Consider the following 56,331-nt stretch of genomic DNA (forward strand, 5'->3'; position numbering starts at 1 on the left):
CGATGTGTACGAGCGGGCCCGTGTCCGGCTGCGGTACGCCGAGGCCCTGCTGGCCGAGGGCCGGCGCGCGGAGGCGGAGGAGCAGGCGGGCGCGGCGCGGGAGACCGCGGTGGCGCTGGGGGCGGTGCCCCTGCTGGAGCGGCTGGACTCACTGGTGCGCCGGCCCGCGCGGGCCGACCGGGTCTCACCGCTCACCGCCCGCGAGCAGGAGGTGCTGCGGCTGCTGGCGCTCGGCCGCAGCAACCGGCAGATCGGCGAGGCGCTGTTCATCACCGGCAAGACGGCGAGTGTGCATGTCTCCAACATCCTCGCCAAGCTGGGCGCGGCGAGCCGTACGGAGGCGGTGGCGATCGCCTATCGCGAGGCCCTGATCACCCCGGAGCCGACGGCCCAGGGGTGATCAGGACGGTTCTTCAGCTGTTGTCGCAGTTCAGGCCGGCCAGGTCGACGGAGTCGGCCATGGCCGCCATCCCCTTGTCGTTGGGGTGGATGTGGTCGCCGCCGTCGAGGAACGGCAGCATCCGGGCCTGGTCGTAGGGGCTGCGCAGGATCCGGTCGAAGTCGGCCATCCCGTCGAACTCTCCGCTGGTGCGGATGTACCGGTTCACTTCCTGCCGGACGGCCTCGCCCGCCGGGTCCCATTCCGACCAGCCCTCGAACGGGCCGACGGTCGAGGCGACCACGCACTTGCCGGCCGCGTGCGCCCGCCGGACTATCTCGCGGTACCCGGCGATCAGGTCGGCCGCGGTGACCCCGGTGTGGGCCTTGATGTCGTTGACCCCCTCGAAGAGGAAGACGGTACGGACGCCCGGCTGGCTCAGGACGTCGCGGTCCAGCCGGTTGAGGGCGGCCTGCCCGGCGCCGTTCGCGAGGACCTTGTTGCCGGAGATGCCCTCGTCGGCGACGCCCTTGACCTCGGTGTCCGCCTTCTGGAGCCGGCGGGCGAGGTAGTCGGGCCAGCGGCGGTTCTGGTCGGTGGTGGACGCCCAGCCGTCGGTGATGGAGTCGCCGAGTGCCACCACGGCCCCGGTGGCCGGGTCGGACGGCCGTACGGAGACGGCGTCCAGGTACCACCAGGAGCCGGTGGTGTCCGTCCAGTTGGCGGCGCTCGCCTCGGCGGTGTGGTCGCCCTGGTCGGTGTAGGAGGTCTGCATGGCCATCCAGTGGCCGGTGCCCGGGCCTGCCGCGTCCGGGCTGTGCAGGCTGACGACCAGGTTGCTGCCGGCGGGCAGGTTGCCGGGCAGCGGGTCGCTCCACGCGGTGGCGCCCGCCGGCACGGTGACCGTGCGGGCGCCGTCGAAGGTGAGCCGCTTGTTGCTGCCCGGCTTGAGGGCGGCGCCCTGGCTCTGGAGGCCGGCGTAGACGCTGTCCAGGGTCAGCGGGCGGTCACCGAACGCGTTGGAGAGCCGCACCCGCACGCCACTGCCGGCGGCACTGGTGTGCACTACCAGCCGGTAGCCGCGGTCGGCGGTGCCCTCTCCCATCTGGTCGGCGCTGGCCCCCCAGGTGACGACGTCGTGCCGGGCGGGCGCGGCGGCCTGGGAGGCGGGCTCCCACATGAGGGCCGCCCGGGCGGCCCCGGTCTGGCAGGCGATCGTCGCCAGTAGGACGGCGGCGAGGCTCAGTACCCGCGAGAACCGGCCGGTCACCGCGCGAAGTCCTTCAGCGTGACGGACTGGCCGGGCTTCAGCGTGACCGTCCGTGCCTTACCGCCGTACACGACCGTGGTCGTACGGCCGCCGACGCTGCGGATCCGGGCCTCGGTCGGCTTGCCGTCGTGCCAGCGCAGGTCGACGACGAAGCCGCCGCGCGCGCCGGCCCCGGTGACCGAGCCGGAGGCGGCCCAGGCATCCGGGAGGGCGGGCAGGAGTTCCAGATGGCCGGGGCGGGAGTACAGCAGCATCTCCAGGATCGCGGTCGGGGTGCCGAAGTTGGCCTCGATCTGGAAGATGCCGCGGCCCTGCTCGACCTCGTAGATGTCGAAGAGGTTCGGCGAGGTGCCGTTGCTGCCGTTGCTGGACGGGCGCAGGTTGCGGACGACGAGCTGGTAGGCCTTGTCGGCGTCCTTCAGCCGGGACCAGCACAGGGAGCGCCAGGCGTTGGCCCAGCCGAAGCTGTCCATGCCGCGGGCGGTGAGCAGGGCGGTGGCGCCCTTGACGATGTCGGCCGGGGTCGAGCCGTCGGGGCGGATCCGGTCGCCGGGGAAGAGGTTGAACAGCGGCGAGAGGTGGCGGTGGGTGGTCTCGCCGAGGTTGTCCGGGGACATCCACTCCTCCAGCCAGCCGGTCTTGGGGCTCACCACCGGCAGGTAGAGGCGTTCGCGCAGGCCGCCGATGGTGGCGGCATATCCAGCATCTCTCTTCAGCTCGGCCGCTGCAGTACGGAAGTTCCCGAACAGGATCCAGACCTGTTCCTGGGCGTAGGTGATGCCCTTGGCGTCCAGCGGCCCCTGCTCCGGCGACCAGTCGCTGTCCGCGATCAGCACCTCCTTGCCGTTGTCCAGGGTGGTGGTGAGCAGCCGCGCCTCCCAGAACTCGCAGGCGCCCTTGAGGAGCGGGTAGATCTTCTCCAGGTGGGCGCGGGACCGGGTGAACTCGTAGTGCTCCCACAGGCTCTGGCACAGCCAGGCGTTGCCGGCCGGGTGCCACCACCAGCCGCCTCCGCCGAAGGGGTTGGTGGAGATGCCGACGGTCCAGCCGGCCACCTTGCCTCGGGAGTTGCGGTAGCGGTTGCGGGGGTCCTGGAAGAGCCGCTGGGTGGTGTCGGTCCAGGACGGGAGCTGGTCGACGCAGTAGTCGGTGAAGGCGTCGAAGCACTGGGAGAGACCCAGCCGGTCGGCCATCCAGTAGTTCATCTGGATGTTGATGTCGGTGTGGTAGTCGCCCATCCAGTCCGGGTCGTTGCCGTCCAGCCAGATGCCCTGGAGGCCCATCGGCAGGCTGTCGCGGGAGCCGGCGATCATCAGGTAGCGGCCGAACTGGGCGTAGGCGGCCTCGAGTTCGGGGTCGGGGTCGCCGGTGTCGGCGCGGGCCTGGATGCGGGCCCAGGTGTCGAGCCCGCGCTGGTCCGCGGTCGAGGTGCCGAGGGAGAGGTCGAACTGCCCGAACAGCGCCCGGTGGTCGGCCGCGTGGGTGCGCAGCAGGGTGTCCGCCGAGTTCCGGGCGGCCGCCTTGACCTTGGTGCGGGCCAGGGCCAGCGGGTCGAGGGAGGGGTTGCGGTAATGGGCGGCGGCGTCCGGTGCGTAGTCGGTGCCGCCGCTCAGTACGACGGTCAGCTCCCGGCAGTCGGTGAAGGTGATGCGGGAGCCGCTCACGCGCACGCTGCCGCCGCTGCCGTAGGCCTTGACGGCGGCGCCGTACTTCAGCCCGTTGGCGAACGACCCGGCGAACGACTCGGCGGTGCCGCCGGTCTCCCCGTGGGTGCCCTCGAAGGTGATCGAGCCGGTGTAGCGCCCGCCGCCGTCCTGGCCGAAGTGCAGCACGATCACGTCGTCGGGGCGGCTGGCGAAGATCTGCCGCCGGTAGGTCACTCCGGAGCGCACGTACGACGCCGTCACCACGCCGTTGTCGAGGTCGAGGGTGCGCCGGTAGCCGGAGACGGCGCCCAGGTCGTGGTCGGGGATCTCGACGGTGAGCCGGGCGAGCAGGGTGAGGGAGCCGAAGTCGGCGCGGCCGTAGGGGAACTGGCCGTCGGAGTCGAGGGTGTCGTTGAGACCGCCGGTCCACAGGGTGGCGTCGGTGATCAGAAGGAGTTCACGGCCCGAGTCGTTGCTCGCGAGGGCGCCGAGCCGGCCGTTGCCGACGGGCAGCCCCTGTTCGATCATCGACCCGTCGCCGGCGGGCGCCTGCCACCAGAGCTGGTGCCGGGGCGTGCTGAGCGGCTCGGAGGATCGCAGCGGGGCGGCGGAGGCGGTGAAGGAGGGAAGCCCGGCGAGGGCTCCGGTGGCCGCGGCGAGGGCGAGAAAACTGCGTCTGCTGGGCTGGTTGTTCTGCATGACCGGTTCCTTTGGAGTCAGGCGGGGAACAACGCGCCCCGTCAGGGGCGCTGGGGGCACCCCCGGCCGAAGGCTGGGGGAGGAACTGCGCAACCGGCCCCCACCGGCCCGCAGTTCCCGAACAACGCACTTACCGAGGTGACTTCGGAACGTCGATCCGGTCGACGTCCGGCGCGTACCCCGACCCGCTGTCGAACGTGATCGTGTTCGCACCGGCCTTCAGGGTCACCGGCACGCTCACCGTCGAGACGGTCCCCCAGTCCCCGGTCGACGGGAACTTGTGGCTGGTCCCGGCCCCGGAGTTCGCGGAGATGGTGGCGGACCGGGAGTCACCGCTGATGTAGGCGACCTTCACCAGGTACGTACCGGCCTTGTCGACCGTCACGTTGTTGATGGTCAGCTTGCCGCCCTGGTACAGGTTTCCGACCTTCTTCTGCCCGGAGCACGCGTCGCACCCGGCGACGGACGCGTTGCCGCTGAGCGTGTTGCCGCTCGCCTCGGCCTCGTACCCGGTGGACGCCAGCGCGGCGCCCTTCGGCGTCACCGTGAACAGCCGCGAGCCGTGCGCCGGCAGCGCCTCGGTGATCTTGTTCTGGAAGCTGCCGAGGCTCTCGTGGTTCCACAGGTCCCGGACCGACGCCTTGCCGCTGAAGCCGAGGGCCGTCCAGTCGGCGGTGACCGCCGAAGGCGAGTCCGCGAGGTTGAACAGCGCGACCGTGTAGGTGCCGTCGGCGTTCTTCGCGGCCCAGACCTGCTGCGGGTCGGACGGGGTGATCGGGCGGGCCGGCGGGTTGGCGCTCTGGTCGATGCCGATGACCTCGCGGTTGGTCAGCAGGGAGACGCCGTAGTCGTCGAGCTTGGTGATGTCGTCGCCGGTGAACAGGGGCGACTTGGCGACGGCCCAGAGCGTGGCGTAGCTCTGCCGCTCGGCCTTGGTGAGGCCGTCCATCGCGCCGTTGCCGACGTCGAGGGAGTCGAGGTCGTTCCAGCCGCCGGGGCCCGCCTTGCCGGTCCACGCCGGGGTGTCGTCCCAGCGGTCGTTGACCGAGTTCTCCCAAGTGACAAGGGTGTTGCAGTAGCACTCGACGTCGGTGTCGATACGCCAGCCGTTGGTGTACTTCTGCCAGTCGGCGGCGTGCCCGTAGTCCAGCGACCAGGAGGCTTCCAGGTGGATCGGGCGGCCGGTGGCGGCGATCGCCTTGTGCCAGGCGGCGACGTCGGCGACGTTGTCGTACTGGTCACCGCTCTTGCCCGAGCCGGGGCCGACGCCGTCGAGCTTGAGGAAGTCGTAGCCCCAGTCGGCGAGCATCCGGGCCTGGGAGTCTATGTACTTCTGCGCGCACGGCTTGTCGAAGTCGATCTTGTAGGCGCTGTCCCAGCCGTTGGTGGTGCGCAGGTCGCCGTAGACGATGTCGGCGGTGGTGCAGCCGTCCGCGTTCCAGATCGGGGTCTTCCCGTCGCCGTACGCGCCCTTCTCCAGACCGGCCGGGAGGTAGATGCCGGCCTTGAGGCCCTTGGCGTGGATGCGGTCGGCGACGGCCTTCATACCGCTGGGGAAGCGGGCCGGGTCGGCCTTCTGGCGGCCGTACTGGTCGTAGCCCTCCTTCCAGTTCCAGTCCATCCACCAGCCGGCGTCGATGTTGACGTAGTCGTAGCCGTACTTCTTCAGCTTGCTCGCCATGGCGTCGGTCTGCTTGAGGACGTTCGCCTCGGTGAGGTAGCTGTAGTCGCCCTTGTCGTTCAGGCCCGGGTACTTCGACGACTGCATGCTCCAGCTCGACCAGCCCATGTAGGGCTTGGCGGCGATGGGAGCCGGCGTGTCGGCCTGGGCGGCGGGCACGGCGGCCGCGAAGGCGGCGGTGAGTGCCATGACGAGGACGGTTCTCAGCCCGCGCGCGGGCAGGACGGAGTGTGAAGGTGACCGCATGGGCCCTCCTGGGTTCAGGGTCTCGGGCGGCTCAGCCCTTGCCCGTTGGGGTGGGAGAAGAGGTGATGAAGGACTGGATCGCGGCGGCCGCGGCCCCGCGCGCCCACTCCTCGAAGGGGAGTGGGCGGGTCTGTACGTCGCACCGCGCGGCGGAGCCGAAGGCGGCCGCGGTGAACGAGTCGAGGATCTGCTCGGCGAACAGGTCGTAGGCGGCGAGTCCCTCGCCGGAGATGATCACGCGTTCGGGGCCGAAGAGGTTGGCGACGGTGGCGATGCCCCGGCCGATGGCCTCGCCCGCGCGGGCGTACACCTCGCGCGCTCCGGGCACGCCCTCGTGGGCGAGGGCCACGGCCTCGGTGGAGTCGACGACTTGACGGCCCGTCACCTCCCGCATGCGGGTGACGATCGCGGCGTCCCCGGCGATCGCCTCCACACAGCCGCGGTTGCCGCAGTGGCAGAGCGGCCCGGCCGGGTCGATGGCCACGTGCCCGATCTCCCCCGCGACCCCGTGCGCGCCCGACACCACCCGACCGTGGATCACCAGTCCGCAGCCGATGCCGGCGCCGACGGTGACCACCGCGAAGTCGGAGAGCCCGACCCCGGCGCCGAACCACTGCTCGGCGACGGTCAGGGCGCGTACGTCGTTGTCGACGACGACCGGCAACCCCGTGGTCATGGCGGCGAGTTCGGCGAGGGCGACGTCCCGCCAGTCGAGGAAGGGCGAGTAGCGGACGGCACCCTCCGCACGGTCCACGTCACCGGAGATCGCGATACCGAGGCCGAGGACGGGGGCACCGAAATCCTCGGCCTCGGAGCGCAGTTCGCGGGTCAGCTCGGCGATCGAGGTCAGGACGGCCCTGGCGGCACGGTCCGTGACCGGCAGCCGGCGGGCCAGACGGATCCGGCAGCACAGGTCGGTGAGTACCGCTATCACCTCGTCGCCGGTCACCTTGACCCCGATGAACAGTGCGCGTCCGCCGTCGACCCGTACCAGGTTGGCGGGGCGCCCGAGGGCGGGCCGGGCCTCACCGTCGGCGTCCTCTGCCAGGTACCCGGCCGCCAGCAGCGGCCGGACGGCCTTGGTCACAGCCGCCGGTGACAGGCCGGCCCGGCGGGCCGCCTCCAGCCGGGTGAGGGGGCCGTGGGACAGGACCGTGGTGAAGATCTGCGAGACGGCCGGCGTGTGGGCCGGAAACGTTTCAGCACGGGTGGTGGAGCGCATGGCCGGGAACTTAGGTGGCTTATTTTCCGCTGTCAATAAAAGAAACAGGAATCACCTGAAGGTTGACTGTGAGGCTCCAGTGGCCTTCAAATGTCGGGTGTGCAGGGGAGGTTGCCACGAGATACGTCGTTGTCGGTGCCGGGTCGCACAATCGCCGTATGACGACGGTCGACTGGCACCGGCTGACCCACGCCTATGGCCGGGCGGACGACATCCCCGGCCTCTTCGCCCGGCTCGGCGGCACCGAGGACGACTCGGTGTGGAGCGAGTTGTGGTCGGCGCTGTGCCATCAGGGCTCGGTGTACGACGCGAGTTGGGCCGCGCTGCCGACGCTGGCGGAGATCGCGTGCGGACGGGCGCCCGGCGGGCCGGCCGATGCGCTGGTGCTGGCGGGGGCGATCACCGCGTACGCCGAGGACCCGCGCCGCAAGGTGTACGAGCGGGAGATCGGCGAACTCCTCGCCGTCGGGCGCGGGTTGCTGACGGATCCCGGGATCCCCGCACCCTCGTTCGTGATCTTCCTCCAGTCCGTGCTGGCCTTCGAGGGGGCCGGGGTCTGGTCCGAGGCGCTGGAGGGGGTGAACAGTGAGGAGTACGAGGTGGAGTGCCCGCAGTGCACGGAGGGGCTGTTCGTCGCGTTCGGCCGGTACGGGACGTTCGTGTCCGCCGGGGACTATGTGACCGGGCCCGGGGCGGACGCGGCCACGGCGGGCCGGGGCGAGCTGACACCCGCCCGGCCGGACCGGCTGACAGGGGTCGGTGCGCGGCTGTATGGCGAGGCGGTGCGGGCGGGGCAGCCGGCGGTCGCCGAAGCGCTGACCCACGTCTTCGGGCAGGGGCGCTGCCCGTCCTGCGACACGGCGTTCTCGGTGGCCGAGCTGGTGGCGGAGCAGTGGGTCTGATCCGGGTGCCCGGCCCCCCGACGGGGCACCCGGATCAGCGGTGCGGCGGGCCCGTCAGCGGCGGGCGGCCGGCGTGTTGGCGGCGGTGACGTTGACCGCGGCCCAGGCCTGGTCGACCGTCCGGTACTCGGCGCTGCTCGCGCCGTAGAGGTCCGTTGCCGCCTTCAGCGTCGCGATGCGCGCGTCGTGGAAGTCGGTCGAGGAGACCATGTACCGGGTCAGGGCGCGGTAGAAGATCGCCGTGGCCTTGGCGCGGCCGATGCCTGTGACCGTGGACCCGTCGTAGGTCGGCGAGTCGTAGGTGGTGGCGCCGATGGTCTTACGGCCGCTGCCCTCGGCGAGCAGATAGAAGGCGTGCGAGGAGACGCCCGAGCCGGCGTGCACCTCCGCGTCCTCCACCGCGGGCGACCAGTAGTCGACCGTGCCTTCGAGGACGTCGAGCGAGGGGTGGTCGAGGCGGCGCAGGAACTTCTGCGCGAGGCCCAGCTTCTCGCCGAGGAGGTAGTTCGGCGGGTTCTTCGGGTTGTTGGCGAAGAACTCGACGTTGGAGCCGAAGACGTCGGCCAGCGACTCGTTGAGCGCGCCCGGCTCGCCGAACTGGTTGCCGTCGTTGTCGACCCGGGTCGGTTCGAGCTTGGCGGTCGCGTCCACCACGCCATGGGTCAGTTCATGGCCGGTGACGTCGAGGACGACCAGCGGCTTCTTGATCTCGTCGCCGTCGCCGTCGCCGTACAGCATGCAGCCGCAGGTCGAGTCCCAGAAGGCGTTGCCGACCTTGTTGCCCCAGTGGACCATGGCGCGGGCGGGCTTGGAGTTGTTCGCGATGCCCTTGCGGCCGAAGGTCTTCTTGTAGAAGTCCAGGGTCTCGGTGATGCCGTACTGGGCGTCGGCGGCGGCGCTGCCCCTGTTGGTGGTGGCGCCGTTGCCCCAGCTGTCGGTGGTGCTGGTGAACTTGGTGCCCTGGGCGAAGCTCTCGGTCTCCTTGCCCTTGGCGTCCCGGGTCTCGGTGCCGTAGCGGGTGGGGTCCTTGAGCAGGAAGCTCGTGCGGGCGGTCTGCGTGGTGGTGAGCGCGACCTTGCCGACGAAGAGCGACTTGCCGGAGCCGTGCGCGGTCACCGGGTAGTGCGGGGCGGCGGAGACGGACGAGCCGGCGAAGGCTTCGGCCTGTGCACCGATGCCGGTGGCCGGGTCGACGGTCTCGCCGCGCCGGCGGAGGGTCTTCAGCACCTTGGGCGACAGGAACTGGTCGCTGTCCGGCGTGTTGCTGCGCACCTTGCCGGTGAGCGCGTCCACGACGACCGTGCTGGAGCCGGTGTCGCCGTCGACCGGCACCTGGTAGGCGAGGGCGGCGGCGCCGTCGCGGGCGTCCACCACGAGCTGTGCGGTGCCGGCGTCGCCACCGGCGGCCGAGGCGGCCTTCTCCTCCGCCTGCCGGGCCGTCAGCTTCGCCTCGGTGACGGCGGGCTTCACGGTGTGGTCGGCCGCGCGGGTGACACCGGTGTAGGCCAACCGACGGGAAAGATGGACGACGAGGTCGCCGCCGAGCACCGGCATGCCCCGGTGGGTGCGGACGAAGCGGACATGGCGCGCCCCTTCGGGGTCGATCATCACGTCCTGTGGCTGGAGCTCGTCGCCCGCGCCGACACCGGTGGCCGTGGCGTGGGCGAAGGCCGCGGCCCGCGCCGCCTGTACCACCTGCGCGGCCGTGGTGGCGGCGGCCGTCTGCTGTGCCCCCGTGGTGGGACCGGCCAGGGCCGTATCGGCCAGGCCCGTGGCGACCGCCACCACTGCGACGGCGACCGCCACGCTGCGTATGTGCGCGCTACGCACTGATCAGGGTTCCTTTGTTCGGACGGCGGTCGAGGTCACCGACCGCCGTGCGGCATGGCGCTGTCGGGCGCCAAGGGGGCTGGTCGGGCCCCGGGCCGCAACCCTTCCGGACGAGTCATGTTCATGTAAAGCGCGGTTCGTCGCTTTTCTTGCTTTTCGTGGCAATACTTTGCGAAACCGCACCGCATGGTGATCGCGGGATGACCAACTGTGCGTCGACTGTGGAGATGTGACGGGATGCGAGAAGGTTCCCTGAACGGAATGTGACCCATCTCGCATCAGAAACAGCGCAGAGAGGAGCAGGGTCCGGATGGTGGTCTCGGCAATGGCGGGCAGAAGCGCGGTACTCGGGGCGGTGGCGCTGTCGCTGCTCACGGTCCCGGCCCAGGCGGCGCCCGGGAGGGCGGGAGCGGAGCCGCAGCCGGCGGCCGCCCTGCCGGCTCCCGACACCGCGGGGCTGGCCGCGGTGCTGGACTCGGTGGTGGCGCAGGGCGCGCCCGGCGCGCTGGCCCGGATCGACGACGGCACGAAGGTCTACGGGAGCACGCGCGGCCTCGCCGACCGGAGCACCGGACGCGCCCTCACGACCGCCGACCGGTTCCGCGTCGGCAGTGTCACCAAGACCTTCTCGGCCGTCGTCCTGCTGCAGCTGGTGGACGAGCACAAGCTCGCCCTGGACACCTCGGTCGACCACTATCTCCCGGGGCTGCTGCCGGACGATCGCATCACCGTGCGGCAGGTGCTGAGCCACCGCAGCGGTCTGTACGACTACACCAACGACATGTTCGCGAGCAGCGTGTCGGGCTTCGAGGCGGTCCGGAACAAGGTCTTCACCTACCGCGAGCTGGTGAACCTCTCCCTGGCGAAGCCGCGCACCAACGCGCCGGGCGCCGCCTACTCGTACTCCAACACCAACTTCGTGGTCGCCGGCATGCTCATCGAGAAGCTCACCGGGCACAGCGTGAAGACCGAGTACGAGAACCGCATCTTCCGGCCGCTGCGGCTGAGCGACACCTTCTACGTGCACCCCGACACGAAGATCCCCGGACAGCACGCCAACGGCTACCTCACCTCCGACAAGGCGGGCGCCGAGCCGGTCGACGCGACGGACCAGACGGTGTCCTGGGCGCAGAGCGCGGGCGCGATCATCTCCTCCGCCCGCGACCTCGACACCTTCTACTCGGCGCTGGTCCGCGGAAAGCTGACCTCGGCCGCGCGTCTGGCCGACATGGAGCGCTTCAGCCGCGTCAACTCCACCACCTCCTACGGCCTGGGCCTGCGCCGCCGCGACCTGTCCTGCGGGATCTCGGTGTACGGCCACACGGGCGCCGTCCAGGGCTACTACACGTACGCCTTCACCAGCAAGGACGGCAAGCGCAGCCTCACCGCGCTCGCCAACGCCTCCAACAACTCGGCGGTGCTCAACACCCTGGCGGGCACGCTGGAGTCGGCGTTCTGCGGCAAGCGGGCCGTGACACGGAGCTCGGCCACGCCGGTCGAGCGGGAGGACGTGGCGCCGGCCGCGCCGCGGGAGCAGTAGCGCTGGGGGGAGCGCCGCGCGGTGACGCCACGGAGCGACACCTCGAAGTGACGCCTCGCCTCGCCGGGGGAACCTCGCGCCCGGGCCGGACGTTCTACCGGCGACTCCCCCACCGGGCGCGATGTTCGGCCCCTGACCTCGCAGAGGCGGCGCGATGAGCGAGCTGGTCGCCGGGGGCAATCTGCCCCTTCCGGGCGGCGCGCTGACGCTGCGGGTGCCCGGTCCCTTCGACCTGTCGGCACTGATCACCGACGGGAGCGGCAAGGTCGGCGGCGACGCCGACTTCGTGTTCTACAACCAGCCGGACGCGCCCGGCGTCCGGCTGCGCGGCGACACCCTGACCGTCGAACCGGCCCTGCTGCGGACCGGCGCCGAGCGTGTCACCCTCGCGGTCACCGCCGCCGAGCCCGGCACCCCGCTCGGCCGGCTCCCGGCCGCCGCACTGCACGTCGCCGACCGTCTCGGCCGTACGGTGGCCCGCTTCGCGCCGTCGCGCCCGCAGACCGAGACGCTCCTGCTGCTCGCCGAGATATACCACCGGGCCACCGGCTGGAAGCTGCGCGCGATCGGGCAGGGGTACGCGGACGGACTGGCCGGGCTGGCCCGGGACTTCGGTGTCGATGTCGTCGAGGACCAGCAGCCTTCGTCCGGTTTCCGCGCGGCCATCCCCGCGCAGCGCACGGCGGCCGGGCCGCCCCGGCCCTCGGCGACCACACCGCCCCGTCCCCCGGCCACCGCCCTCCCCGATCCGGACGGCCTGCTGCGTCTGGTCAACTCCGCCCGCGCCGGGGCCGGTCGCCCACCGGTGGCCCCCGACGCCCGGCTCACCTCCGCCGCCCTCGCCCACGCCGGCGCGATGGCCGACGCCGGGCGGCTGGCCACCGAGAGCCGCGACGGCGTCTCCGTCCACCAGCGGATCGGCGCCACCGGTTTCGCGTATGTCGCGGTCGGCGAACACCTCGTCTCCGGCCCCCGGACCCCGGCCGAGTTCGTCGACTACTGCCTGCGCACCGAGGACGCCCGGCGCACCCTGCTCGACCCGGCCTTCACCCACGCCGGCCTGGCCCATGTCCGCGGGCCGGGGGACGGGGACACCTACTGGACCGCACTGTGGGCCAGACCCCTCACCCCGGCCGCACTGGCCCGCACACGTTCCGAGGTCGTCGACCTCACCAATGGGGAGCGCACCCGGGCCGGGCTGCGGCCGCTCGCGGTGGATCCGCAGCTGGCGACGGCCGCGCAGGCGTACAGCACGGACATGGCGACCCGAGACTTCTACTCGCACACCTCCCCCGAGGGCACCCAGCCCTGGGACCGGGCCGCCGCCGCGGGCTCCCGGCGGCGCACCATCGGCGAGAACATCGCCTGCGGCCAGCGCTCGGCCGCCGAGGTGGTGGACGGCTGGATGAACAGCCCCGGCCACCGGGCCAACATCCTCAAACCGGAGTTCACCCACATAGGCATCGGCTTCGCGGGCGGCGGCCGGGCGGGTACCTACTGGACCCAGCTGTTCGGTGCCTGAACCGGTACCGTCCGCGATCTTGGCGGAACGGGTCGGTCCGGGACACCATGCCCGGCATGAAGGGTGATCTCTTTTCCAGCGAGCACATAGTGCTGCCGTCCGTCGAGCCGGGCATGACGGTCGAGAACGCGAAGTGCCTCAAGTACGCGGTGAACGGCGAGATGTACGCCCGTCAGGGCGCGATGATCGCGCACCGCGGCAGTCTGAAGTTCGAGCGCAAGGGCCAGGGCGTGGGCGGGATGCTCAAGCGCGCGGTCACCGGCGAGGGGCTGCCCCTGATGTCCGTACAGGGCCAGGGCGAGGCCTGGTTCGCGCACGAGGCACAGAACTGTTTCATCGTCGAGGTCGAGCCCGGCGACCAGTTCACGGTCAACGGCCGCAACGTCCTGTGTTTCGACGCCTCACTGTCGTACGAGATCAAGACCGTGAAGGGCTCCGGCATCGCCGGCGGCGGTCTGTTCAACAGCGTGTTCACCGGGTACGGCAAGCTCGGGCTGATCTGTGACGGCAACCCGCTGGTGATACCGGTCTCGCCGCAGACTCCGCTGTACGTGGACACGGACGCGGTGGTGGGGTGGACCGCGCAGCTGCAGACCTCGCTGCACCGCTCGCAGTCCATCGGCTCGATGCTGCGCGGCGGTTCGGGCGAAGCGGTCCAACTGATGCTCCAGGGCGAGGGGTTCGTGGTGGTGCGGCCGAGCGAGCTGACCCCGCAGAAGGCACAGCAGCACTGACGTCCCGTCCGGTGATCCACACCACGCAGGCAACCCCGGTGGCTGTACCCACGTCTTGATTCACAACAGCGAAGCCCTGGCCCCCGCGGCCAGGGCATATTTCGGGCGCACTATACGCACCGTGTATACATGCCATGTATAGACGAGGTGTATACGCGCCGCGCGTAGAGAGGCACGTATGTACGGCAAGGCATTCGCCCCGGAGTACCAGGGCGCGTTGACCTCCCTGTCCGTGAACTCGTCGCTCGTCGACGTGCTGGCCGAGGGTACCGAGCGGCTCCGGGAGGCCGAGCGGTCCGGCAGCCGGGACGAACAGGCGCGCTGCGGACTGGCCGTCGCCGAGGCGCACCGGCGGCTGGGTCAGGTGGAGGAGGCCGACCGGGCCTGGAAGGCGAGCTACCGCGCCGCCCGGGCCGCCGGGAACACCGGGGCGATGGCGTGGGCGCTGTGGAGCGGCGGCACCCTGGCCCGGCAGCGCGGGACGTTCCCGCTCGCCAGGCGGCTGCTGGCGCTGGCGGCCGAACTCGGCGACCGGGGCGGTGACATCGTCGTCCGCGGCTACTCACTGGCCGGGCTCGCCGAGACCGGCCGGATCCAGGGCGACTACGAGGCCGTGGGGCGGCTGCACGAGCAGTTGCTCGCCGAGGCGCGGCGGCGCGGCGAGGCCCGGCACACGGTGTGGGCGCTGGAGGGCATCGCGCAGATGCACCGCAACACCGGGTCGTACGACACGGCGTACGCGCTGTTCGAGGAGGCGGCGCAGATAGCGGCACGGGCAGAGGACCGGCGCGGGCACGCCTGGGCGCTGCGCGGGCTCGCCGACATCGTGTCGGTGCGCGACGGCGCCACCGGGCGGGCGCTCGAACTGCTCTCCGAGGCGGAGGCGTCCTGCCGGGAGATGAACCTGTCCAGCGCGCTCGCCTACAACCACAAGATGCGCGGCAACGTCCTCTACCGGGCCGGGCGGTACGCCGAGGCGCGCGCGATGTATGACACAGCACTCTCGGAGTTCCGGGCCATGAGCGAGCCGCGCGGCGCGGCCCTGTCCCGGCTCGGGCTGGCCAAGTCGCTGGCCCGCCTGGGCCGGGACCGCACCGAGACGGCGGCCGAACTGGCCGACCTCGCGGGCGTGCTGGAGCGTTCCGGACTGCGCCACGCCCGGGAGATGGTGACCCGGGCCCAGGCGGAGTTCGGCGTCGGGGCGGAGGCCGTCCGATGACCGCGCTCGCGCCCGCCTCCGCTCCCCCGCACGTCCTCGCCCGCTGCCGGAAGCTGGTGCGGCCCGCCCTGGAGACGGCGGTGGGGCGGCTGCATCCCTGGGTCGGTGAGATGGCCGCGTACTCCTTCGGCTGGTGCGAGGTCGGCGGCTCCCCCGCCGACGTCCCGGGCGGCAAGGGGGTACGGCAGGCGCTGGCGGTGCTCGGCGCCGAGGCGGCCGGCGCGCCCGCGGAGCGCGGGGTACCGGCGGCGGTCGCGGTGGAGCTGGTGCACGCCTTCTCGCTGCTGCACGACGACATCATGGACGGCGACGCCACCCGGCGCCGCCGCCCGGCGGTGTGGCGGGCGTACGGCACCGGACCGGCGGTCCTGGCCGGCGACGCCCTGTTCGCGCTCGCCGTCCAGACCCTGGCCGACGCCCCGGGCGGACCGGGTGCCGTACGGCTGCTGTCGGCCACGCTGGCGGATCTGGTGCGCGGGCAGGCGGACGACCTGCTGTTCGCGGAGCGGCCCTGGACCGGTGTGTCGGCTCGGGAGTACCGGGTGATGGCCGAGCACAAGACGGGGGCGCTGCTGGGGTGTGCCGTCGCGCTGGGGGCCGCGCTCGGCGGGGCGTCCGAGACCACGGTGGACGCGCTGGACCGGGCCGGACGGCAGCTCGGCGTGGCGTTCCAGCTGGTCGACGACGTGCTGGGGATCTGGGGCGACCCTGCCGTCACCGGCAAGCCCGTGCACGGCGATCTGCGGGAGCGGAAGAAGACGTATCCCGTCCTGGCCGCGCTCGGCTCCCCCGCGGGCCCGCAGCTCGCCGAGCTCCTCGACACGCCCGGGCGCACGGCGGAGGCGGCCGCGTTGATCGAGGAGGCGGGCGGGCGCAGGGCCGCGCTCGAAGAGGCGCGCCGGCACACCGCGCGGGCCGAGGCGCTGCTCGCCGGACTTCCACCGGCGTCGGCGTCGGCGGAGCTGCGTGACCTGCTCGGTTTCCTGGTGCGCCGGGATCTCTGAAACCGGGTTGACCTGGGCCGTCGTATCGGGTGAGGGTGCGAACGGCGCGGCTTCCCGCCCCCCGCGCCGGAAGGGTGAACCGCCTTGATCGGCATCTCGGACATCGAAGCCGCGGCCCGGCTCATCGCCGGACATGTCGTACGCACGCCCACCGTGCCCAGCCCCGGTCTGTCGGAGCTGCTCGGCGCCCCGGTCACGGCGAAGCTCGAACTCCTCCAGCGCACCGGCTCGTTCAAGGCCCGTGGTGCCACGGCGAAACTGCTGTCGCTGAGCGAGGCCGAGCGGGCGGCGGGCGTGGTGGCCGTCAGCGGCGGCAATCACGGCATCGCCCTCGCCGTGATGGCCGCGGACCTCCATGTGAAGGCGACGGTGGTCATGCCCCGTACGGCGCCCGCCCGGTCGATCGGGCTGGTCGAGGCGGCCGGGGCGTCGGTGCGGCTGACCGACGGGATGGGTTCGGCGTTCGAGCTGGTGACGCGGCTGCGGGACGAAGGGCTCACCCTGGTGCACCCGTTCGACGACCCGGTCGTGATCGCCGGGCAGGGCACGGTGGGCCTGGAGTTCGCCGAGGACGCGGAGGGCCTCACCGATGTGATCGTCAGCATCGGCGGCGGGGGCCTGATCGCGGGCGTCGCGGCGGCCTTGCGCGCCCGGCGCCCGGACGTGCGGGTGTGGGGTGTGGAGACGGAGGGCGCGCAGGCCATGTCCGAGGCGCTCGGGGCGGGCGGGCCGCTGCCGGTCGCGGTGTCGTCCATCGTGACGACGCTCAGCGCGCCGTCCGTGTCGCAGCTGACGTACGACCATGTGTCGGCGCTGGTGGAGGAGGTCCTCGTCGTCCCCGACCGGGAGGCCGTGCGGGGCAGTCTGGAGTTCGCCGAGCACGCCAAGGTGTGGACCGAGCCGGCCGCCGGGTGTCTGCTCCCCGCCGCCCGTCGGGTGCTGGAGCGGGTCGGTGACGGAGCGCGGATCGGGCTCGTGGTGTGCGGGGGCAATGTGACACACCAGGAAATCGCCGAGTGGACCGAGCTCTTCGGGCTGGGCTGACCAGCGGACCGCAGCCGGGCTTTTACCGTCGGTTACCCACAGGTCGGAGCCCGGCCATACGCCGTTTTCCTCAAGTCCACGGCCACTGAGGCCGGTTGAATAAAAGGCAAGAAGGGGCCCGGAGTTGCAGATTCTTTGAACAAACCCGGGCTCGCCCCGCGTACCTCTGGTCAAGACGAGGCAGGGGTTTCAGCGAGGGATGACGATGGTCAAGGCGCATGTCTCCGCACAAGAGTTGGTCGCCGGAAGGTACCGGCTCCTCGAAGTCGCCGACCGCGAGCCGAACCGCATCAGCTGGTACGCGGAGGACATACAGGCCGAGCGACCGCGGCTGGTGACCCAGATCGTGCTGCCCGGCGCCCTCACCGACGACATCGTGCGCCGGACCACCGCGCGCATCCTCCGCTCCTCCGAGGTCATGAGCGCGCTGCGCCCCGGCCGGGTCGCGATGGTGATCGACGCCTTCGAGGAGGCGGGCGCGCTGTGGACGGTCACGGAGCTGATCGACGGCACCCCGCTCAGTGAACTCCTCGCCCACCAGAGCACGTTCAACTACATCCGGGCCGCCCGGATCGGCCTCGAGGTGCTCGACGTGCTGGAGGCCGCGCACGGCGACGGCTACACGCACGGCGAGCTCAGCCCCGGCCAGATCTTCGTCCGGGACAAGGGCCCGGTCGTGATCACCGGGTTCGGTCTCGCGGGCGCCACCCTGGCCCCCCGGGTCACCGCTCCGTCGTTCGCGTCCCCGGAGCAGGCCCGGGACGAGCGCATCGGGCCGTCGGCCGATCTGTGGGCGCTCGGCGCGATTCTCTACACGATGGTCGAGGGGCGGCCGCCGTTCCGGGACCGGGGCAAGGCCGACGCCACGCTGAAAGGCGTGGACCGGCTGCCGTTGCGCACCCCGCTGCGCGCCGGGCCGCTGACCCAGGTGGTACAGGGGCTGCTGCGGAAGAACTCCCGGGAACGGCTGACCCGGCCGGCGGTACGGGATGCGCTGACACGTGTCCTGGACGAGGACCCGGACGCGACGGTGCAGCCGGCCCCCGTGTCCCGGCTGCGCGGTGCCTATGTGGCGGCCCGGTCGTCGGGGTGGAGCCGGACGACCATGATCGGCGGGACGGCGCTGGCCGTGGTGACCGTGTCGGTCGCGGTGCTGGCCGCGACCCAGGGGCTTCCGGGCGCCAACACGGCGGGGTCGGCGCCGACCGCCTCGGCGACGGCCACGGACCCGGGCAACAGCACGGACGGCAAGGGCGGTACGTCGAGCGCGTCCCCGTCCCCGTCCGGGACGTCGGCATCGCCCCGTCCCAGCCCGTCGCCCTCGGCGTCGGCAACGGCCACGGCCGGATACCTCCCGGCCGGTTTCCACCGGTACACCGCCCCGGAGGGGTTCTCCGTGGCGCTCCCGACGGGCTGGAAGCGCCTGGACACCTCGCGGGCGGGCGACGCCTACCGGATCACGTTCGGTCCGGGCGGCGACGACCTGCGGACCCTGGCGATCACCTACAGCACCCAGGCGGGGCCCGACCCGGTCGCCGTCTGGCGGGACGACGTGGAGCCGCAGCTGGAGAAGCTGCCCGGCTACCAGCGGGTCGGCGAGATCGAGGCCACCACCTACCAGGGCTACAAGGGGGCCGACATGGAGTGGCTGTCGGGAACCGGCGCCGACCGGGTGCACACCTTCGGCCGCGGCTTCCTGCTCGGCGGCGGCCGCAGTTTCTCGCTGCGCATCACGACACCCGCCGCCGCCTGGGACGACGCCGCCGACAAGCTGGCGACGAAGACGTTCCTGGCCACGTTCCGGGTGTAGGGGGCGGGCCGTTCGGGGGCCCGGCCGTTCTCCGCGCGCCTGCCGGGGAGCCTCGGAGCGCGTGGCAGACGCTGTCGCCGGCGCTGCGCGACGCACTCGGCCGGTCTTCGACGGTGTGGCAAACCCCGGCCAATGGGTCGATATAGGCTGCCGGTCTGTACGTACGCAGTCCGGCAGCCTTCAGGAGTGTCCTCCGTGACCCTAGCGATCGACCCGTCCGAGACGTCCACCGAGTCCCCGGCTCCCCTGTCCGACCTGGTGGCGCGGGACGCCCGTGAGTTCGGCGCCTACGTGCGGACCGGGGGCTGGACGTTCGGTCTGATGGTGGCCCGCAGTGTGCGGCCGGGCGGACAGGGCGCGGAGGAGACCCCGAAGGTGTCGGCGAAGGAGTTCGCCGAGCTGGCCGGCTGCTCCCCGGAGCGGGTCATGCGCTACTACAAGGCCTGGGACCGGGCGGCCGACGACGGTCTGGTCCCGCACTTCGAGGCACTGACCCCGGGCCAGGAGGTCGAACTCCCTGACTCCGACGTGTGGTTGAGCTACTACGTCTCCCGCAACAGCGCCACCTCCGAGCGCGGCACCGCCATCGCCGAGGCCGCCGAAGCCGAAGGCATCCGGCCCACGAAGGCCCTGGAGGTCGCGGAGAACCCGACCGCGCTGCGCGCCGCGATCCTCGCCGACCCGTCCACCGCGCGCGCCGCCCGCTCCGCGCTCCTGGACCGGATCAAGGAGGACCCGGACCTGCAGACCGTGCTGGCCCGGGACGTGGTGCGCACCGCCGACCTCAAGAAGGCAGTGGCCACCGAGAGCCGCTCGGCCGACCGCATCGGCTACGTCCGGCAGATCGCCGAGTCCGGCCAGATCAAGACCCCGGCCGGGCAGACCGTCGACGCCCCCGTCGAGCTGCGCCAGGAGGCGGAGCGCCATCTGTCGCTCCTCGACGAGCTGGACGAGGACGAGGACACCGGCGAGTGGGCGGCCGACGCCTACGACACCATGAAGAACCTGGTCGTCGAGGCGGTCGAGGCGGACCCGGAACTGCGTGTCCAGGAGAAGCGCACCAAGTTCTACAGCAGCCTGCAGAAGGCGACCAAGGCGTTCGAGGAACTGACCTTCGACGACGCCCAGGACTTCTACGAGGACGACATGGTCCAGCGCCTGGAGGACCTCCAGCAGGCCATCGGCTCCTGCCTGGCCGCGCTGCGCGGTACGAAGGGCACGGAGGGCGCGTAGGCCGGCCGGGCCCCGCGGATCGCGCCGGTCTCCCAGGACCCGTGGGGCAATTCCACTCCGGATTGAGCATTTTCCACGTGGGAGGGGTACTAGAGGGCACCAAGCCGATCGTTCTCGGAGGCCTCTCGCGTGAACCCCATCGTGCACAGGACCCTCGTGGTACAGCTCCGCGCGGACGGGACGGGCCGGTGCCCCGTCCTGGCCCATCTGGCGTACGACGCCGACGACCCGTTCGCCGTTACCGCGGTGTTCGCCCTGGACGGCAGGGTGCTCGCCCGGTGGCGACTGGACCGGGAGATGCTGAACGACTCTCTGAGAGGGCCGGTCGGGGTCGGGGACGTACGGCTGCGTCCCGTACGGCAGGGGCGCTGGAGGGAAGTGCGGATGGATTTCCTCGGCGATCGGCTGCCCGGCGGCGAGCGGCACCATGCGGTGGTGTTCGTGTGGGCTCCGGCGCTCGCCGCCTTCCTGAGCGACACGTACATGGCGGTGCCGCCCGGCCGGGAAGAGGTCCGCGTGGACGACGTACTCGCGGAGATCCTCGCCACCGGCTGAGTAGCCGTACTCATGTTCCGCCCGAGCGCTGCGGCCACGATGGGGCTCCCACGAGAAGGAGTCCGCCATGACCGCAGTGCACCCCGACCCGCGCCCCTTTCCGCACCGGGTCGCGCGCCGTGTCCCGCCCGCCGCGCTCGCCGCAGTGGTCGTGGCCGGCATGGCCGTGTCCGCGTGGGGCGCCCGGGACCGTACGACCTGGTTCCTGGAGACGGTGTGGGTGCTGGCCGGGCTGCCGCTGGTGGTGCTGACCTGGCGGCGCTTCCCGCTCACCGGACTGCTGACCGGGCTGCTCGCGGCGCATGCGCTGGTGCTCGCCGTCGGCGGTCACTACACCTATGCCGAGGTGCCGGTGGGCGACTGGGTGCGTGACACCTTCGGCCTGGCCCGCAATCCCTACGACCGCTTCGGCCACCTCATGCAGGGTTTCGTGCCGGCGATCCTGGTCCGGGAGCTGCTCACCCGTACCTCTCCGCTGCGCGGCAGCCGCTGGCTGGCCCCGCTGACCGTGTGCGCGTGCCTCGCGTTCAGCGCGTTCTTCGAGCTGCTGGAGTGGCTGGCGGCAGAGATCGGCGGGCACGGCGCGGACGCCTTCCTGGCCACTCAGGGCGATGTGTGGGACACCCAGTGGGACATGTTCTGCGCGCTGATCGGCGCGACGGTGTCACTGCTGCTGCTCAGCAGGGTGCACGACCGTCAGCTGCGGGCGCTGGAGGCGGCTCAGCGGGTGGTGTGACGGCGCCGGGACCACAGCGGCAGGCCGTACCAGCACACCAGGTACCAGACCACGACGACCGCGACCACCCAGGTGACAAGGCTGCCGTCGGTGGCCACCCGGAGGATCAGCACCAGGGAGGCGGTCATGGTGGCCAGCAGCAGGAACAGGCCGACCGAGGTCAGCCGGGCGGCGAGCCGGACCGCCTGCGGCTTCACCCTCCGGCCCGCGACCAGCCGGTGCAGGGACACCGGGCCGATGAGGGCGCCGGTGGCGGAGGCGCCGAGGACGACGGTGACGATGTAGATCGTCTTGTCGGTGTGGGACAGCTCCGCGTACTTCTGCTGGAAGACCACGGTGAGCAGGAACCCGAAGAGGATCTGCACACCGGTCTGCGCGACCCGCACCTCCTGGATGAGCTCGGTCCACATCCGGTCGGCGCGCTCCTCCTCCGACTCGTCGCGTCCGGTCCGCCGCGCTGGCTCGCTCATGCGATGCGGGTAACCGCGCGGAAGATCGTTCAAACGGGGGGCAGGGGCTGGGCGGCCGGGAGCGGTGGTGTGCGTACCGCTCCCGGCGGATGGTCTACCAGCGGTTCTCGACCTGGTCCTTGATCCGGCGGTCGTAGAGCTCGCGGATCGCGGTGACCGTCTCCGCGGACAGCTCCGGGAGCTTGGCGGCGGCCGCGTTGGCGCGGGCCTGCTCCGGGTTGCGGGCGCCCGGGATCACCGTCGTGACACCCGGCTGGTCGATGATCCAGCGCAGGGCGAGCTGGGCCGGGGTGTACCCCTCGGGGGCGAGGGCGGCGAACTCGGCGGCGGCCTCGACGCCCGTCGTGTAGTCCACACCGGAGAAGGTCTCGCCCTGGTCGAAGGCCTCGCCGTGCCGGTTGTAGGTGCGGTGGTCGTCGGCCGCGAAGACGGTGTCCTTGGTGTACTTGCCGGACAGCAGACCGGAGGCGAGCGGCACGCGCGCGATGATGCCGACGCCGGCCTCCCGGGCCGCCGGGAGCACCTCGCGCAGCGGCTTCATCCGGAACGGGTTGAGGATGATCTGCACGCTCGCCACACCGGGGCGGGCGATCGCGGTCAGCGCCTCCTCGCAGGTCTCGACGCTGACGCCGTAGGCCGCGATCCGCTCCTCCTCGACCATCGTGTCGAGGGCGTCGTACACCTCGTCCAAGGAGTAGACGGGGGTCGGCGGGCAGTGCAGCTGGACCAGGTCCAGGCGGTCCACGCCGAGGTTGCGGCGCGAGCGGTCGTTCCACGCTCGGAAGTTGTCCAGGACGTAGTTCTCCGGGATCTGGTCGACCCGGCGGCCCATCTTGGTGGCCACCAGCACATGCAGGTCCGGCCTGCCGCTCAGGAAGCCGGCGATGGTCTGCTCGCTGCGTCCGTCGCCGTACACGTCGGCGGTGTCGAAGAAGGTCACCCCCGACTCGGCCGCCGTCTCCAGGACGGCGTGGGCGTCCTTCTCGTCCACGTCGCCCCAGTCGGCGCCGAGCTGCCATGTGCCGAGGCCGACGACCGATGCCCGCTGTCCCGACCTGCCGATTACGCGTTCGTCCATGGCGTCAGTGTGTCATCCGCCGCCGACAACGCTGTCACGGGTCGGTTCGACCCCGCCCACCTATGAATCCTTCACTCACACGGGTGATTGTGTTCGACAGAAATCGGCTGTGCGTCAACCGGGCACCTAGCGTGTCGGCGTGACTGATGGTTCAGCGAACAACAAGTCCTGGGACGACGGCTGGAGCCGTCGGGGTTTCCTCCGGTCGGCCGCGGCGCTGGCCGCCGTCCCGGTGCTGCTCGCGGCGGATCCGGCCGTGGCCGCCGCCGAACTGCCCGGCTTCCCGGCGGATGTCGCCCTGTACCGGTCCGCGTACCGCAACTGGGTCGGCGAGATCACGGCGGACGGGCTGTGGGCCTGTGCCCCGGCCGACGCCGGTGAGGTGCTCGCGGTCGTCGACTGGGCCTGGCGCAACGCCCGGCGGGTACGCGCGCGTGGCTCCTCGCACGGGTGGTCGCCGCTGACCGTCACGGAGAAGACCACGGCCGACGACAAGGTGCTGCTCGTCGACACCGCGACACATCTCACGGGGCTCTCCCTGGAGTCCGGTTCGGGGGGCTCAGCGGTACGGGCGGGGACCGGGGTCACCCTGGAAGCGCTGCTCACCTTCCTGGAGGACCACGGTCTCGGGCTCACCGCCGCACCCGCGCCCGGCGACCTGACGCTCGGCGGCGCACTGGCGATCGACGCGCACGGCACCGCCGTACCGGCCGACGGGGAGGAGCCTCTGTCCGGACACACCTACGGCTCGCTGAGCAATCTGGTGCTGTCGCTGACGGCGGTCGTGTGGGACGAGGGCACGGGGACGTATGTCCTGCGGACGTTCCGCCGCGACGAGGCGGACTGCGCAGCCCTGCTCACACACCTCGGCCGGACCCTGGTGACCGAGGTCGTGCTGCGGGTCGGGGCCGACAGCGATCTGCGGTGCGTCAGCCGGACCGACATCCCGGCCGCCGAACTCTTCGCGGCGCCCGGTTCCGGCGGGCGGACCCTCGACACCTTCCTCAGGCGGTCCGGGCGCATCGAGGCGATCTGGTTCGCCTTCACCGAGTACCCGTGGCTGAAGGAGTGGAGCGTCGCGCCGACCAGGCCGCTGACCTCGCGGCACGTCACCTCGCCGTACAACTACCCGTTCTCCGACAACGTCCCGACGGTGGTCGCCGACCTGGTGGGGCGGATGGTGTCCGACGCGGCCTGGTATCTGGCGCCGGTACTGGGCAACGCGCAACTGGACGTGGCCACGGCCGGGTTGGTCACGACACTGTCCGCGGACATCTGGGGGCCGTCGAAGAACACACTGCTGTATGTGAGGCCGACGACGCTGCGGATCAACGCGAACGGGTACGCGGTGCTGACCGAGCGCGCCGAAGTACAGCGGGTGGTGGCTGAGTTCGCCTCCTTCTATCGCGAACGACTCACTGCTTACGCGGCGTTGGGGCGGTTCCCCGTGAACGGGTCGGTGGAGATACGGGTGACGGGACTGGACGATCCGGGGGATGCCGGGGTGGCCGGCGCCCAGGTGCCGTTGCTGTCCGCGCTGCGGCCGGGGGGTGGGGCCGCCGATACGGCTGTGTGGCTGGATGTGCTGACGTTGCCGGGGACGCCTTGTGCGGAGGCGTTCCTGCGGGAGTTGGAGACGTTTCTGTTCGAGAGGTTCGAGGGGACTCGGGTGGAGTGGTCCAAGGGGTGGGCCTATACCGAGTCCGGTGTGTGGAGTGACGAGGAGGTGATCGGCACGAGGATTCCGGGTTCGTTCGGGGGCGCGGTGTGGAATGCGGCGGTCGATGCGCTCGATCGCCTTGACCCGCACGGTGTTTTCGGGAACGGGTTCCTGGATGGGGTGCTTGTGCGTCGCTGAGATCTGCGGGGCGGTGGGGGCTGGTCACGGCCTCGCGATTGCCGGACGGCGATGAGCAGAACCGGCAGCAGTTCGTGAACCAGTCGACGTGGGATCCGGTGCCGCCGCAGTGGCGGCTGTTCCTGCCTGAGGACTGGGCGTCGGACACCGCTCGCCGGGGCCCAGCCCGCATCCCGGCGGACATCACACACCGCGAGGAGTGGCGCCTTGCCCTGGGCATGCTCGACACGCCGGCAGGCTGGGGCCTGGGGCCTCCGACCGTGGTGGCCGACGCCATCTACGGCACCGACGCCCCTCTGCGGACCACGCTGTCCGAGCGCGGGCTTGCCTACGTCCTGGCCGTCGGCCTCAGGCCGGAGACAGTCACCCCGCTCACCTGGCGGCATGGCCCGAAAGCCGCGGCCTCGGCTGAACAGGGCCGGTGGGACGCGGGCCTGCCGACTGCTCGTCGGCAGGTACAGGTCCAGGCCCGCCGCCGGCGCAGCGCGACTGTTTCGGGGGTCTGCTCGGCAGGCTCAGGGGTAGAGGCCAGCCCGGAAGGTGAACGAGACGAGTTGAGCTCGATCACGTGCGCCGACCTTTGTCATGGCCCGCACCGCATGCGTCTTCACGGTGAGCGGCGACACGGACATCTGGGCCGCGATCTCGTCGTTGCCGAGACCGCTCGCGACGAGAATGACCACGTCTCGCTCCCTGGGTGTCAGAGCGTCGAAGCGTCGCAGGAGTTCCTGGTCGATCACCGGGGGCGGACTGTCGGTCATGTGACCGATGAGCGCGGCCGTCGCGGCGGCCGACAGCGCACCGCCACCGCCAACGACCTCGGTGATTCCGGCGACGAGTTCAGCGGGGCTCACGGTCTTGCTCAGGAAACCGTTGGCGCCCGCGCGAAGGGCGGCGAGAACGATGTCGTCCTGGTCAAAAGTGGTCAGCACGATCACCCGCAGCTTTTCGGGTGGATGCTCTTTGCGGATCCGGCGGGTGGCTTCGACACCGTCGATGCCGGGCATCCGGATGTCCATCAGGACCAGGTCGACCGGGTGGTCCCGGAGAAACGGGACGGCCTGGAGTCCGTCGGAGAGATCACCCGCAACAACGAGACTGGGGTCGAGCCGGAGCATCGCTTTGATGCCGGCCCTCATCTCGTCCTGGTCGTCGACGATCAGAATCCGCGTGTTCATACGACGGCTCCCAGGGGGCTGAACTCCGCATGGACCCGGAATCGCCCGTTGTCACTGACGATCGTCAGCCGCCCATGGGAGGACTCGACGCGTTCACGCATCCCCACCAGTCCGAGTCCGCTGCCGGAACCGGAGTCGCGCGGTGAGTGACCGACACGGTTCTCCACGGTGACGCAGATCCTGCCGTCACGCTCGCGGACATCCACCGTTGCCGCCCCCACTCCATGCCGGTAGGCATTCGTGAGTGCTTCCTGAACGACCCGGTAGACCGTCACGCCGACGCTGGGCTCCACGAAACCGGCGGGGATGTCGATGGAGGGCCGGACGTCGAGGCCGATGCTCTCGAAAGAGGCGACAAGGCCTTCCAGGCCGCTGAGCGCCGGGGTCGGCCGGAGCGCCTCGTCGTCGGAGATGTCGTCTCCGAGGCGGAGGAGCACGAGGATCCGTTGCGTCTCGACGACGACGGTGCGAGCGCTGGACCTGGCTGAGACGAGGGCCTGCCGGGAGGACTCGGCGTCTTCGGGCAGCCCGATCTCCGCGGCGCCCAGATGCATGCTCAGCATCGCGACCTGGTGGCCGATGACGTCGTGGAGGTCCCGGGCGATGCGGAGTCGTTCCTCGGTCACCCGTCGAGTGGCTTCGATCTCGCGGGTCGCGATGGCGCTTTCGGCCCGTTCCTCCAAGGTGCGCCAGTGCTCTCGATGGATGCGCAGCGCGGCTCCTGTCGCACCTCCCGCTACGGCTGAGAAGAGTGCGGCGGCTCCCACGATCGCGCCGCCACGGAATCCTCCCAGCGTCATGAACGCCCCCAGGAAGAACGTCGCCACGATGCCGGTTCCGGCCAGCGGCTGCTTCCCCCTGAGGGTGACCGAGAACAGCACGAGCACCGCCATCATCCACACCGACAGGGGATCGTGGCCCACCGCTGTGACGGCGAAGGACGCCGCGCTCGCCATGACCAGTCCCGCCCACGGCATCCACCATGAGAGGGCGACACCGCCACCGGCGAGGAGCACGGAGAGGGCCGTCGGCCAATCCGACCCTCGCAGGATCACTGCCACGATCTGGCCGGTGAACACCAGCGCGGCCACCGAATAGGCGACGACGTGCAGCGCCTCGGGGCGGCGGACCCACAGGGGTGCCACGGGCCCGTCCGGATTGTTCTGCGACTTGGCCATGCCCTGATTCTCGTCGACGTGTGCTGCAGCCGTGTACTTCGAATGATGTAGACGGCCCGGTCCGGGCCATGGAGACGGCAAAACTCATTCGATCCGAAGTGGATGTCAGAACTACTTCGTTCGAAGTACACGGCCCATCCCGAGGCCGCTGAGACTCCTCGTCGAGGCAACCGTCTCAGGCCATCACGATCACATACGGGACACCCGATGACTCAGATCACCATGACTTCGAGCACGAGCACGAGCACGAGCACGAGCACGATCACGACCTCCGGGCTACGGTCGCTCCACCTGATCCGAGTCGCCTTCTCCCTGATCTGGGTGGCACTCGTCGTCACGACCTCGGTCTCGCTCGTGTCGACGGACAGGCCCACAGTGATCGCGGCGGTGCTGCTCGTCATCTACCCCTTGTGGGACGTCATCGCCACGGTCCTCGAGCGCCGCATGGCCGGCACCGGCTCCACGGACCGCGTCGGTACCACCAACATGGCTCTCGGCCTCGCCACCGCCGTCGGGATGATCATCGCCGTCTTCTTCACCATCGGGACGGCCCTGCTCGTGTTCGGCATCTGGGCCCTGCTTTCCGGAGCGCTCCAGCTCGTCGTGGCCATCCGGCGCCGACGCACCGTCGGTGCCCAGTGGCCCATGGTCATCAGCGGTGGACAGTCCGTCCTCGCCGGTGCCTCCTTCGCTGCCATGTCCGCCTCGGCGACGAGCAGCCTGTCCGCCGTCGCCGGATACTCGGCCTTCGGTGCCTTCTGGTTCCTTGTCTCCGTCATCGCCCTGAGCATCCGCAGCCGACGCGAAAAAGCGCTGACCACCGTCGCCTGAGCCACGGGCCCCGACACCGGACTCATTCGTCCAGGGCGTCAACTGGGTCTGGAGTGCCGGGCCGTAGCGGTCTGCGATGTCGGCGATCGCCGAGTCGCGCAGGCGTGGGCCGCGGGCGATGCCGTACATCACGCCGAGGCCGATGAGCTGGGCGACGGCGAGTTCGGCGCGCAGACCGGGGTCGGGGCCGGTGAGCCGGGTGGCGAGGGCGTCGACCACATGGGCGCGGAAGTTGGCGCGCAGTACGTCCCCGTGGTCGCCGTGCAGGGGTGCGAAGACGATCCGCAGCAACGGGTCGGCGCCGCGGTCGCGCTGGCTCTCCAGGACGTGCCGGACCATGTGGCGGCCGAGCTCGTCCAGGGGGGCGTCCAGGAGGGCGGCCGCGTCGGTGTCGAAGGACATCACCCGGGCGAACAGGCCGTCCTTGTTGCCGAAGTACTTGAGGATCAGCGGCGCGCTGACGCCGGCGCGTTCGGCGACGTCCTTGAGGGTGATGTCGGCGTGGGCGTGCCGGGCGAGAAGGTGACGGGCGGCCCTGAGGATGGCCGCCTTGGTGGCCTCCGCGTCCCGGCGGGCGGGCGCGGCGGCGGTGCCGGTTCGGGTGCTCACGGCACTCATGCTCCCTCCAGCGCGTCGTCCCGGGCACCCTGGGTGCGGCCCTGGGCGCGCGGGGCGTCGTCCGGGGCCTTGTCGCCGGGTATGGACAGGGCCGCCGCGCTGGCCGCGAGCGCGATGGCGCAGGCCATGGCGAAGGCCAGGAGGTAGCCGTGCAGCGTGGGGATGGATGCGCCGCCGACGAGGCTGGTGTGGTGGGTGAGTACGGCGGCCACGGCGGCGCTGGAGGTGGCCTGGCCGATGGTGCGCATGAGGACGTTGACGCCGTTGGCGGAGGCGGTCTGGCTCGCCGGGACGGCCCGCAGGATCAGCGTGGGCAGCGCGGAGTAGGCGAGAGTGGTGCCGGTGGCGACGACGGTGGCGCCCAGGATGATCATCCAGAGGTCGCGGCTGTCGGCGATACGCACCACGTATCCGCAGGCGATGACGGCGGCGCCGAGGGCGAGGGTGACGCGCGGGCCCCGGGAGGCCGAGATCCGGGCGGAGACCGGGGAGAACAGCAGCATGGTGACGCCACCGGGCAGCAGGCAGAGACCGGTGGCCACGATGGACAGGCCGAGACCGTAGCCGGTGGCCTTGGGCGCCTGTACCAGCTGGGCGGTCACCAGGGAGTTGGCGTAGAAGGCGAATCCCGTCAGCAGGGCGGCGACATGGGACAGGCCGACCCTGGGGCGGGTGACGAGGTGCAGGTCGACCAGGGGCCGCTCGGTCCGCAGTTGCTGCCACCACCACAGGACCAGGACGAGGACCGCGGCGGCGAACAGCGCCAGGACGCGCGGGCTGGCCCAGCCCCACTGGCCGCCCTGGGAGACGCCGAGCAGCAGACACGTCAGGCCGACGGCCAGCCCGAGCGCGCCGAGCACGTCGAACCGGCCCGGCTCGCGCACCGGCGACTCCCTGATCGCCCACCACGCGCCCGCCACGCCGAGTGCCCCGAGGAGGCTGGTCAGCCAGAACATGGTGTGCCAGTCGTAGTACTGCACCACCAGCGCGGCCAGCGGGAGGCCGAGTGCGGCCCCGATGCCGACGGTGGAGCTCATCAGCGCCACCGCCGACCCCCGGCGCTCGGCCGGCAGCTCGTCGCGCAGGATGCTGATCGACAGCGGTACGACGGAGGCGGCGGCGCCCTGGAGCGCGCGGGCGGCGATGAGCACGGCGATGTCAGACGACAGGGCGCACATCACCGAGCCGACGGTCATCAGGGCGAGGGCCCCGGTGAGTACCCGGCGCTTTCCGTACATGTCACCGGCCCGGCCGAGCACGGGGGTGAGGACGGCCCCGGAGAGCAGGGTCGCCGTGACCGTCCAGGAGACGACGCCGGCCGAGGAGTGGGTGAGCCGGGGCAGGTCCGGCAGCAGGGGGACGACCACCGTCTGCATGACGGCCATCAGGATCCCGCCGAAGGCCAGTACCGGGATGGTCAGCCGCTGCCGCAGCCGGGGCGGTTCGGCAGGCGGGCCCGCGGGGACGGCTGTCGGGGCGGGCTGGTCCATCGGCACTCCTGTGGGCGACACGAATGAGGAGGTGAATTCGAATTCACCCTATCGGGTGAATTCCCTTTCACCAACGCGGGCCCGCGCCGTGCGACGCCTACGACCGGACGTGCAGAGCCCGCGCCGCCCGCGGTCCGAGCCACCGCTTGAACCGGCGCAGCACCTCCAGCCGCCCCGCCGCCTTGTCCAGGCCGTAGTAGAGCTGCGGCGGGACGTACGGGAGCAGCGGCGAATGCCGCTGGCCGAGCAGGGCGAACATACGGTGCGGGGGCAGGTCGATATAGCGGGGCAGGCTCTCGTACCACCGGGCACTGAGGCGGGCGGCGCTCTGGGCGGAGAGCAGTTCGGCCTTGCGCTGCCGCTCGTAGGCGGCGAGAGCCTCGGGAACGGCGCCCTGCCGGCGCAGGACGTCGGCGAGGCACATGGCGTCCTCCAGGGCGAGGGTGGTGCCGGCGCCGATGGAGTAGTGGGTCGTATGGGCGGCGTCGCCGAGCAGGACGAGGTTGCCGTGGTGCCAGGTGCGGTTGGTGAGGGTGCGGAAGGTGGGCCAGGCCGCCGAGGAACCGCCGATCAGGGCATGGCCGTCGAGGATGTCGGCGAACAGCTTCTCCAGCAGGCCCAGTTGGTCGCCCTCGTCCATCGCGTCCAGGCCGAGGCCGGTCAGGGTCTCGGGGGCGCACTCGATGACGCAGGTGCTGTGCGCGCCGTCGTAGGGGTAGCCGTAGCACCAGATCCAGCCGTGCCCCGTCTCGGCGAAGGCGAAGGTGAAGGAGTCGAAGACCCTGGTGGTGCCGAGCCAGACGTAGTGGTTGCGGCCCTCGGTGAGCTGCGTGCCGAAGTCGTCGCCGTGCCGGCTGCGCAGGGCGCTGTGGATGCCGTCCGCCGCCACGACCAGGTCGGCCTCGGGGAGGCTCCCGTGCGTGATCTCGTCCTCGAACTCCAGCCGCACCCCGAGGGATCGGGCCCGCTCGGCGAGGATCTCCAGGAGGCGGTGGCGGCCGATGCCGTGGCCGGGATCGCCGGGCTGCCGGGTGACCTGACCGCGGACGTGGGCGACGCCCTGGTGCCAGCGCACCGAGCTCTCCTCGATGGCGCGGGCCGACTCGGGGTCGTAGGTGTGCAGCCTGTCGAGCAGGGCCCGCCAGTAGGTGACGCCCCAGCCGTAGGTGGAGCCCTCGGGGTTGCGTTCGTGGACGGTGATGGCGTGGGACGGGCTTTGCCGCTTGAGCAGGATCGCGAGATACAGGCCGGCGGGCCCGCCTCCGACGCAGACGACCTTCACGCACACACCCCTGAGAATCACCGAACGTGGTCAATTGGCACCGCAGGGTAGCAGCGCGCATACGCCCGGCCGGGTTTTCGAATCGCGCCAGTTTGACGTCGTGAGCCACGCCACCCGGTCGGCGGACCGCCGCAAAAGATCACCGGAAACCCCGGCCCCGAGCGCGGATCTTCCCGCCCGGGAAGCGGCGGGCGCACCATGACAGCAAGATCATCTTTGTTCAATCTTGTATGACATGTAGTCAATTGTCCTGATCGTAGCCAACCCGATCCGGGCGATTTCTCCCGCTCCGGAACCGGCGGATAGGCATACGGGGTCATCACCCGCACCCACCCCGGGAGGCATCCGTATGCCCGAACTCACCCGCCGTCACGCGCTCACCGTGGCGGCCGCCATCGCCGCCACGGCCGGCACCCAGGCACTCGTCGCACCCGGAGCCGCCGCAGCGGATCACCGGCACGGGGGATCCCTCGAACCCTTCGACGAGGTCTACAAGGGCCGCCGGATACAGGGCCGTCCGTCCGACGACATGGGCGGCATGGGCGGCATGGACGGCGGTCACCACCACGAACACGGCGCCGGATACGCGGTGTTCGTCGACGGCGTGGAGCTGCACGTGATGCGGAACGCGGACGGCAGCTGGATCAGCGTGGTCAGTCACTACGACCCGGTGCCCACCCCGCGCGCCGCCGCCCGTGCCGCGGTCGACGAGCTGCAGGGCGCCGCGCTGTTGCCGTTCCCCGCCAACTGACCGCCCCCGCAAGGACTTCCGGAGCCTCGAAGCACATGACCGTACGCAAGAACCAAGCCGCTCTGACCGCCGACGAGAAGCGGCGGTTCGTCGCCGCCGTCATCGAGCTGAAGCGCGGCGGGCGTTACGACGACTTCGTCCGCACGCACAACGCCTTCATCATGTCCGACACCGACGACTCCGAACGCACGGGCCATCGTTCGCCGTCGTTCCTGCCCTGGCACCGCCGATTCCTGCTCGACTTCGAGCAGGCGCTGCAGTCGGTGGACCCCTACGTCGCCCTCCCCTACTGGGACTGGAGCGCCGACCGCACCCTGCGTGCCTCGCTGTGGGCGCCGGACTTCCTGGGCGGCACCGGACGCAGCTCGGACGGGCGGGTGACGGACGGGCCGTTCGCCGCGGCGAGCGGCAACTGGCCGCTCAACGTCCGGGTGGACGGCCGTACTTATCTGCGCAGGTCGCTCGGGACGAGTGTGCGCGAGCTGCCCACCCGGGCCGAGGTCGACTCCGTGCTGGGTATCGCGACGTACGACATGGCGCCCTGGAACAGCGCCTCGGACGGCTTCCGGAACCATCTGGAGGGCTGGCGCGGGGTCAATCTGCACAACCGGGTCCATGTCTGGGTCGGCGGGCAGATGGCCACCGGGGTCTCCCCCAACGACCCGGTGTTCTGGCTGCACCACGCCTTCATCGACAAGCTGTGGGCCCGGTGGCAGCGCCGGCACCCCGGGGCGGCCTATGTGCCGGGCGGCGGGACACCGGACGTGGTGGACCTGGACGAGACGATGAAGCCGTGGAACGACGTGCGGCCGGCCGATCTGCTCGACCACACGAAGTTCTACACGTTCGACACCCTGGAGGCCTGATCAGGCCTGTGCCGTACGGCACTCCGGGTGGCCCCAGCCCTGCCCGTTCTTGGCGATGGACTCGCCCGCCGCGTAGGAGCGGCCGCACAGACAGCGGCCGGCGAACTTGGCCTTGATGGTGCGGGAGGAGGAGCCGGCCGCCGTCTTGCGGGGTGCCGCCTTGCGGCGCGGGGCCGCGCCGGAGGCGGCGGACGTGGGCGACGGCGGCGGCACCGGGGAGCCGAGGGCGCTGCCCGCGGCTTCCTGGACCGTCGCCGCCTGGCTGGCCGCGCGGTCGGCGAAGTCGTTCAGCGGGTCGCCGTCGACCTGGTGGGCGGGGACGTAGCGGAAGTCGACGGTGCGGCCGCCGAGGAGTTCGTCGATGCGGACGACCAGGTCCTGGTTGGCGACCGGCTTGCCCGCGGATGTCTTCCAGCCGTTGCGCTTCCAGCCGGGCAGCCAGGTGGTGACCGCCTTCATCGCGTACTGCGAGTCCATCCGCACCTCAAGGGGCACGTCCGGGTCGGTGGCCGCGAGCAGCCGTTCCAGGGCGGTCAGTTCGGCCACGTTGTTGGTGGCCTTGCCGAGCGGGCCCGCCTCCCAGCGGGCCGGAGTCGCCGCGTCGTCGGACACCACCCAGGCCCAGCCTGCCGGTCCCGGGTTTCCCTTAGAAGCCCCGTCGCACGCGGCCACCACTCTTTCACGCATGGGCCCGATCATGCCACGGCCGGGCCGGGTGCCCGGCCGTGGTCCGCATCCGCCCTGGTCAGACGTCCTTGACCTGGGACATGTCACCCTCGGTGGTGGTGATGTCGATCACCGAGAAGTTGGCGCCCTGCGGATCGCTGAGCGCCGCGAACCGGCCGAAGGGGCTGCTCATCGGACCGAAGCGGAGCACCGCGCCGAGCTTGGTGGCCTTGGCGACCGCCTCGTCGCAGTCGGCGACGGTGAAGTACACGTTGATGTAGGAGGGCACCTCGGGCGGGAAGTCGTCGGTCATCCGCATCCGGCCGAGGACGGTCTGCTCGCCGAGGTCGAACATGCGGAAGTCGACGTTGTCGTCCTCGATCTGCTTGGCCGTGTAGGGGAAGAGGGCGCCGAGGAAGGGGTCGGTCTTCTCGGGCTCACGGGTGAAGACCTCCGCCCAGCAGTAGGCGCCGGGCACCGCCGTCGCCTCGAAGCCCTCGTGCACACCGCCCTGCCAGATGCCGAACACCGCGCCGCCGGGCTCCCGGGCCAGGCACATCGTGCCGAACTCGCCGACCTGCATCGGCTCCATCAGCACCTCGCCGCCGTGCTCCCGGATCCGCTCGGCGGCGGCCGCCGCGTCCGGCGAGGCGAAGTACAGGCACCACTGCGACTGCCCCTCCTGGCCGGGCATGGGCGGTACGACGGCGGCGACGGCCTTGCCGTCCGAGTAGGCCTGGGTGTAGCTGCCGTACTCGGAGGACGACTCGCCGAACGTCCAGCCGAGGACCTCGCCGTAGAAGGTCTTGGCGCCCTCCAGGTCGCTGAACATCGCGTCGGTCCAACAGGGGGTGCCTTCAGGTTGTACGGCCATGGCCGCGGCCCTTCCGATCGAGCGGATTCTCCCGGTTCCTCACGCTAGCCATCCGGCGGTCCGCCCGCGCGCCGAACGGTGGACTCCGGCGGACACTGGGAGGGGGTCCACGGCCTTCGGCGGACGGGGCGCGGTATGGCGGACGTGATGCGGGCATGGTCGGTGGTACGGCCCGCGCTGGTGGAGGCGGATCTGCTCCGGCTCGTGGAGCGGCCGGTGCCGGTGCCCGGGGCCGACGAGCTGCTGGTCCGGGTGCGGGCCTGCGGGGTGTGCCGTACCGATCTGCATGTCACGGAGGGCGATCTGCCGGTGCACAGGGCCGGGGTGACACCGGGGCACGAGGTGGTCGGCGAGGTCGCGGGCATGGGCGCCGAGGTGGCGGGCTTCGCGGTCGGCGACCGGGTCGGGGTGGCCTGGCTGCGGCGCACGGACGGGGAGTGCGGGTACTGCCGGCGGGGCGCGGAGAACCTGTGCCCGCACTCGGAGTACACCGGCTGGGACGCCGACGGCGGTTACGCGGAGTACACCACGGTGCCGGCCGGCTTCGCCTACCGGCTGCCCGGCGGCCTCGACGACACGGCACTCGCGCCGCTGCTGTGCGCCGGGATCATCGGCTACCGGGCGCTGCGCCGGGCCTCGCTCCCGCCGGGCGGCCGGCTCGGCCTGTACGGCTTCGGGGGCAGCGCGCATCTCTGCGCCCAGGTGGCCCTTGCTCAGGGCGCGACCGTGCATGTGCTGACCCGGGGTGCCGAGGCCCGGCGGCTGGCCCTGGAGCTCGGCGCGGCCTCGGCGCGGGACGCCTACGAGCAGCCGCCCGAGCCGCTGGACAGCGCGATCCTGTTCGCGCCGGTCGGTGACCTGGTCCCGGTGGCGCTGCGCGCCCTGGACCGCGGCGGGGTGCTGGCGGTCGCGGGCATCCACCTCAGCGATGTACCCCCGATGAATTACGAACGCGAACTGTTTTACGAACGCGAGCTGCGCAGTGTCACCTCGAACACCCGTGCCGACGGGCGGGAGTTCCTGGACCTCGCCGAGCGGTACGCAGTGCACGCGACCACCCACACCTATCCGCTCTCCGAAGCCCCGAAAGCCCTGCAAGACCTCAAGGCCGGCCGCTTCGACGGGGCTGCGGTGCTGGTGAACGACCTTTCCTGAATCCAATCCTCCGCCCGCCCGGGCACAAGGGCGGGCGACCGGCGCGTGATCATGCGCCGCGCCCCTTTCCGCACCGGGAAACGTGTTTGCGCAACCAAGGCAGACAACCGCCCCATTTGCGCCGTACCCGGAGATCACCAGGGCTGTTTGGCTTGTCGGTGCGCACCACCACCTCGCACACCACCGACCTTTCGGGTCACCTGTGTTCACCGCTCTGCTGGAGGGAATGTGTCCACACCGGACAGCGTCATCGGTTCCGCCGTCGACGAGCCCGAGCCGGATCCGACCGTCGACGGGCAGCTCACCAGTCTGAGCACCCGGGCGGCACGCCAGCTCGCCACGACCACCAAGTCCGAACCGCAGATGCAGGCCATCACCTCCCGCTGGCTGCTGAAGACACTGCCGTGGGTGGACGTCAGGGGCGGCACCTACCGGGTCAACCGGCGCCTCCAACTGCGCACCGGACGCGGCCGGGTGAGCTTCGAGCAGAACGGCGGGAACGACATCCGGGTCATCCCGCAGACCCTCACCGAACTGCCGATCCTGCGCGGTTACGACGACCTGGACGCGCTGACCGATATCGCCGGCCGTTTCCAGCCCCGCGAGGTGCGCGCCGGGCAGGTGCTGTTCGAGGCCGGGCAGCCGGTCACCGAGACCTACCTGGTGGTGCACGGCCGGTTCACCCGGTACGCGGCCGGCAAGTACGGCGAGGAGGAGGTCGTCGGGGTCGTCACCGACGGCGACCAGATGGGCGACGAGGCGGTCGGCCAGACCGACCCGCTGTGGCTCACCTCGGTCCGGGCGGAGACCGCCGGGGTGGTGCTGGCACTGCCCTGGTCGGTCGCCGAGGAGATCATGGACCGGGTCCCGTCGCTGGGCGCCCATCTTCAGGCCTACGTGGACCGGCAGCGCCTCCCGATGAACCGCAAGGGCGAGGCCGAGGTGCCGGTGCAGGCGGGCCACAGCGGCGAGCCGACGCTGCAGGGCGGCTTCGTGGACTACGACCTCGCGCCGCGCGAGTACGAGCTGTCGCTCACCCAGACCGTGCTGCGGGTGCACTCCCGGGTCGCCGACCTCTACAACCACCCGATGGACCAGACCCAGCAGCAGCTGCGCCTCACGGTCGAGGAGATCCGCGAGCGCCAGGAGTGGGAGCTGGTCAACAACCGGGAGTTCGGGCTCCTGCACAACATCGACTACGGGCAGCGGATCAGTTCCTTCACCGGGCCGCCGACCCCGGACGACATGGACGAGCTGATCTCCATGCGCCGCAAGACCAAGGTGATCCTGGCCCACCCCAAGGCGATCGCGGCCTTCTTCCGGCAGTGCAACCGGCGCGGTCTGGTGCCGGCCGGCGCGAACGTCGACGGGCACGAGATCCCGGCCTGGCGCGGGGTCCCGATCTATCCCTGCAGCAAGATCCCGATCAGCGACGACCACACCACCAGCATCATCGCGCTGCGCACCGGCGAGGCCGACCAGGGTGTCGTGGGCCTCTACCAGACCGGCATCCCGGAGGAGTTCCAGCCGGGCCTCAACGTGCGCTTCATGGGCATCAACGAGCAGGCCGTCGTCAACTACCTGGTCACCGCCTATTACTCGATGGCGATCCTGGTCCCCGACGCGGCCGGGATCCTGGAGAACGTCCAGCTCGGCCGCACCGCCGACTGACGGCCTGGAGCACATCCATGAGCACAGCCACCGCCTCCTACGTCCTGCCAGGGCCGCCGAACCTCGCGCAGAGCCTGCGCCCGGCCAGGCGCACCGGGGCGATCCCCGGACTCCACTACCGGCCGGCCGTGCCCGCCGACCCGGCGAAGGCCGCCGAGCTGGACGACCGCCTGGAGACCTGGGCCCGTGAGCTCGACCTGTTCCCCGAGGCCTGGAAGGGAGACTTCTCGGACTTCCAGTTCGGCCGGGCCGTAGTACTCCAGCATCCCGGCGGTCTCGACCTGGACCGCCTCACCGCCGCCGGCAAGCTGCTGCTCGCCGAGAACATCGTGGACTCCTGCTACTGCGAGGAGGACGAGGGGCGGGGCGGATCGCGGCGCGGGCTCGGCGGCCCGCTGATCATCGCCCAGTCGGCGCTCGACCCCTTCCACGGCGTCCCGGAGCTGGAGGAGGAGTGGCGCGAGGGCATCAGGGCCGACGGTCCGCTGCGCTCGTACCACTTCGCCCTCACGGACTTCACCGCCTTCGCCACACCGAGCCAGACCGACCGGTTCGTACATGACATGGCCCGGCTGCACCTCGGCTATCTCGGCGAGGCGGCCTGGATGGAGACCGGGTACACACCGCGCGTCTGGGAGTACCTGGTGATGCGGCAGTACAACAACTTCCGGCCCTGTCTGTCGATCGTCGACGCGGTGGACGGCTACGAGCTGCCCGAACCGGTCTACGCCCGCCCGGAGATCCAGCGGATCACGGCCCTGGCCTGCAACGCCACCACCATCGTCAACGACCTGTACTCCTTCACCAAGGAGCTGGCGAGCGATCCGGACCACCTGAATCTGCCCCAGGTGGTGGCCGCCAACGACCGGCGCGGGCTGAAGGCGGCCTATCTGAAGTCCGTCGGCATCCACAACCGGATCATGGAGGCCTTCGAGGAGGAGTCGGCCGCTCTGGCCGCCACCTCGCCGCTCGTCGCGCGCTACGCGGAGAGCCTGGCCGCCTGGGTCTCGGGCAACCACGAGTGGCACTCCACCAACACCAACCGCTACCACCTGCCCGACTACTGGTAGCCCACGACCAACCCGAAACACCGTCAGAACCACTTCGAGGAGCAACTGTTGACCACCGCCCCTGTCGCTCGGAAGACCACCACGTCAGCCCCGGTGCCGACCCAGTCCAGGTACCAGAACAGCGTCGCGGACTACTGGAACGCCGAGGAGAACCCGGTCAACCTCGAACTCGGAAAGATCGACGACCTGTACCACCACCACTACGGCATCGGTGAGGCCGACTGGTCGGTGCTCGACGAGACCGACCCCGCTCTGCGCAAGGAGCGGATCACCGGTGAACTGCACCGCCTGGAACACGCCCAGGCCGAACTGCTCGCCTCCCACCTCGGCGCGCTCACGCCGGCCGACCGGGTCTTCGACGCCGGCTGCGGCCGGGGCGGCGGCAGCATCGTGGCCAACCTGCGCTACGGCTGCCACTCCGACGGGGTCACCATCTCCGCCAAGCAGGCCGACTTCGCCAACGGCATGGCCCGCAAACGGGAGGTCGGCGACAAGGTCCGCTACCACCACCGGAACATGCTGGACACCGGCTTCGAGACGGGCGCGTACGCCGCCTCGTGGAACAACGAGTCCACGATGTACGTCGAGCTGGACCTGCTGTTCGCCGAGCACGCCCGGCTGCTGCGCCGCGGCGGCCGCTACGTCACCATCACCGGCTGCTACAACAACACCTACGGGCAGGCCTCGCGCGAGGTGTCCCTGATCAACGCGCACTACATCTGCGACATCCACCCGCGGTCGGAGTACTTCCGGGCGATGGCGAAGAACCGGCTGGTGCCGGTCCATGTGGAGGACCTCACCCAGGCGACGATCCCTTACTGGGAACTGCGCAAGCAGGCCGAGCACCTGGTGACGGGGGTCGAGGACGCCTTCCTCACCGCGTACAAGAACGGCAGCTTCCAGTATCTGCTGATCGTGGCCGACCGGGTCTGACCCGGCGGCGGTTCCACGAGGGGGCGGTGTCCGCGGACACCGCCCCCCGTCCCCGTACGGCGGCTCACTCCCCCGCATACGCCTTGCGCAGCGCGGCGATGTCCAGCTTGCCCATGGAGTACATGGCCCGGGTGGTGCGCGCGGCCTTCTCCGGGTCGGCGTCGCCGATCATCTCGATCAGCCCGTCCGGGATGACCTGCCAGGACACGCCGTACCTGTCCTTGAGCCAGCCGCAGGGGCCGGGCTCGCCGCCGTTCTCGGTGAGCTTGGCCCAGTAGTGGTCGACCTCCTCCTGGCCGTCGCAGTAGATCTGGAAGGAGATCGCCTCGCTGAACTTGAACTGCGGGCCGCCGTTGATGGCGACGAACTTCTGTCCGTTGGCCGTGAAGTCGACGGCCAGCACGGAACCCGGCTCCCCCGGTCCGGCCTCGTTGTACCGGCCGACCTTCCCGATGCTGGAGTTCTTGAAGATCGACACGTAGTAGTGAGCGGCCGCCTCGGCCTGCCCGTCGAACCAGAGACACGTGGTGAATCCGTCGGTGGTCATGGACACCTCCTGGAGCGTGGAACGCGGTCATCTGTACCGACCGGCGCGCACCGGGAAACTCATCGGTCGCCGCCCCTACCATCCGGACCATGACCTCTTCGTCAGGTATCCGTCCCTTCCGCATCTCGATCCCGCAGAGCGACCTCGACGACCTGCACGACCGCCTGGACCGCACCCGCTGGCCGGCCGAGCTGCCCGGCGCCGGCTGGGCGTACGGCGTTCCCACGCCGTATCTGCGGGAGCTGGCCCGGTACTGGCGGCACGAGTACGACTGGCGGGCCGCCGAGGCACAGCTGAACGCATGGCCTCAGTTCATGACCACGATCGACGGCGCCGACGTCCATTTCGCCCACATCCGCTCCCCCGAGCCGGACGCCACCCCGCTGGTCGTCACCCATGGCTGGCCGGGCTCCATCGTGGAGTTCCTGGACATCGTGGGGCCGCTCACCGACCCGGCGGCGCACGGTGGGGATCCGGCCGACGCCTTCCATGTGGTGCTGCCCGGCATCCCCGGCTACGGCTTCTCCGGTCCGACGGCCGAGCCCGGCTGGGAGGCGGGACGGGTCGCGGGCGCCTGGGTCGAGCTGATGCACCGGCTGGGCTACGAGCGGTTCGGCGCCCAGGGCGGTGACTGGGGCGCGATGATCTCCCGCGAGCTGGGCCGCGCCCACCCCGGGCGGATCATCGGTGTGCACCTCAATCTGCTGCCGGGCGCGCAGCAGAACACCGAGCCCACGGACGGGGAGCTGGCCGCGCTCGGCCCCGAGGAACGGGCCGACGTCCTTGAGTCATGGCACCGTTGGGAGCGATGGACGAGGGAGGGCACCGGGTACTCTGCCCTGCAGAGCACCCGCCCGCACACGCTCGGGTATGCGCTGACGGACTCACCGGTGGGGCAACTCGCCTGGATCGTCGAGAAGTTCCAGGCCTGGACGGACTCCGACGAGCTGCCGGAGGAGGCGGTGGACCGGGACCGCCTCCTGACCGACGTGATGCTGTACTGGCTGACCGGCACGGCCGCGTCGTCCGCCCGGCTGTACTACGAGCGGGCGCATGCCACCGGCCCCCGCACCGCGAGGCCTGCCGAGCCTTCGACGGCACCGACCGCCCTCGCCGTGTTCCCGGCCGAGATCCAGCGTCCGCTGCGGCACCGGGCCGAGCGCACGGAGAACATCGTGCGCTGGACGGAGTTCGACCGGGGCGGGCACTTCGCGGCGATGGAGGAGCCGGACCTGCTGGTGGGCGATGTCCGGGCGTTCTTCCGGCAGTTGCGGGAGGAGGGCGGAGCCTGAGCCGCCGTCAGGCCACCAGGCACAGGCCGTTGTAGGGCCCCGGCACCGGCCGGCCGACGGCGGCCTTCCGGGTGAACTCGCTCTGGACCAGGGACAGCAGACCGCCCAGGTCGAGGCCGAGTGCGTGGGCCGCGGCCGCGAGGACCTCCGAGGAGGCCTCCTTGCGGCCGCGCTCGATCTCCGACAGATACGGCAGGGAGATCCGGGCCGCATCGGCGACGTCCTTGAGGGTGCGTTCCTGGTCCAGCCGCTCCCGGCGCAGGACGTCTCCGACCAGGTCGCGCCAGAGCGGCTCCCTGGGATCGGCGGCCGCCTCCTGCGGACGCAGGGGGATGACGGGGGCGACGCGGGCGTGGTTCGGCGGTTGGCTGCTCACCCTCTCAGCCTAAAAGCATTGGCCCGCGGGAGCGCAGGATCGGCATTCTGCCTTGGGTGGACGCATTGGACTTCATGACACCGGAGCCGGGGTTGCGGAACATCTTCGACCAGGACGCCGAGCTGTACGAGCGGGCGCGCCCCCGCTATCCGGCCTCCCTGATCGAGGAGTTGGTGCGGGTCACGGGGGCCGGGCCAGGCGTACGGGTACTGGAGATCGCCCCGGGCACCGGCAAACTCACCGTCGATCTGGCCGGGTCCGGCTGTTCGGTCACCGGCGTGGAGATCGGCCCGCGGATGGCCGCCGTGGCCCGTCGGCGACTGGCGGGGTTTCCCGAAGCGGACGTGGTGGTCGCGGCCTTCGAACAGTGGGAGCTGCCGCCGGAGCCGTTCGACGCGGTGGTCTGCGCGACCGCGTTCCACTGGATCGATCCGGCGGTCCGGGTGCCCAAGGCGGCCCGGGCGCTACGTCCCGGCGGACTGTTCGGCGTGGTCGCCACCCACCATGTGGCGGGCGGCACAGAGGACTTCTTCGCCGAGGTCCAGGAGTGCTACGAGCGCTGGGATCCGGCCACGCCGCCCGGGCTGCGCCAGACCCGGGAATCGGACATCGCGACCGACACGAGCGAGTTCACCGGTTCCCCGTACTTCACCGACGTCACCGTGCACGGCCACGCGCAGGAGATCACGTACACGGCCGGCACCTACCTGGACGTGCTCCTCACGTACTCGAACCACCGCGCGCTCCCCGAGCCCGCCAGGAACGGGCTGCTGGCGGACATCCGCGAGCTGATCGAGTCGCGCTACGACGGTGTGGTCACCAAGCGCTACTGGCACGAGCTGATCACCGCCGTGCGCGTCGGGGACTGAGGTCCTGCGCCACGAACCGTCACCGACGCCGGCGGCTGTTTTCCGCCACCCGGGGGGACAGGACGCATGCGCCGCGTCACCCCGGGTACCCGAACCGTCAAGGCACGCATGGGACGTCCGATTCCGGGTACCCGGGCCAGCGCAAAACCTGGACAGGGCCGGAACGGCACAGGCCGAAGAGGCAGACGCCGAACCGTGACTTACGTGGGAGAGGCACATGAACACCGCCGGGATCCGGTCGGAAGCAGTGGACACAGCGCACCCCGCCGAGGAGTGGACAGCCGAGGGGGCACTGCCAGGAATCGAGGACCCGAAGACCGTCGCACCGCGTGACGCACGGGAATTGTCCCGCCAGTTCTTCCAACGGCTCGCTGAGCTGGAAGAAGGCACTCCCGAGTTCCAGTACGCCCGGAACACGCTGATCGAGATGAACATGTCGTTGGTACGGTTCGCGGCCGGACGGTTCCGCAACCGGGGCGACGACATGGAGGACATCGTCCAGACCGGAATGATCGGCCTGATCAAGGCCATCGACCGGTTCGAACTGTCGCGCGAGGTCGAGTTCACCTCCTTCGCGCTGCCGTACATCGTCGGCGAGATCAAGCGGTTCTTCCGCGACACCACCTGGGCGGTGCACGTACCCCGCCGGCTCCAGGAACTCCGTGTCGAGCTGGCCAAGGCCCGTGAGGAGCTCTCCAGCCGGCTCGACCGGGAGCCGACGGTCGCGGAGCTCGCCACGCTCATGAACATCTCCGAGAACGAGGTGGTCGAGGGGCAGCTCGCCTCCAACGGCTACAACTCCTCCTCCCTGGACGCCGCGCTCACCGGGGACGGCCCCGAGGACGGCGAGTCGGTGCTGGCCGACTTCATCGGTGTCGAGGAGGACGGCCTGCGGCTCGTCGAGGACTTCCAGTCGCTGGCCCCGCTCATGGCCGAACTGAGCGCACGCGACCGGGAGATCATCCATCTGCGGTTCGTGGAGGAGGCCACGCAGGCGGAGATCGGCGAGCGGCTCGGCTGCTCCCAGATGCATGTCTCCCGTCTGATCAAGCGGATCATCACACGCCTGCGCCAGGGGATGCTGGGCGAACTCGGCTGCGCCTGACGGCGGGCCCAGGGCGCCGCCCCGCACCGGCGCGCGGGGCGGCGCCCGCGGCATGCCGCCGTCGGAACGGCGGTCACCGGGGGAACGGGTGTCACTGCGGGAGGTGGAGCAGCGCGCGCACCCGCTTGCCGACCGGCACCCGCTCCACGGAGACCTCGGTGGCCAGGGCGTGCACTATCTCCAGACCGTGCCGGCCGACCCGCTCGGGGTCCCTGGGGAAGCGCCGGGGCAGGGCGGCGCTGCTGTCGTACACGGAGACCAGGACCGCGCTGTCCGTGCCCTCCAGTTCGAGGATGTACGGGCCGTTGCTGTGCCGGTCCGCGTTGGTGATCAGCTCGCTCACGACCAGCAGCAGCTCACCGTCGGCCCGGGGGTCGATCGCGGCGCACCACTCGGTCCTGAGCTGCTCCAGGAAGCGGGCCGCGAAGTCGCGGGCCTCCGCGATGCAGCCGGGTTCGCCGGTGTAGTGCGCCGCCCGCCGCAGCGGCTCCACGGGTACGTCGAAGCCAGTCGGTATCACTGCCCCGCCCAGGTGTTCGATCATGCGTGTCTCTCTCGGAGGCCGGTCCGGCCGGTCGCTGTTGCACCCATGCTCGTACCCCGACTGCGGTCCGGCAGTCCCCGGGAATGTTCGCGGACCGCGCACAAGGGCGTCACATGGCTCACACCTGCGGAGAACCGGGGGCCGCGGGCTCCTGGGACGCCTCGGAGACCGCGCCGGGCGAGGACGGCGACGACTGGGGACCGGACGACGCCGGGGACACCGGCTGCGCGGAGGACGGGCCCTCGGTGGACGGCGATTCGGTGTTCGGCGATTCGGCCGACGGCGACTCGCTCTTCGGGGACTCCGCCGGCGGCGACCCGGAAGGCGGGGACCCGGAGGACGGTGACTTGGACGAGGGTGACTTGCCCGGTGACTGTGCGGACGGCGAGTTCGGCGGCGGGGACTTCGGCACCGTGCCGGGGCCGGACGGCCGCGACGGGCCGGTGGAGGTCGGCGGGCACGGCGTGGTGCCGGACGCGCCGCTCTGCCCTGGCGTGGGCGGGCAGCCGTGCTGGGGCGGCGGGTACATCGGGTTCGGGTCGGCCGGGGGTTTCGCCGGGCGGTCGTGACGCCCGGTGCCGTCGCCCCGGTCGCGGCCGAACCAGTCGTCGTGCTCGTGGTCGAAGATGACGAAGACGTCGACGACCTGCGCGGCGGGTGTGACGACGACCACGTTCGAGGGCCGGTACGCCGGCCATGCGGTGCCCATGGTCGTGGGGGTGGTCTGCTGTGCGACCGGCGGGGTCAGCGGGTTGCCGCAGGCGCAGCGCACCCGGGGCATGCCGTGTCCGTCGACGAGGACGGCGGTGCCGGTCTGGAGGACGGACTGGTAGGCGGTCGTGCTGCCGTCGCGGTAGCCGTGGTTGGTGACCCGGGTGTCCGCGCGCAGCTGTACGGGGGTGAGCGAGCGCAGGTAGGCGGGGACGGCGGCGGGCCGGACGCCGGCCTGCGAGGCGAACGCCTTGTTGCGCGGGGGCGAGTCCTGGAAGTACTTGATCTGTTTCTCGACGTCGCAGCTGCTCGTGTACCGGGTGCCGCTGTAGAGGCCGGGCGCCCCGCCGTCCACCCCGCGCAGCTGGTCGGCCGGCGCCGCGGACGCGGCCGGGGCGGGGGTCACCGGTGCGACGGAGCTCTTCTTGGCGCTGGACTCGGTGAACGGGTCCTGGCCGGCGCTGTCCGCGGCCTGGAGGAAGACCTCGCCGTGTTTGCCGGAGCCGCCGCCCGCCTGGGTGAGGACCACGGCCAGGGCCGCGGCGACCACCACCGCGGTGGTGAGCATCGCGATCCGGGGCGCGGACCTCCACCACGGCCGGTGCGGCCCTCCGCCCTGGCCACCGCCGCCCGGTGGCTGCGAGGGGGGTCCGGCGGGGGGACCGGAGGGCCCGGACAGCGGTCCGGAGGGAGGCCCGGTGGGGCGGCCGGACGACGGCGGTTCGACGCTCACTCGCTCATCTCCCCGTTGCGTTAAACGGCATTTGCGATAAATGCCTCATTCAATGCACAGCGAGCCCAATGTGCGCCGGTCCGGTACCGCCCGCAAGCCGACGCGTACGGCCCACTCGGCGGGCGGGGTGTCCGGGCGTTGCTTAGCGTGACAGCGTGAGCCCGCGAATCGCCTCCGCGCGGCCGGCGGCCGCGCCGGCCGGCCGGTCCGTGGCCCGGCACGGCTGGCCGCCGGCCCTGGCCGCGGTGGTGGCGGCGCTGGTCGCCATGGCCGTGGTGGCCGCCGTGGGGCTGTGGGCGGCGGGGGCGTCGGACCTGCCGAAGGGCGCGTTCCTGCCGGTGGTGCTGGCGACCGTGGTGACGGCGGTCGGCGGCACCGTCGAGCTGTCGGGGAACGCGGGCGATCTGGCCCGGACCAACGCCGGGCTGACCGTCGTACCGCTGTCGGTGACGCTGGTCGGAGCGCTGACGGTCGCCGGGGGCTTTCTGCGGCCGCTACGGCACCGGGCGGTGGCCGGTGCCCGGGAGCTGGCCGGGTGGGCGGCCCGGATCGCGGCGCTGTGGGTGCTGGCGCTGCTCGGGTTCGCTCTCGGTGCCCGGCACACCTTCGCCTTGGACGTGGGCAGCGGCACGCTCAGCGACCTCACCGGCCTGCTGGACGCCTCCCCGAGGGTGGGGTTCACGACGGATGTGCCGTTGACGGTGGTGCTCGGGTTGCTGTGGCTCGCCGGGATCCTGCTGCTGGCGCTGCTGGTGTCGCCCGGGGCGCCGCTGCCGGGGCGGCTGCTGCGCTTCCAGGCGTCGGTGCGCCCGGCGGCGTACGCGATGGTCGTGCTCCTGCTGTCGTACGTGGGTCTGGCCCTGGTGGCCGCGCTGGTCGTGATGGTGACGCGCGGGCATGGCAGGGAGACCCTCGCGGTGGTCCTGCTCGGGCTGCCCAACCTGGCGTGGCTGGCCCTCACACTCGGCCTGGGCGCCACCTGGCACGGCAGGATCGACGGCCCGTTCGGCCTGCCGGTGCCGCATGTGCTCGCGGAGGTGCTGCGCACCCCGGACGTCTCGACCCTGAACCTGCGCACGATCACCGCCCACGACGGCCGCTGGTGGTGGCTCGCCGGGGTGGCCGCGGTGCTGCTGCTCGCGGTGGCGTTCCTGATGGCGGTGCGGTCCCCGGCCCGGATCCGCCCCTGGCAACACGCCCTGCATCTCGCGATCGCCCTCGCGCTGACGATGCCGACCCTCTGTCTGACCGGCCGGATCTCCGCCCACTACGGCCTCTCCCTGCTCGGCATCGGCGACCTGGGCGGCAACCTGTCCGGTCAACTGCTGCTGGACCCGGAGCTGTGGACGGCGGTGGGCCTGGGCGCCCTGTGGGGGCTGGTCGCCGGATTCCTGGGCGCCCTGCCGGCCCGGCCGGTGCACCGGCCGGGCGAGGTGACGCCGGCCTAGGCCCTGTCGTCGGGGGTGACCACCCGGGTCGGATCGTGACCGGGGCCGTCGTGGCCCGGCTGCGGCCGGTCGGTGACGTATGTCGACAGCCGCCGTCCGTCGCCGTACAGCCAGCGTCCCTGGGCCGGGTCGTACAGCCACATGGACTCCCCGTCGACGACCACCCCGATGCGCAGCCCGTGGGTCCGGCCCCGGAAGGACTCCCCGTCGAGGCCGCCGCCCGCCAGGTCCTCGACGGCGGCCCGGTAGTCGGCGAGGGCGTGCTGCGCGCGGGCCAGCAGGGGGCGCGGGTCGGTGGCCTCGGTGGCCGGGCCGCCGGGGAGGGGCGGGTCGTGGGGTACGGCGACGAGGTAGCGGCCGTCGACCCAGGCGGCCCAGCCGTTGGCGCAGCTGATGTGGGCCCAGTCACCGTGTCGTTCCACGAGCTGCACCGGCAGCAGCGGGTCGAGGGGCACGGTGGGCCGGCCCGGGTCAGGGGCCTCCCAGGCCGGCATGCCGTCGGCCGGAACGACGTGGGTGGGCCGGAATCCCGGGGTGGTCGTCGTCATCGCCTCGCCTCCTTCCGCATGACCGCGTCGGCTACTTCCGCATGACGGCGGGTTCGTGCCGGCGCAGCAGCCGGGACAGCACCAGCCCGAAGACGAGCGCCAGGACGACCAGCATGACCATGTTGCGCAGCCACACGCTCGCCGAGTGCCGGAAGAGCGGGTCCGCGGTGAGGGTGCCGGGCACGATGCGGTGCAGGTCGACGGTGCCGGCCATGGCGGCGAGCGCCCACCGTGCGGGCACCAGCCAGGCGATCTGTTCGATTCCGGGCACACCGTTCACCTTCAGCACGGTCCCGCAGAAGACGACCTGGACGATGGTCAGCAGCACCAGCAGCGGCATCGTCACCTCCTCCTTGCGGACCAGCGCGGAGATCAGCAGGCCGAGCATCATCGCGGTGAAGGAGAGCACGGCCACGGCGACGGTGATCTCCAGCAGGGGCGGCATCAGGACCCCTTTGCCGCCGGGCGCGTCGAGGGCGACGCCGGCCAGGCCCACCTGGGTGAGCACGATCGACTGGAGGACCGTGATCGTGCCGAGGACGACGACCTTCGACATCACGTACGCCGACCTGGGCAGGCCGACGGCTCTCTCCCGCTGGTAGACGGTGCGTTCCTTGACCAGTTCGCGCACGGCGTTGGCCGCGCCGATCAGCACGCCGCCCACGCACAGGATGAGCAGCACGTTGGTCGCGGTGTCGAGGGTGAGCCTGCTGCCGGCGACGGCCCGGGCCATCGCGCCCATGACGAACGGCAGCGCGATCATGATGGCGAGGAAGGTCCGGTCGGCGGCGAGCGCGGCGGTGTAGCGGCGCACCAGTGTGGAGAACTGGGCGCCCCAGCTGCGCGGTCGCGGCGGCGGGGCCGGGGCGACCGGGCCGCTGCGCGGCAGCACCGGCTGCGCGCTGGCGTTCACGATGTACTTCCGGTGGTACGACGAAGCGCGGTACTCCCCGGCCCAGTCCCGGTCGGTGTCCCGCTCGAACGCCTCGAAGGCCTCGGGCCACTCGTCGAACCCGAAGAAGGCGAGGGCTTCGCCGGGCGGCCCGAAGTAGGCGGTCCGGCCGCCCGGCGCAAGGACGAGGAGCCGGTCGCAGACGTCCAGGCTGAGCACACTGTGGGTGACGACGATGACGGTACGGCCGTCGTCGGCGAGGCCGCGCAGCATGTTCATCACCGAACGGTCCATGCCGGGGTCGAGTCCCGAGGTCGGCTCGTCGAGGAAGAGCAGCGACGGCTTGGTCAGCAGTTCCAGGGCGACGCTCACCCGTTTGCGCTGCCCGCCGGAGAGGCTGTGCACGCGCTGCTCGGCGCGCTGTTCGAGGCCGAGTTCCCGGATGACCTCCTCGACCCGTTCCCGGCGCTCGGCCTTCGCTGTGTCCTCGGGGAAACGCAGTTCGGCGGCGTAGGTGAGGGCACTGCGCACGGTCAGCTGGACATGCAGGATGTCGTCCTGCGGGACCAGGCCGATGCGCTGGCGCAGCTCGGCGTAGTCGCGGTAGAGGTCGCGGCCGTCGTACAGGACGGTGCCGTGTTCGGCGGGGCGCTGTCCGGTGAGGGCACCGAGCAGCGTGGACTTGCCCGCGCCGCTCGGTCCGACGACGGCGAGCAGGCATTTCTCGCCCACCGGGAAGGCGACGTGGTCCAGCAGGATCCTGCGGTCGCGGCCGGCGGTGACGGTGAGGTCCTGGACGTCGAGGGAGACCTCGCCGGTGTCGACGTACTCCTGCAGCTGGCCGTCGACCAGGCAGAACGCCGAGTGGCCGATGCCCACGACGTCCCGGGGGCCGACGGGGGCGCGGGTGACGGTGCGGCCGTTGAGGAAGGTGCCGTTGTGGCTGTCGAGGTCGACGATCTCGTAGCTGCCGTCGGGGTGGGCGCGCAGTTCGGCGTGGTGGCGGGAGACGACCAGGTCGTCCACGACGACGTCGTTGTCTCCGGCGCGGCCGATGCGGACCGTGCGGGCCTGCAGCCGGCGTACCGAGGAGGGCTGCCGGAAGGTGCCGGTCCGGCTGGGCATCGAGACGGCGGAGGGACGGTCCGGGGCGGGTGGTGCGCGGCCCACCAGGACGGCGCTCGGGCCGTCGGCGGGACTGCCGAAGCGGATCACCGTGCCGGGTCCGACCTCCCACTCCCGGATGCGGCGGCCGTCGGCGTAGGTGCCATTGGTGCTGTCCTCGTCGGCCAGCGTCCAGTGGCCGTCCTCGGGCCGTAGCACCGCGTGGTGCCACGAGACCCGGGCATCGTCGATGACGATGTCGCTGTACGGGTCACGCCCGACGTGGTAGTCGCGGCCCGGGCTCATCACCGTGGAGCCGGTGTCGGTCTCCAGGACGAGTTCGGGCGCGGTCGAGGCGACCGGCCACTCCGCCATGGGCAGAATTCTACCGATCTGCCTGCTTGTGCGCCCGGCCGTGTTCCGCGCGGACGGCGGCTGTCATGCGTCAGGCGACGGGTACCACGAGTGCCGGGATGGTGCGCTGCATACGGAGGGCGTCGACGGACTCGGCGAGCAGTTCGTACTCGGTGGTGTCGTCCTGGAGGGCGATCCGCACCAGGCGGCCGCCGGCCAGCTCGTCGGCGACCAGCTCCTGCCGGACCACGTCGGCGCACCAGGCGCGGAGCAGACCCGGGACGTCGGAGACGGTCTCCCCGACCGGGACGAGCGCTCCTTGCGGGAATCTGGGGTTCTCGGGTAATGGGTCGAGCCGCTCCGCGATCCAGGACGCCCGGTCCCGTAACCACCACAGCGCCAGTGCCAGGGTCGGCGCGCGGTAGGTGCCGAGCGGTACGCCGATGCGCTGTCCGCCGCAGATGCCGTATGCCGTCACGTGGCACAGGAATTCGTCGTGCACGATCACTCCCCCGTAGCTCGCCGGTGTGCCGTCGCGGGCCGGTTTCCGTGCGGCTCCTGTGCGGTGAAGTGCTCCTGAGATTCGAGTATGTTCACTTTCGAAACACTGTCACCACACCTTTCCGGCCAGTCTCTTGGCATATTCCCCCCGCGAATTGGCCGAAATGCGCGAGCTGTACCGGCCAGCCTTCATTACCCGAGGGGTAATCGACCCGTCACGCGGATCCGGGCATGGTGGTGTCAACGGATCGCCGCAAGCCGCGATCCACCCCCTGACCAGCAGTGACGACCCTCGATGGAGGCTGATTCGCCATGTCCGTGAACACCGACCGTTACCAGACCGCCGCTGCCCGCTACTTCGAGGCCTGGAACGCCACCGAGCCCGAGGCGCTGGGCAAGGCGGTCGCCGAGGCCTGGGCTCCGGAGGGCGGCTACACCGACCCGCTCGCGGATGTCTGCGGACACGCCCAGATCACGGCCGTGATCGCGGCGGCGCACGAGCAGTTCCCGGGTTTCGTGTTCCGTCCGCTCGGGGCCGTCGACGGCCACCACGACACCGCCCGCTTCGGCTGGGAACTGGTGAACGAGGCCGACGGCTCGGCCCCGGTGGCCGGATTTGACGTGGTCACGCTCAATGAGGAGGGCCGGATCCGGCAGGTGCTGGGCTTCCTGGACCGGGTTCCGGCCGGGTCCTGATCCGGCGGCCGACGGATACGCGCCCTCGCGGTGGTCTCCTGAGGACAAGACCTGGAGACCACCGCGGGTTCAGGACCGGCAGGCGGACACGGTGTGCGTCCGCCCCACCGGACACTTCAGGGGTTGACGATCTCGTCGATCCGGGCCAGTTCCTCGGTGTCGAAGCCGAGGTTGCCGATGGCGCCGACGCAGTCCTCGACCTGCTGCGGGCTGCTGGCACCGATCAGCGCCGAGGTCACCCGGCCGCCGCGCAGCACCCAGGAAAGCGCGAGCTGCGCCAGGGTCTGACCACGGCCCTTGGCGATCTCGTCGAGGGCGCGCAGCCTGCCGACCAGGTCCTCGGTGACCGCGTCCGAGTTCAGGAACGGGCTGTCGCTCGCGGCCCGGGAGCCCTCGGGGATGCCGTCGAGGTAGCGGCCGGTCAGCAGGCCCTGCTCCAGCGGGGAGAAGACGATGGAGCCGACCTGGAGCTCGTCCAGCGCGTCGAGGAGACCCTCGGTCTCCGGGCGGCGGTCGAGCATCGAGTAGCGCGGCTGGTGGATCAGCAGCGGGGTGCCGAGATCACCCAGGATGCGGGCGGCCTCCCGGGTCTGCTCCGCCGAGTAGTTGGAGATGCCGACGTAGAGCGCCTTGCCCTGCTGGACCGCCGAGTGCAGGGCGCCCATCGTCTCCTCCAGAGGAGTCTCCGGGTCCGGGCGGTGCGAGTAGAAGATGTCGACGTAGTCCAGGCCCATCCGCTTGAGGGACTGGTCGAGGGACGACATCAGGTACTTGCGCGAACCCCACTCGCCGTACGGGCCCGGCCACATCAGATAGCCGGCCTTGGTGGAGATGATCAGCTCGTCCCGGTAGGCCGCGAAGTCGGCCCTGAGCGCCTCGCCGAACGCTGACTCGGCGGCGCCGGGCGGCGGGCCGTAGTTGTTGGCCAGGTCGAAGTGGGTGACGCCGAGGTCGAAGGCGCGGCGCAGGATGGCGCGCTGGGTCGTCACGGGCCGGTCGGGCCCGAAGTTGTGCCACAGGCCGAGCGACAGCGCGGGGAGCTTCAGGCCGCTGCGGCCGGTGCGGCGGTACGGCATGTCGGCGTAGCGGTCGGGGTGTGCGGTGTACAACGCGACTCCAGAGGGGTTGGCACAAGATCTACCAATGCCACTCTTTCCCGAGCAGCGGGCAGCGGTCCAACAGAAGAATCCGATGGAATTGAGCGGCTACGCTTCTCAATCATGGAACTGCGCCACCTCCAGCACTTCGTCGCGGTCGCCGAGGACCAGCACTTCACCCGGGCCGCCGAACGGCTGCTGGTGTCCCAGTCGGGCCTGTCCGCCTCCATCCGCGCCCTGGAGCGCGAGCTGCGGGCTCCGCTCTTCGTGCGGACGACCCGCCGGGTGACCCTCACCGAGGCGGGCCGCGCGCTGCTCGGCGAGGCGGAGCGCATCCTGGCCCAGGTGCGGTCGGCGCACGAGGCGGTGGCGGCAGTGCAGGGCGTGCTGCGCGGGACGCTGGCGCTGGGCACCGAGCAGTGCATCGCCGGGGTGCATGTGGCGGGGCTGCTGGCCGCGTTCCGGCGCCGGCATCCGGATGTGGAGATCCGGCTGCGGCAGGCGGGTTCGGGTGCGCTGGCCGAGGAGGTGGCGGCGGGCCGGCTCGACCTGGCCTTCGCCTACCGCACCCAGGACGACACCGACCAGCTGCGCTCGGTGTCCCTGACCGGCGAGCCGATGACCGTGCTGTGCCATCCCAGCCACCGGCTCGCCACGGCCGGCGCGGCCGTGACCCCGGAGGACCTCGACGGGGAGGTGTTCGTCGACTTCCACCCGGACTGGGGCCCGCGCCGCACGACCGACGCGGCCTTCGCCTCGACCGGCACCCGGCGCACGGTCGCCCTGGAGGTCAACGATGTGCACAGCCTGCTCGACCTGGTCGACGAGAACCTCGGCATCGCCGTCGTACCCCGGCACTTCCGCCACAAGCGGCCCTCGCTCACGGCACTCGCCCTGAAAGGCACGGACGAGGACGCCTATCAGACGGTCGCCCTGCTGCCGCCCGAGACGGCCACCAGCCCCGCGGCCCGGGCACTGATCACCCTCCTCGAAACCGGGGACCTCGCAACACCCCCGGACGGGGCCTGTCCCTCCTGAGGCTCGCGCGGGGGCCGAGTGAGGCGGCCGGCTTCTCGGTGACGCTCTCACTCATCCGCCGCCGGCACGACGGGCCTTGGCGAACACCCCACCGCGGACCTGAAGCACCGCACCGAGCACGACGAGCCCCACGGCGACGGCGGAGAGAACCATCGCCGTTCCGGAAGAGAAGCCGAGGAGCCGGGGGCCTCCGTCCAGGACGAAGCCACCGCCCATCGCCGTCCAGCCCCAACCGGCCCTGGGTGACCGCGTGCGCGCCTCGGCTCCCCGGCCGGTCAGGGTCAGCACACCCAGGGTGAGAAGCAGGCAGCCGGCAGCCAACATGATCCACGCGGACATGGCATCCCTCCGCGGGCAGGCTACTGCACCGCCGCAACAGCCCTGACCTGCGGCCCGGTGCTGCCGTGGAACACCGGCTCGGGAGTGTTCGGCTATGCCTGGCTGATCAGCACACCGACAGCGCACAGGACGAACGCAAGCCCCAGCAGGCTCTTGCTCCCGCTGCGGCTGGAAGCCTGCCGCTGGAGTTCCCGCGCGCAGAGCAACGATCCGCACAGCAGGAGAACGCCGGCAACGGCACGCCTGATCACCTGCATGCGCACCCGCTCAATCCGTCACCGAGGTCTGCGGCACTCACGGTACCGGCCCGGGGCGAGTCGCATCCGCGCACCCGCGAACGGCGCCCGTCGTCTCCTCACGGACGACAGATGCCGGATTCCGCACGCAGGACGACCGGCGATGCGCGATCGTGGTCGCATGCATGCAAGGGACATCCTCATCGACGGCTTCGGCCGCATCCAGGAAGAAGTCCATGCCGCCCTCGACGGCCTCGACCCCGACCTGCTCAACCGGCGCCCGGCCCCCGACGCCAACTCCGTCACCTGGCTGGTCTGGCACCTCACCCGGATCCAGGACGACCACATCGCCGACGCCTTCGACCTGGACCAGGTGTGGCTCACCCACGGCTGGGAGAAGCGTTTCGGCCTCGACCTGCCGCCACATGACCACGGGTACGGCCACACCTCCGAGCAGGTCGCCAAGGTCACGGTGGACTCCGTCGACCTGCTGACCGGCTACTTCGACGCGGTGCACGAGCAGACCCTGAGGGTGCTGCGCGACCTCCCCGAGACGGATCTCGAACGGATCGTGGACGTCCGTTGGGATCCGCCGGTCACCCTGGGCGTACGGCTGGTGAGCGTCCTGTCCGACGATCTTCAGCACGCCGGACAGGCGGCCTATCTGCGGGGGCTGCTTCAGAGCGCGGAGGCGTAGCCCGGCAGGACGACGTCCTCGATGAGGGCCTTGCGCTCGTCGAACGGGATGAACGCGCTCTTCAGTGCGTTCACGGTGACCGTGCGCAGGTCCTCGACGGTCCACCCCGCCTCCGCCACGAGAAGGGACATCTCCCGGGTCATCGTCGTCCCCGAGACCAGCCGGTTGTCGGTGTTGAGGGTGACCCGGAAGCCCAGCTCCTTCAGCGCGGTGATCGGGTGCTCGGCGATCGAGGTGGCGCAGCCGGTCTGGAGGTTGGAGGTGGGGCACATCTCCAGGGCGATACGCCGGTCGCGCACCCAGCTCGCGAGGCGGCCGAGCTTGCCGTCGACGATGTCCTCGGTGATCCGCACGCCGTGTCCGATGCGCTGGGCGCCGCACGCCTGGACCGCCTGGTGGATGCTGGGCAGCCCGAACGCCTCACCGGCGTGGATGGTGAAGGGCACGCTCTCGCCGCGCAGGTACTCGAAGGCGTCCAGGTGGCCGACGGCCGGGTAGCCGTCCTCGGCGCCGGCGATGTCGAAGCCGACGACACCGGCGTCCCGGTAGGTCACGGCCAGCTCGGCGGCCTCACGGACCCGGTCGAACATGCGCATGCCGCAGAGCAGGGTCCCGACGCGGACGGGCGTCCCGGCGGCGGCCGCCTTCGCCATACCGGCCGCGAGGCCCTCCTGGACGGCCTCCACGACCTCGTTCAGCGTCAGCCCGCCCTTGACGTTCAGCTCGGGCGCATAGCGCACCTCGCCGTACACGACACCGTCGGCGGCGAGGTCGAGGACGTACTCCTCGGCGACGCGCCGCAGCCCTTCCTCGGTCTGCATCACCGCGAGGGTGTGCTCGAAGGTGGCTATGTAGCGGACCAGGTCGCCGGAGCTGGCGGCGTCGAAGTACCAGGCGGCCAGCTCGTCGGGGTCGGTGGTGGGCAGGGTGTGCCCGATCTCGGCCGCGAGCTCGACAAGGGTGGCGGGGCGCAGGCCGCCGTCGAGGTGGTCGTGCAGGACAGCCTTGGGGAGGCGGCGGATCAGATCTGCGTCTACGCGCGTAGCGAGCATGGTGGAGCTTTCCTCGGCAACTGGTTCGGGGTGTTCGGTCAGACGGCGGGCTGGAGCAGGTCCCAGCGGTTGCCGTAGAGGTCCTGGAAGACGGCGACGGTGCCGTACGGCTCGTGCCGCGGCTCCTCCAGGAAGGTCACACCGGCGGCGGCCATCCGGGCGTGGTCACGGGCGAAGTCGTCGGTGTGCAGGAAGAACCCGACACGCCCGCCGGTCTGGTCGCCGACGCGGGCACGCTGGTCCCCGTCCTTGGCCCGGGCGAGCAGCAGTCCGGTGCCATGGCCCTGCGCGCCGGGTTCGACGACGACCCAGCGGGACCCGTCCGGGCGGGGCTCGTCCTCGACCAGCCGGAACCCCAGGGCCTCGGTGTAGAAGCGGATCGCCTCGTCGTAGTCGCCGACGACGAGGGTGACCAGGGCGACGCGTCGCATGGGGGCCTTTCGGTGGGGGCGGTTAGCGGGAGAGGTTATACGTAAAACGTAACGGATGCCAGTTCAACTTTTCCCAAGGGGACTCTTCAACGAGCGACGGCTGGAGCGCCCCGTCAGGGGCGCTGGGGGTACCCCCAGCCGAAGGCTGGGGGAGGAACTGCGCGACCAGCCCCCGCAAACCGGCACCCTCGAACGGCGCCCGCCCTATCGCTCCGCTTCCCCCTGCGCGACCTCCACCCGATGGTGAAAGTCGATCACCCCGGTCGCCGAAGCGACACACGACACCGCGGCGCAGGCCGCAAGCAGCACCGCGACCCATGCCCCGGCCCGCCGCCCCGCCGCCGGCACGGCCAGCAGCGCCTCGACCCGCCGCGGCACCGGCCCGGACACGGCCCCCGGCACGAACGCCGGCCGCTCGACGCCCCCGCCCCGCCCCGCAAGCGCGGCCCGGGCGATCGCGCGGGCCGTCAGCCGCCGGTC

General features: G+C 71.3%; 52 protein-coding genes and 2 pseudogenes (2 of these 54 running past the window's edge). 27 read left to right on the plus strand and 27 right to left on the minus strand.

Translation table 11 applies throughout. From position 1 onward, the window contains the following. A protein-coding gene (locus tag EDD90_RS02330) for a helix-turn-helix transcriptional regulator (protein ID WP_123971486.1) crosses the window boundary here: on the plus strand, positions 1-400 show its 3' portion. 2,471 nt of this gene lie to the left of the window's left edge; only the last 400 of its 2,871 coding nucleotides appear in the window; the start codon falls outside the window, past its left edge; it ends in the stop codon at positions 398-400. Positions 401-413: 13 nt separating this feature from the next. Here the strand turns inward: EDD90_RS02330 and EDD90_RS02335 are convergent, their stop codons facing one another. The 4 genes from EDD90_RS02335 to EDD90_RS02350 form a co-directional block, all read right to left on the minus strand. After that, a complete protein-coding gene (locus EDD90_RS02335; protein ID WP_398928416.1) occupies positions 414-1,559 on the minus strand; it encodes an SGNH/GDSL hydrolase family protein in 1,146 nt (381 codons plus the stop codon). 86 nt (positions 1,560-1,645) lie between these two features. Next, a complete protein-coding gene (locus EDD90_RS02340) occupies positions 1,646-3,994 on the minus strand; it encodes a glycosyl hydrolase family 95 catalytic domain-containing protein (RefSeq protein WP_123971488.1) in 2,349 nt (782 codons plus the stop codon). Positions 3,995-4,124: 130 nt separating this feature from the next. Beyond that, positions 4,125-5,921: a CBM35 domain-containing protein gene (locus EDD90_RS02345; protein WP_123971489.1), complete on the minus strand. Its 1,797-nt coding sequence runs from the start codon at positions 5,919-5,921 to the stop codon at positions 4,125-4,127. 31 nt (positions 5,922-5,952) lie between these two features. Further along, a complete protein-coding gene (locus EDD90_RS02350; protein ID WP_123971490.1) occupies positions 5,953-7,143 on the minus strand; it encodes an ROK family transcriptional regulator in 1,191 nt (396 codons plus the stop codon). Between the two features lie 158 nt (positions 7,144-7,301). Here EDD90_RS02350 and EDD90_RS02355 point away from each other — a divergent pair, with 158 nt between their 5' ends. After that, complete coding sequence (locus EDD90_RS02355; RefSeq protein WP_123971491.1) at positions 7,302-8,045, plus strand: hypothetical protein; 744 nt, start codon at positions 7,302-7,304, stop codon at positions 8,043-8,045. 54 nt (positions 8,046-8,099) lie between these two features. On the opposite strand, the gene EDD90_RS02360 is transcribed toward EDD90_RS02355, so the two are convergent. Beyond that, entirely contained in the window at positions 8,100-9,875 is a 1,776-nt protein-coding gene (locus EDD90_RS02360) for a M4 family metallopeptidase (RefSeq protein ID WP_123971492.1), read from the minus strand. Positions 9,876-10,185: 310 nt separating this feature from the next. Here EDD90_RS02360 and EDD90_RS02365 point away from each other — a divergent pair, with 310 nt between their 5' ends. The 10 genes from EDD90_RS02365 to EDD90_RS02410 all read left to right on the plus strand — a co-directional run bounded on the left by EDD90_RS02365 (position 10,186) and on the right by EDD90_RS02410 (position 21,272). After that, positions 10,186-11,415 carry a serine hydrolase gene (locus tag EDD90_RS02365; RefSeq protein WP_185148878.1) on the plus strand — a complete coding sequence of 410 codons (1,230 nt, stop codon included), beginning with the start codon at positions 10,186-10,188 and terminating at the stop codon, positions 11,413-11,415. A 154-nt stretch (positions 11,416-11,569) separates the two neighbouring features. Next, entirely contained in the window at positions 11,570-12,937 is a 1,368-nt protein-coding gene (locus EDD90_RS02370) for a CAP domain-containing protein (RefSeq protein WP_123971493.1), read from the plus strand. Between the two features lie 56 nt (positions 12,938-12,993). After that, positions 12,994-13,671: an AIM24 family protein gene (locus EDD90_RS02375; protein WP_123971494.1), complete on the plus strand. Its 678-nt coding sequence runs from the start codon at positions 12,994-12,996 to the stop codon at positions 13,669-13,671. Between the two features lie 178 nt (positions 13,672-13,849). Further along, positions 13,850-14,890: a tetratricopeptide repeat protein gene (locus tag EDD90_RS02380; RefSeq protein WP_123971495.1), complete on the plus strand. Its 1,041-nt coding sequence runs from the start codon at positions 13,850-13,852 to the stop codon at positions 14,888-14,890. Then, entirely contained in the window at positions 14,887-15,894 is a 1,008-nt protein-coding gene (locus EDD90_RS02385) for a polyprenyl synthetase family protein (RefSeq protein WP_123971496.1), read from the plus strand. The genes EDD90_RS02380 and EDD90_RS02385 overlap by 4 nt, the downstream gene beginning before the upstream one ends. Positions 15,895-15,978: 84 nt before the next feature. Then, complete coding sequence (locus tag EDD90_RS02390) at positions 15,979-16,938, plus strand: threonine/serine dehydratase (protein ID WP_123971497.1); 960 nt, start codon at positions 15,979-15,981, stop codon at positions 16,936-16,938. A 199-nt stretch (positions 16,939-17,137) separates the two neighbouring features. After that, on the plus strand, positions 17,138-18,748 hold the full coding sequence (locus EDD90_RS02395; RefSeq protein WP_123971498.1) for a serine/threonine-protein kinase: 1,611 nt from the start codon (positions 17,138-17,140) through the stop codon (positions 18,746-18,748). Between the two features lie 195 nt (positions 18,749-18,943). Beyond that, a complete protein-coding gene (locus EDD90_RS02400) occupies positions 18,944-19,981 on the plus strand; it encodes a hypothetical protein (protein ID WP_123971499.1) in 1,038 nt (345 codons plus the stop codon). Positions 19,982-20,110: 129 nt separating this feature from the next. Beyond that, positions 20,111-20,536, plus strand: coding sequence for an SsgA family sporulation/cell division regulator (locus EDD90_RS02405; RefSeq protein ID WP_123971500.1), 426 nt, complete (start codon positions 20,111-20,113; stop codon positions 20,534-20,536). Positions 20,537-20,603: 67 nt separating this feature from the next. Continuing rightward, a complete protein-coding gene (locus tag EDD90_RS02410) occupies positions 20,604-21,272 on the plus strand; it encodes a DUF2238 domain-containing protein (RefSeq protein WP_123971501.1) in 669 nt (222 codons plus the stop codon). Here EDD90_RS02410 and EDD90_RS02415 read toward each other — a convergent pair. Together EDD90_RS02415 and EDD90_RS02420 are read right to left on the minus strand one after the other, a co-directional pair. After that, a complete protein-coding gene (locus tag EDD90_RS02415) occupies positions 21,257-21,742 on the minus strand; it encodes a DUF6328 family protein (RefSeq protein WP_123971502.1) in 486 nt (161 codons plus the stop codon). The genes EDD90_RS02410 and EDD90_RS02415 overlap by 16 nt on opposite strands. Before the next feature lie 94 nt (positions 21,743-21,836). Next, the gene (locus EDD90_RS02420) at positions 21,837-22,820 is read right to left on the minus strand and encodes an aldo/keto reductase (RefSeq protein WP_123971503.1); all 984 of its coding nucleotides are present in this window, start codon (positions 22,818-22,820) and stop codon (positions 21,837-21,839) included. A 139-nt stretch (positions 22,821-22,959) separates the two neighbouring features. On the opposite strand from EDD90_RS02420, the gene EDD90_RS02425 reads away from it, so the two are divergent. Then, entirely contained in the window at positions 22,960-24,678 is a 1,719-nt protein-coding gene (locus EDD90_RS02425) for a cholesterol oxidase substrate-binding domain-containing protein (protein ID WP_123971504.1), read from the plus strand. A 98-nt stretch (positions 24,679-24,776) separates the two neighbouring features. After that, a pseudogene (locus tag EDD90_RS02430) lies at positions 24,777-25,094 on the plus strand (transposase); the annotation flags it as partial. A 99-nt stretch (positions 25,095-25,193) separates the two neighbouring features. Here EDD90_RS02430 and EDD90_RS02435 read toward each other — a convergent pair. From EDD90_RS02435 to EDD90_RS02460, 5 genes and pseudogenes are all read right to left on the minus strand, one after another. After that, positions 25,194-25,856, minus strand: coding sequence for a response regulator transcription factor (locus tag EDD90_RS02435; protein ID WP_123971505.1), 663 nt, complete (start codon positions 25,854-25,856; stop codon positions 25,194-25,196). Then, positions 25,853-27,034, minus strand: coding sequence for a sensor histidine kinase (locus EDD90_RS02440; protein WP_123971506.1), 1,182 nt, complete (start codon positions 27,032-27,034; stop codon positions 25,853-25,855). The genes EDD90_RS02435 and EDD90_RS02440 overlap by 4 nt, the downstream gene beginning before the upstream one ends. Positions 27,035-27,898: 864 nt before the next feature. Then, positions 27,899-28,483 (minus strand): annotated as a pseudogene (locus tag EDD90_RS02450) (TetR family transcriptional regulator); the annotation flags it as partial. Then, positions 28,480-29,973, minus strand: a complete 1,494-nt coding sequence (locus EDD90_RS02455; RefSeq protein ID WP_123971507.1) for an MFS transporter — start codon at positions 29,971-29,973, stop codon at positions 28,480-28,482. The gene EDD90_RS02455 and the pseudogene EDD90_RS02450, both read right to left, overlap by 4 nt. A gap of 97 nt (positions 29,974-30,070) precedes the next feature. Then, a complete protein-coding gene (locus tag EDD90_RS02460; RefSeq protein ID WP_123971508.1) occupies positions 30,071-31,261 on the minus strand; it encodes an FAD-dependent monooxygenase in 1,191 nt (396 codons plus the stop codon). 343 nt (positions 31,262-31,604) lie between these two features. Between EDD90_RS02460 and EDD90_RS02465 the strand changes: the two genes are divergently transcribed. Then, positions 31,605-32,006: an apotyrosinase chaperone MelC1 gene (locus EDD90_RS02465; RefSeq protein ID WP_123971509.1), complete on the plus strand. Its 402-nt coding sequence runs from the start codon at positions 31,605-31,607 to the stop codon at positions 32,004-32,006. Between the two features lie 35 nt (positions 32,007-32,041). Further along, a complete protein-coding gene (locus tag EDD90_RS02470) occupies positions 32,042-32,872 on the plus strand; it encodes a tyrosinase MelC2 (RefSeq protein ID WP_123971510.1) in 831 nt (276 codons plus the stop codon). On the opposite strand, the gene EDD90_RS02475 is transcribed toward EDD90_RS02470, so the two are convergent. Continuing rightward, positions 32,873-33,571, minus strand: a complete 699-nt coding sequence (locus EDD90_RS02475) for a ribonuclease H (protein WP_123971511.1) — start codon at positions 33,569-33,571, stop codon at positions 32,873-32,875. Positions 33,572-33,617: 46 nt separating this feature from the next. Beyond that, the gene (locus tag EDD90_RS02480) at positions 33,618-34,412 is read right to left on the minus strand and encodes a VOC family protein (RefSeq protein WP_123971512.1); all 795 of its coding nucleotides are present in this window, start codon (positions 34,410-34,412) and stop codon (positions 33,618-33,620) included. A 147-nt stretch (positions 34,413-34,559) separates the two neighbouring features. Here EDD90_RS02480 and EDD90_RS02485 point away from each other — a divergent pair, with 147 nt between their 5' ends. The 4 genes from EDD90_RS02485 (at position 34,560) to EDD90_RS02500 (ending at position 39,241) form a co-directional block, all read left to right on the plus strand. Continuing rightward, positions 34,560-35,567 (plus strand): zinc-binding alcohol dehydrogenase family protein, encoded by a 1,008-nt coding sequence (locus tag EDD90_RS02485; RefSeq protein ID WP_185149572.1) that lies wholly within the window; start codon positions 34,560-34,562, stop codon positions 35,565-35,567. A 228-nt stretch (positions 35,568-35,795) separates the two neighbouring features. After that, positions 35,796-37,238 (plus strand): family 2B encapsulin nanocompartment shell protein, encoded by a 1,443-nt coding sequence (locus tag EDD90_RS02490; protein ID WP_123971514.1) that lies wholly within the window; start codon positions 35,796-35,798, stop codon positions 37,236-37,238. Between the two features lie 17 nt (positions 37,239-37,255). Then, complete coding sequence (locus tag EDD90_RS02495; protein WP_123971515.1) at positions 37,256-38,308, plus strand: family 2 encapsulin nanocompartment cargo protein terpene cyclase; 1,053 nt, start codon at positions 37,256-37,258, stop codon at positions 38,306-38,308. 48 nt (positions 38,309-38,356) lie between these two features. After that, a complete protein-coding gene (locus EDD90_RS02500; protein ID WP_123971516.1) occupies positions 38,357-39,241 on the plus strand; it encodes a geranyl diphosphate 2-C-methyltransferase in 885 nt (294 codons plus the stop codon). Between the two features lie 64 nt (positions 39,242-39,305). Here the strand turns inward: EDD90_RS02500 and EDD90_RS02505 are convergent, their stop codons facing one another. Next, positions 39,306-39,788 carry a VOC family protein gene (locus EDD90_RS02505; protein ID WP_123971517.1) on the minus strand — a complete coding sequence of 161 codons (483 nt, stop codon included), beginning with the start codon at positions 39,786-39,788 and terminating at the stop codon, positions 39,306-39,308. An 89-nt stretch (positions 39,789-39,877) separates the two neighbouring features. Here EDD90_RS02505 and EDD90_RS02510 point away from each other — a divergent pair, with 89 nt between their 5' ends. Further along, on the plus strand, positions 39,878-41,080 hold the full coding sequence (locus EDD90_RS02510) for an epoxide hydrolase family protein (protein ID WP_123971518.1): 1,203 nt from the start codon (positions 39,878-39,880) through the stop codon (positions 41,078-41,080). Positions 41,081-41,087: 7 nt separating this feature from the next. On the opposite strand, the gene EDD90_RS02515 is transcribed toward EDD90_RS02510, so the two are convergent. Continuing rightward, on the minus strand, positions 41,088-41,456 hold the full coding sequence (locus EDD90_RS02515; RefSeq protein WP_123971519.1) for a helix-turn-helix domain-containing protein: 369 nt from the start codon (positions 41,454-41,456) through the stop codon (positions 41,088-41,090). A gap of 74 nt (positions 41,457-41,530) precedes the next feature. Here EDD90_RS02515 and EDD90_RS02520 point away from each other — a divergent pair, with 74 nt between their 5' ends. Both EDD90_RS02520 and EDD90_RS02525 read left to right on the plus strand, forming a co-directional pair. Further along, positions 41,531-42,325 carry a class I SAM-dependent methyltransferase gene (locus EDD90_RS02520; RefSeq protein WP_123980798.1) on the plus strand — a complete coding sequence of 265 codons (795 nt, stop codon included), beginning with the start codon at positions 41,531-41,533 and terminating at the stop codon, positions 42,323-42,325. Positions 42,326-42,542: 217 nt separating this feature from the next. Further along, on the plus strand, positions 42,543-43,430 hold the full coding sequence (locus tag EDD90_RS02525) for an RNA polymerase sigma factor SigF (protein WP_123971520.1): 888 nt from the start codon (positions 42,543-42,545) through the stop codon (positions 43,428-43,430). 91 nt (positions 43,431-43,521) lie between these two features. Here EDD90_RS02525 and EDD90_RS02530 read toward each other — a convergent pair whose 3' ends face one another. Both EDD90_RS02530 and EDD90_RS02535 read right to left on the minus strand, forming a co-directional pair. Further along, on the minus strand, positions 43,522-43,974 hold the full coding sequence (locus tag EDD90_RS02530) for an ATP-binding protein (RefSeq protein WP_123971521.1): 453 nt from the start codon (positions 43,972-43,974) through the stop codon (positions 43,522-43,524). Positions 43,975-44,092: 118 nt separating this feature from the next. Continuing rightward, the gene (locus EDD90_RS02535) at positions 44,093-45,418 is read right to left on the minus strand and encodes a DUF6777 domain-containing protein (RefSeq protein WP_185148880.1); all 1,326 of its coding nucleotides are present in this window, start codon (positions 45,416-45,418) and stop codon (positions 44,093-44,095) included. 155 nt (positions 45,419-45,573) lie between these two features. Here EDD90_RS02535 and EDD90_RS02540 point away from each other — a divergent pair, with 155 nt between their 5' ends. Continuing rightward, complete coding sequence (locus tag EDD90_RS02540; RefSeq protein ID WP_260327528.1) at positions 45,574-46,866, plus strand: streptophobe family protein; 1,293 nt, start codon at positions 45,574-45,576, stop codon at positions 46,864-46,866. On the opposite strand, the gene EDD90_RS02545 is transcribed toward EDD90_RS02540, so the two are convergent. The 3 genes from EDD90_RS02545 to EDD90_RS02555 form a co-directional block, all read right to left on the minus strand. Beyond that, positions 46,863-47,414 carry a hypothetical protein gene (locus EDD90_RS02545; protein WP_123971522.1) on the minus strand — a complete coding sequence of 184 codons (552 nt, stop codon included), beginning with the start codon at positions 47,412-47,414 and terminating at the stop codon, positions 46,863-46,865. The genes EDD90_RS02540 and EDD90_RS02545 overlap by 4 nt on opposite strands. Positions 47,415-47,445: 31 nt before the next feature. Beyond that, positions 47,446-49,785 carry an FHA domain-containing protein gene (locus tag EDD90_RS02550; RefSeq protein WP_123971523.1) on the minus strand — a complete coding sequence of 780 codons (2,340 nt, stop codon included), beginning with the start codon at positions 49,783-49,785 and terminating at the stop codon, positions 47,446-47,448. Positions 49,786-49,855: 70 nt separating this feature from the next. Beyond that, positions 49,856-50,266 carry a hypothetical protein gene (locus EDD90_RS02555; protein ID WP_123971524.1) on the minus strand — a complete coding sequence of 137 codons (411 nt, stop codon included), beginning with the start codon at positions 50,264-50,266 and terminating at the stop codon, positions 49,856-49,858. Positions 50,267-50,577: 311 nt separating this feature from the next. Between EDD90_RS02555 and EDD90_RS02560 the strand changes: the two genes are divergently transcribed. Further along, positions 50,578-50,961, plus strand: coding sequence for a nuclear transport factor 2 family protein (locus EDD90_RS02560; RefSeq protein ID WP_123971525.1), 384 nt, complete (start codon positions 50,578-50,580; stop codon positions 50,959-50,961). A 116-nt stretch (positions 50,962-51,077) separates the two neighbouring features. Here EDD90_RS02560 and mgrA read toward each other — a convergent pair whose 3' ends face one another. Next, positions 51,078-52,070: an L-glyceraldehyde 3-phosphate reductase gene (gene mgrA / locus EDD90_RS02565; RefSeq protein WP_123971526.1), complete on the minus strand. Its 993-nt coding sequence runs from the start codon at positions 52,068-52,070 to the stop codon at positions 51,078-51,080. 111 nt (positions 52,071-52,181) lie between these two features. Here mgrA and EDD90_RS02570 point away from each other — a divergent pair, with 111 nt between their 5' ends. Beyond that, positions 52,182-53,096, plus strand: a complete 915-nt coding sequence (locus tag EDD90_RS02570; RefSeq protein WP_123971527.1) for a LysR substrate-binding domain-containing protein — start codon at positions 52,182-52,184, stop codon at positions 53,094-53,096. Positions 53,097-53,147: 51 nt separating this feature from the next. Here the strand turns inward: EDD90_RS02570 and EDD90_RS02575 are convergent, their stop codons facing one another. Together EDD90_RS02575 and EDD90_RS55060 are read right to left on the minus strand one after the other, a co-directional pair. Further along, positions 53,148-53,435: a hypothetical protein gene (locus EDD90_RS02575; protein ID WP_123971528.1), complete on the minus strand. Its 288-nt coding sequence runs from the start codon at positions 53,433-53,435 to the stop codon at positions 53,148-53,150. A gap of 92 nt (positions 53,436-53,527) precedes the next feature. Further along, complete coding sequence (locus tag EDD90_RS55060) at positions 53,528-53,692, minus strand: hypothetical protein (RefSeq protein WP_185148882.1); 165 nt, start codon at positions 53,690-53,692, stop codon at positions 53,528-53,530. A 160-nt stretch (positions 53,693-53,852) separates the two neighbouring features. Between EDD90_RS55060 and EDD90_RS02580 the strand changes: the two genes are divergently transcribed. Beyond that, entirely contained in the window at positions 53,853-54,368 is a 516-nt protein-coding gene (locus EDD90_RS02580; protein ID WP_123971529.1) for a mycothiol transferase, read from the plus strand. Here the strand turns inward: EDD90_RS02580 and EDD90_RS02585 are convergent. The 3 genes from EDD90_RS02585 to EDD90_RS02595 all read right to left on the minus strand — a co-directional run. Next, positions 54,350-55,420 carry an adenosine deaminase gene (locus EDD90_RS02585; protein ID WP_123971530.1) on the minus strand — a complete coding sequence of 357 codons (1,071 nt, stop codon included), beginning with the start codon at positions 55,418-55,420 and terminating at the stop codon, positions 54,350-54,352. The two genes, EDD90_RS02580 and EDD90_RS02585, sit on opposite strands and share 19 nt — an antisense overlap. Positions 55,421-55,458: 38 nt before the next feature. Beyond that, the gene (locus tag EDD90_RS02590; protein ID WP_123971531.1) at positions 55,459-55,851 is read right to left on the minus strand and encodes a VOC family protein; all 393 of its coding nucleotides are present in this window, start codon (positions 55,849-55,851) and stop codon (positions 55,459-55,461) included. Positions 55,852-56,055: 204 nt separating this feature from the next. After that, positions 56,056-56,331, minus strand: partial view of a M56 family metallopeptidase gene (locus tag EDD90_RS02595; protein ID WP_123980802.1) — the final stretch only. The gene runs 654 nt beyond the window's last position; only the last 276 of its 930 coding nucleotides appear in the window; the start codon falls outside the window, past its right edge — the gene reads right to left on this strand; it ends in the stop codon at positions 56,056-56,058.

The organism is Streptomyces sp. Ag109_O5-1 (genome assembly GCF_003814875.1).
In the GTDB taxonomy this organism is placed as follows: domain Bacteria; phylum Actinomycetota; class Actinomycetes; order Streptomycetales; family Streptomycetaceae; genus Streptomyces; species Streptomyces sasae.

Coding starts and splice junctions, on each gene's coding strand:
- EDD90_RS02385 (WP_123971496.1), top strand. CDS start 14,887: ATGACCGCGCTCGCGCCCGCCTCCGCTCCCCCGCACGTCCTCGCCCGC.
- EDD90_RS02345 (WP_123971489.1), bottom strand. CDS start 5,921: ATGCGGTCACCTTCACACTCCGTCCTGCCCGCGCGCGGGCTGAGAACC.
- EDD90_RS02350 (WP_123971490.1), bottom strand. CDS start 7,143: ATGCGCTCCACCACCCGTGCTGAAACGTTTCCGGCCCACACGCCGGCC.
- EDD90_RS02435 (WP_123971505.1), bottom strand. CDS start 25,856: ATGAACACGCGGATTCTGATCGTCGACGACCAGGACGAGATGAGGGCC.
- EDD90_RS02335 (WP_398928416.1), bottom strand. CDS start 1,559: ATGTGGGAGCCCGCCTCCCAGGCCGCCGCGCCCGCCCGGCACGACGTC.
- EDD90_RS02415 (WP_123971502.1), bottom strand. CDS start 21,742: ATGAGCGAGCCAGCGCGGCGGACCGGACGCGACGAGTCGGAGGAGGAG.
- EDD90_RS02495 (WP_123971515.1), top strand. CDS start 37,256: ATGAGCACAGCCACCGCCTCCTACGTCCTGCCAGGGCCGCCGAACCTC.
- EDD90_RS02395 (WP_123971498.1), top strand. CDS start 17,138: ATGACGATGGTCAAGGCGCATGTCTCCGCACAAGAGTTGGTCGCCGGA.
- EDD90_RS02355 (WP_123971491.1), top strand. CDS start 7,302: ATGACGACGGTCGACTGGCACCGGCTGACCCACGCCTATGGCCGGGCG.
- EDD90_RS02560 (WP_123971525.1), top strand. CDS start 50,578: ATGTCCGTGAACACCGACCGTTACCAGACCGCCGCTGCCCGCTACTTC.
- EDD90_RS02455 (WP_123971507.1), bottom strand. CDS start 29,973: ATGGACCAGCCCGCCCCGACAGCCGTCCCCGCGGGCCCGCCTGCCGAA.
- EDD90_RS02570 (WP_123971527.1), top strand. CDS start 52,182: ATGGAACTGCGCCACCTCCAGCACTTCGTCGCGGTCGCCGAGGACCAG.
- EDD90_RS02475 (WP_123971511.1), bottom strand. CDS start 33,571: ATGATCGGGCCCATGCGTGAAAGAGTGGTGGCCGCGTGCGACGGGGCT.
- EDD90_RS02525 (WP_123971520.1), top strand. CDS start 42,543: ATGAACACCGCCGGGATCCGGTCGGAAGCAGTGGACACAGCGCACCCC.
- EDD90_RS02370 (WP_123971493.1), top strand. CDS start 11,570: ATGAGCGAGCTGGTCGCCGGGGGCAATCTGCCCCTTCCGGGCGGCGCG.
- EDD90_RS02510 (WP_123971518.1), top strand. CDS start 39,878: ATGACCTCTTCGTCAGGTATCCGTCCCTTCCGCATCTCGATCCCGCAG.
- EDD90_RS02480 (WP_123971512.1), bottom strand. CDS start 34,412: ATGGCCGTACAACCTGAAGGCACCCCCTGTTGGACCGACGCGATGTTC.
- EDD90_RS02575 (WP_123971528.1), bottom strand. CDS start 53,435: ATGTCCGCGTGGATCATGTTGGCTGCCGGCTGCCTGCTTCTCACCCTG.
- EDD90_RS02440 (WP_123971506.1), bottom strand. CDS start 27,034: ATGGCCAAGTCGCAGAACAATCCGGACGGGCCCGTGGCACCCCTGTGG.
- EDD90_RS02420 (WP_123971503.1), bottom strand. CDS start 22,820: ATGGACGAACGCGTAATCGGCAGGTCGGGACAGCGGGCATCGGTCGTC.
- EDD90_RS02530 (WP_123971521.1), bottom strand. CDS start 43,974: ATGATCGAACACCTGGGCGGGGCAGTGATACCGACTGGCTTCGACGTA.
- EDD90_RS02590 (WP_123971531.1), bottom strand. CDS start 55,851: ATGCGACGCGTCGCCCTGGTCACCCTCGTCGTCGGCGACTACGACGAG.
- EDD90_RS02550 (WP_123971523.1), bottom strand. CDS start 49,785: ATGGCGGAGTGGCCGGTCGCCTCGACCGCGCCCGAACTCGTCCTGGAG.
- EDD90_RS02465 (WP_123971509.1), top strand. CDS start 31,605: ATGCCCGAACTCACCCGCCGTCACGCGCTCACCGTGGCGGCCGCCATC.
- EDD90_RS02470 (WP_123971510.1), top strand. CDS start 32,042: ATGACCGTACGCAAGAACCAAGCCGCTCTGACCGCCGACGAGAAGCGG.
- EDD90_RS02340 (WP_123971488.1), bottom strand. CDS start 3,994: ATGCAGAACAACCAGCCCAGCAGACGCAGTTTTCTCGCCCTCGCCGCG.
- EDD90_RS02375 (WP_123971494.1), top strand. CDS start 12,994: ATGAAGGGTGATCTCTTTTCCAGCGAGCACATAGTGCTGCCGTCCGTC.
- EDD90_RS02410 (WP_123971501.1), top strand. CDS start 20,604: ATGACCGCAGTGCACCCCGACCCGCGCCCCTTTCCGCACCGGGTCGCG.
- EDD90_RS55060 (WP_185148882.1), bottom strand. CDS start 53,692: ATGCAGGTGATCAGGCGTGCCGTTGCCGGCGTTCTCCTGCTGTGCGGA.
- EDD90_RS02365 (WP_185148878.1), top strand. CDS start 10,186: ATGGTGGTCTCGGCAATGGCGGGCAGAAGCGCGGTACTCGGGGCGGTG.
- EDD90_RS02485 (WP_185149572.1), top strand. CDS start 34,560: ATGCGGGCATGGTCGGTGGTACGGCCCGCGCTGGTGGAGGCGGATCTG.
- EDD90_RS02505 (WP_123971517.1), bottom strand. CDS start 39,788: ATGACCACCGACGGATTCACCACGTGTCTCTGGTTCGACGGGCAGGCC.
- EDD90_RS02580 (WP_123971529.1), top strand. CDS start 53,853: ATGCATGCAAGGGACATCCTCATCGACGGCTTCGGCCGCATCCAGGAA.
- EDD90_RS02545 (WP_123971522.1), bottom strand. CDS start 47,414: ATGACGACGACCACCCCGGGATTCCGGCCCACCCACGTCGTTCCGGCC.
- EDD90_RS02380 (WP_123971495.1), top strand. CDS start 13,850: ATGTACGGCAAGGCATTCGCCCCGGAGTACCAGGGCGCGTTGACCTCC.
- EDD90_RS02585 (WP_123971530.1), bottom strand. CDS start 55,420: ATGCTCGCTACGCGCGTAGACGCAGATCTGATCCGCCGCCTCCCCAAG.
- EDD90_RS02520 (WP_123980798.1), top strand. CDS start 41,531: ATGACACCGGAGCCGGGGTTGCGGAACATCTTCGACCAGGACGCCGAG.